General features: G+C 72.4%; 49 protein-coding genes and 1 pseudogene (2 of these 50 running past the window's edge). 21 read left to right on the top strand and 29 right to left on the bottom strand.

Annotated features, from left to right (window positions below):
* Nucleotides 1–882, top strand: the final stretch of a protein-coding gene (locus ACH4ZX_RS09420) for a bifunctional [glutamine synthetase] adenylyltransferase/[glutamine synthetase]-adenylyl-L-tyrosine phosphorylase (protein ID WP_398269978.1). Its footprint begins 2,139 nt before the window's first position; only the last 882 of its 3,021 coding nucleotides appear in the window; its start codon lies off the left edge, out of view; the stop codon is at nucleotides 880–882.
* Between the two features lie 298 nt (nucleotides 883–1,180).
* Here ACH4ZX_RS09420 and ACH4ZX_RS09425 read toward each other — a convergent pair.
* Together ACH4ZX_RS09425 and ACH4ZX_RS09430 are read right to left on the bottom strand one after the other, a co-directional pair.
* Nucleotides 1,181–2,009 (bottom strand): annotated as a pseudogene (locus ACH4ZX_RS09425) (phosphatase PAP2 family protein); the annotation flags it as partial.
* Nucleotides 2,010–2,146: 137 nt separating this feature from the next.
* Nucleotides 2,147–3,181: a LacI family DNA-binding transcriptional regulator gene (locus tag ACH4ZX_RS09430; protein ID WP_398269981.1), complete on the bottom strand. Its 1,035-nt coding sequence runs from the start codon at nucleotides 3,179–3,181 to the stop codon at nucleotides 2,147–2,149.
* Between the two features lie 439 nt (nucleotides 3,182–3,620).
* Here ACH4ZX_RS09430 and ACH4ZX_RS09435 point away from each other — a divergent pair, with 439 nt between their 5' ends.
* The 4 genes from ACH4ZX_RS09435 (at nucleotide 3,621) to ACH4ZX_RS09450 (ending at nucleotide 8,734) form a co-directional block, all read left to right on the top strand.
* Nucleotides 3,621–4,895, top strand: coding sequence for an extracellular solute-binding protein (locus ACH4ZX_RS09435; RefSeq protein WP_398269984.1), 1,275 nt, complete (start codon nucleotides 3,621–3,623; stop codon nucleotides 4,893–4,895).
* A 98-nt stretch (nucleotides 4,896–4,993) separates the two neighbouring features.
* Nucleotides 4,994–5,998, top strand: coding sequence for a carbohydrate ABC transporter permease (locus ACH4ZX_RS09440; RefSeq protein ID WP_398269988.1), 1,005 nt, complete (start codon nucleotides 4,994–4,996; stop codon nucleotides 5,996–5,998).
* Between the two features lie 13 nt (nucleotides 5,999–6,011).
* Nucleotides 6,012–6,923, top strand: coding sequence for a sugar ABC transporter permease (locus ACH4ZX_RS09445; protein ID WP_398269991.1), 912 nt, complete (start codon nucleotides 6,012–6,014; stop codon nucleotides 6,921–6,923).
* Nucleotides 6,924–7,036: 113 nt separating this feature from the next.
* On the top strand, nucleotides 7,037–8,734 hold the full coding sequence (locus ACH4ZX_RS09450; protein WP_398269994.1) for a glycoside hydrolase family 13 protein: 1,698 nt from the start codon (nucleotides 7,037–7,039) through the stop codon (nucleotides 8,732–8,734).
* A 76-nt stretch (nucleotides 8,735–8,810) separates the two neighbouring features.
* On the opposite strand, the gene ACH4ZX_RS09455 is transcribed toward ACH4ZX_RS09450, so the two are convergent.
* On the bottom strand, nucleotides 8,811–10,892 hold the full coding sequence (locus ACH4ZX_RS09455) for a carbohydrate-binding module family 20 domain-containing protein (protein ID WP_398269997.1): 2,082 nt from the start codon (nucleotides 10,890–10,892) through the stop codon (nucleotides 8,811–8,813).
* 255 nt (nucleotides 10,893–11,147) lie between these two features.
* Between ACH4ZX_RS09455 and ACH4ZX_RS09460 the strand changes: the two genes are divergently transcribed.
* The 4 genes from ACH4ZX_RS09460 to ACH4ZX_RS09475 all read left to right on the top strand — a co-directional run bounded on the left by ACH4ZX_RS09460 (nucleotide 11,148) and on the right by ACH4ZX_RS09475 (nucleotide 20,140).
* Nucleotides 11,148–12,524, top strand: coding sequence for an alpha-amylase family protein (locus tag ACH4ZX_RS09460; protein ID WP_398270000.1), 1,377 nt, complete (start codon nucleotides 11,148–11,150; stop codon nucleotides 12,522–12,524).
* Between the two features lie 145 nt (nucleotides 12,525–12,669).
* On the top strand, nucleotides 12,670–18,060 hold the full coding sequence (gene pulA, locus ACH4ZX_RS09465) for a pullulanase-type alpha-1,6-glucosidase (protein ID WP_398270003.1): 5,391 nt from the start codon (nucleotides 12,670–12,672) through the stop codon (nucleotides 18,058–18,060).
* Nucleotides 18,061–18,128: 68 nt separating this feature from the next.
* Nucleotides 18,129–19,748, top strand: coding sequence for a SpoIIE family protein phosphatase (locus ACH4ZX_RS09470; RefSeq protein ID WP_398270007.1), 1,620 nt, complete (start codon nucleotides 18,129–18,131; stop codon nucleotides 19,746–19,748).
* A gap of 29 nt (nucleotides 19,749–19,777) precedes the next feature.
* On the top strand, nucleotides 19,778–20,140 hold the full coding sequence (locus tag ACH4ZX_RS09475) for a 5-carboxymethyl-2-hydroxymuconate Delta-isomerase (protein WP_398270010.1): 363 nt from the start codon (nucleotides 19,778–19,780) through the stop codon (nucleotides 20,138–20,140).
* 30 nt (nucleotides 20,141–20,170) lie between these two features.
* Here the strand turns inward: ACH4ZX_RS09475 and ACH4ZX_RS09480 are convergent, their stop codons facing one another.
* The 3 genes from ACH4ZX_RS09480 to ACH4ZX_RS09490 all read right to left on the bottom strand — a co-directional run bounded on the left by ACH4ZX_RS09480 (nucleotide 20,171) and on the right by ACH4ZX_RS09490 (nucleotide 23,495).
* Nucleotides 20,171–20,860 (bottom strand): TetR/AcrR family transcriptional regulator, encoded by a 690-nt coding sequence (locus tag ACH4ZX_RS09480; RefSeq protein WP_398270013.1) that lies wholly within the window; start codon nucleotides 20,858–20,860, stop codon nucleotides 20,171–20,173.
* A 120-nt stretch (nucleotides 20,861–20,980) separates the two neighbouring features.
* Nucleotides 20,981–22,936, bottom strand: a complete 1,956-nt coding sequence (locus tag ACH4ZX_RS09485) for a hypothetical protein (RefSeq protein WP_398270016.1) — start codon at nucleotides 22,934–22,936, stop codon at nucleotides 20,981–20,983.
* A 49-nt stretch (nucleotides 22,937–22,985) separates the two neighbouring features.
* Nucleotides 22,986–23,495: a tetratricopeptide repeat protein gene (locus ACH4ZX_RS09490; protein ID WP_398270019.1), complete on the bottom strand. Its 510-nt coding sequence runs from the start codon at nucleotides 23,493–23,495 to the stop codon at nucleotides 22,986–22,988.
* A 119-nt stretch (nucleotides 23,496–23,614) separates the two neighbouring features.
* Between ACH4ZX_RS09490 and ACH4ZX_RS09495 the strand changes: the two genes are divergently transcribed.
* Entirely contained in the window at nucleotides 23,615–24,028 is a 414-nt protein-coding gene (locus ACH4ZX_RS09495; RefSeq protein WP_398270021.1) for a hypothetical protein, read from the top strand.
* 100 nt (nucleotides 24,029–24,128) lie between these two features.
* Here the strand turns inward: ACH4ZX_RS09495 and ACH4ZX_RS09500 are convergent, their stop codons facing one another.
* The 5 genes from ACH4ZX_RS09500 to ACH4ZX_RS09520 form a co-directional block, all read right to left on the bottom strand.
* A complete protein-coding gene (locus ACH4ZX_RS09500; protein WP_398270024.1) occupies nucleotides 24,129–25,685 on the bottom strand; it encodes a DUF1996 domain-containing protein in 1,557 nt (518 codons plus the stop codon).
* A gap of 270 nt (nucleotides 25,686–25,955) precedes the next feature.
* On the bottom strand, nucleotides 25,956–26,987 hold the full coding sequence (locus ACH4ZX_RS09505; RefSeq protein WP_398270027.1) for an NAD-dependent epimerase/dehydratase family protein: 1,032 nt from the start codon (nucleotides 26,985–26,987) through the stop codon (nucleotides 25,956–25,958).
* Nucleotides 26,988–27,046: 59 nt separating this feature from the next.
* Nucleotides 27,047–27,655, bottom strand: a complete 609-nt coding sequence (locus tag ACH4ZX_RS09510) for a winged helix-turn-helix domain-containing protein (RefSeq protein ID WP_398270030.1) — start codon at nucleotides 27,653–27,655, stop codon at nucleotides 27,047–27,049.
* Between the two features lie 408 nt (nucleotides 27,656–28,063).
* Entirely contained in the window at nucleotides 28,064–29,101 is a 1,038-nt protein-coding gene (gene glnII, locus ACH4ZX_RS09515) for a glutamine synthetase (protein ID WP_398270033.1), read from the bottom strand.
* A 351-nt stretch (nucleotides 29,102–29,452) separates the two neighbouring features.
* Nucleotides 29,453–29,920, bottom strand: a complete 468-nt coding sequence (locus ACH4ZX_RS09520; RefSeq protein WP_398270036.1) for a MarR family winged helix-turn-helix transcriptional regulator — start codon at nucleotides 29,918–29,920, stop codon at nucleotides 29,453–29,455.
* 80 nt (nucleotides 29,921–30,000) lie between these two features.
* On the opposite strand from ACH4ZX_RS09520, the gene ACH4ZX_RS09525 reads away from it, so the two are divergent.
* Complete coding sequence (locus ACH4ZX_RS09525) at nucleotides 30,001–30,930, top strand: alpha/beta fold hydrolase (RefSeq protein ID WP_398270039.1); 930 nt, start codon at nucleotides 30,001–30,003, stop codon at nucleotides 30,928–30,930.
* Nucleotides 30,931–30,933: 3 nt separating this feature from the next.
* Here the strand turns inward: ACH4ZX_RS09525 and ACH4ZX_RS09530 are convergent, their stop codons facing one another.
* The 3 genes from ACH4ZX_RS09530 to ACH4ZX_RS09540 form a co-directional block, all read right to left on the bottom strand.
* Entirely contained in the window at nucleotides 30,934–31,590 is a 657-nt protein-coding gene (locus ACH4ZX_RS09530; RefSeq protein WP_398270042.1) for a hypothetical protein, read from the bottom strand.
* A gap of 118 nt (nucleotides 31,591–31,708) precedes the next feature.
* On the bottom strand, nucleotides 31,709–32,500 hold the full coding sequence (locus tag ACH4ZX_RS09535; protein ID WP_398270044.1) for a hypothetical protein: 792 nt from the start codon (nucleotides 32,498–32,500) through the stop codon (nucleotides 31,709–31,711).
* 58 nt (nucleotides 32,501–32,558) lie between these two features.
* A complete protein-coding gene (locus ACH4ZX_RS09540) occupies nucleotides 32,559–32,918 on the bottom strand; it encodes an arsenate reductase family protein (protein WP_398270047.1) in 360 nt (119 codons plus the stop codon).
* A gap of 174 nt (nucleotides 32,919–33,092) precedes the next feature.
* On the opposite strand from ACH4ZX_RS09540, the gene ACH4ZX_RS09545 reads away from it, so the two are divergent.
* Complete coding sequence (locus ACH4ZX_RS09545) at nucleotides 33,093–33,407, top strand: hypothetical protein (protein ID WP_398270051.1); 315 nt, start codon at nucleotides 33,093–33,095, stop codon at nucleotides 33,405–33,407.
* Nucleotides 33,408–33,855: 448 nt separating this feature from the next.
* On the opposite strand, the gene ACH4ZX_RS09550 is transcribed toward ACH4ZX_RS09545, so the two are convergent.
* On the bottom strand, nucleotides 33,856–35,040 hold the full coding sequence (locus ACH4ZX_RS09550; protein ID WP_398270054.1) for a winged helix DNA-binding domain-containing protein: 1,185 nt from the start codon (nucleotides 35,038–35,040) through the stop codon (nucleotides 33,856–33,858).
* Between the two features lie 233 nt (nucleotides 35,041–35,273).
* Between ACH4ZX_RS09550 and ACH4ZX_RS09555 the strand changes: the two genes are divergently transcribed.
* A complete protein-coding gene (locus ACH4ZX_RS09555) occupies nucleotides 35,274–36,665 on the top strand; it encodes a DUF2252 domain-containing protein (protein ID WP_398270057.1) in 1,392 nt (463 codons plus the stop codon).
* 43 nt (nucleotides 36,666–36,708) lie between these two features.
* On the opposite strand, the gene ACH4ZX_RS09560 is transcribed toward ACH4ZX_RS09555, so the two are convergent.
* The 3 genes from ACH4ZX_RS09560 to ACH4ZX_RS09570 form a co-directional block, all read right to left on the bottom strand.
* The gene (locus tag ACH4ZX_RS09560; RefSeq protein WP_398270060.1) at nucleotides 36,709–37,329 is read right to left on the bottom strand and encodes a hypothetical protein; all 621 of its coding nucleotides are present in this window, start codon (nucleotides 37,327–37,329) and stop codon (nucleotides 36,709–36,711) included.
* Between the two features lie 2 nt (nucleotides 37,330–37,331).
* Nucleotides 37,332–38,246, bottom strand: coding sequence for a zinc metalloprotease HtpX (gene htpX / locus ACH4ZX_RS09565; protein WP_398270063.1), 915 nt, complete (start codon nucleotides 38,244–38,246; stop codon nucleotides 37,332–37,334).
* 149 nt (nucleotides 38,247–38,395) lie between these two features.
* Nucleotides 38,396–38,713: a hypothetical protein gene (locus tag ACH4ZX_RS09570; protein ID WP_398270066.1), complete on the bottom strand. Its 318-nt coding sequence runs from the start codon at nucleotides 38,711–38,713 to the stop codon at nucleotides 38,396–38,398.
* A 178-nt stretch (nucleotides 38,714–38,891) separates the two neighbouring features.
* Between ACH4ZX_RS09570 and ACH4ZX_RS09575 the strand changes: the two genes are divergently transcribed.
* The 3 genes from ACH4ZX_RS09575 to ACH4ZX_RS09585 are packed head-to-tail and all read left to right on the top strand — an operon-like array spanning nucleotide 38,892 to nucleotide 40,160.
* On the top strand, nucleotides 38,892–39,404 hold the full coding sequence (locus ACH4ZX_RS09575; RefSeq protein WP_398270069.1) for a hypothetical protein: 513 nt from the start codon (nucleotides 38,892–38,894) through the stop codon (nucleotides 39,402–39,404).
* A gap of 22 nt (nucleotides 39,405–39,426) precedes the next feature.
* Entirely contained in the window at nucleotides 39,427–39,558 is a 132-nt protein-coding gene (locus ACH4ZX_RS09580) for a hypothetical protein (protein WP_398270072.1), read from the top strand.
* The gene (locus ACH4ZX_RS09585) at nucleotides 39,555–40,160 is read left to right on the top strand and encodes a hypothetical protein (RefSeq protein WP_398270075.1); all 606 of its coding nucleotides are present in this window, start codon (nucleotides 39,555–39,557) and stop codon (nucleotides 40,158–40,160) included. The genes ACH4ZX_RS09580 and ACH4ZX_RS09585 overlap by 4 nt, the downstream gene beginning before the upstream one ends.
* Nucleotides 40,161–40,188: 28 nt before the next feature.
* Here the strand turns inward: ACH4ZX_RS09585 and ACH4ZX_RS09590 are convergent, their stop codons facing one another.
* Together ACH4ZX_RS09590 and glnA are read right to left on the bottom strand one after the other, a co-directional pair.
* Nucleotides 40,189–41,238: a LacI family DNA-binding transcriptional regulator gene (locus tag ACH4ZX_RS09590; protein ID WP_398270078.1), complete on the bottom strand. Its 1,050-nt coding sequence runs from the start codon at nucleotides 41,236–41,238 to the stop codon at nucleotides 40,189–40,191.
* 209 nt (nucleotides 41,239–41,447) lie between these two features.
* The gene (glnA, locus tag ACH4ZX_RS09595; RefSeq protein WP_398270081.1) at nucleotides 41,448–42,857 is read right to left on the bottom strand and encodes a type I glutamate--ammonia ligase; all 1,410 of its coding nucleotides are present in this window, start codon (nucleotides 42,855–42,857) and stop codon (nucleotides 41,448–41,450) included.
* Between the two features lie 198 nt (nucleotides 42,858–43,055).
* Between glnA and ACH4ZX_RS09600 the strand changes: the two genes are divergently transcribed.
* Complete coding sequence (locus tag ACH4ZX_RS09600) at nucleotides 43,056–43,523, top strand: RDD family protein (protein WP_398270084.1); 468 nt, start codon at nucleotides 43,056–43,058, stop codon at nucleotides 43,521–43,523.
* Between the two features lie 268 nt (nucleotides 43,524–43,791).
* Here the strand turns inward: ACH4ZX_RS09600 and ACH4ZX_RS09605 are convergent, their stop codons facing one another.
* The 4 genes from ACH4ZX_RS09605 to lipB all read right to left on the bottom strand — a co-directional run bounded on the left by ACH4ZX_RS09605 (nucleotide 43,792) and on the right by lipB (nucleotide 47,083).
* Entirely contained in the window at nucleotides 43,792–44,493 is a 702-nt protein-coding gene (locus ACH4ZX_RS09605; protein ID WP_398270087.1) for a DUF4191 domain-containing protein, read from the bottom strand.
* Between the two features lie 165 nt (nucleotides 44,494–44,658).
* A complete protein-coding gene (locus ACH4ZX_RS09610; protein WP_398270090.1) occupies nucleotides 44,659–44,898 on the bottom strand; it encodes a hypothetical protein in 240 nt (79 codons plus the stop codon).
* A gap of 292 nt (nucleotides 44,899–45,190) precedes the next feature.
* A complete protein-coding gene (lipA, locus tag ACH4ZX_RS09615) occupies nucleotides 45,191–46,180 on the bottom strand; it encodes a lipoyl synthase (RefSeq protein ID WP_398270093.1) in 990 nt (329 codons plus the stop codon).
* Between the two features lie 105 nt (nucleotides 46,181–46,285).
* Complete coding sequence (lipB, locus tag ACH4ZX_RS09620) at nucleotides 46,286–47,083, bottom strand: lipoyl(octanoyl) transferase LipB (protein ID WP_398270096.1); 798 nt, start codon at nucleotides 47,081–47,083, stop codon at nucleotides 46,286–46,288.
* A gap of 252 nt (nucleotides 47,084–47,335) precedes the next feature.
* Here lipB and ACH4ZX_RS09625 point away from each other — a divergent pair, with 252 nt between their 5' ends.
* Nucleotides 47,336–48,805: a regulator gene (locus tag ACH4ZX_RS09625; protein WP_398270099.1), complete on the top strand. Its 1,470-nt coding sequence runs from the start codon at nucleotides 47,336–47,338 to the stop codon at nucleotides 48,803–48,805.
* Between the two features lie 103 nt (nucleotides 48,806–48,908).
* Here the strand turns inward: ACH4ZX_RS09625 and ACH4ZX_RS09630 are convergent, their stop codons facing one another.
* The gene (locus ACH4ZX_RS09630; RefSeq protein ID WP_398270102.1) at nucleotides 48,909–50,255 is read right to left on the bottom strand and encodes an NAD(P)/FAD-dependent oxidoreductase; all 1,347 of its coding nucleotides are present in this window, start codon (nucleotides 50,253–50,255) and stop codon (nucleotides 48,909–48,911) included.
* Nucleotides 50,256–50,885: 630 nt separating this feature from the next.
* On the bottom strand, nucleotides 50,886–51,791 hold the full coding sequence (locus ACH4ZX_RS09635) for a TIGR01777 family oxidoreductase (RefSeq protein ID WP_398270105.1): 906 nt from the start codon (nucleotides 51,789–51,791) through the stop codon (nucleotides 50,886–50,888).
* A 68-nt stretch (nucleotides 51,792–51,859) separates the two neighbouring features.
* On the opposite strand from ACH4ZX_RS09635, the gene ACH4ZX_RS09640 reads away from it, so the two are divergent.
* A complete protein-coding gene (locus ACH4ZX_RS09640) occupies nucleotides 51,860–52,348 on the top strand; it encodes a GNAT family N-acetyltransferase (protein ID WP_398270108.1) in 489 nt (162 codons plus the stop codon).
* Between the two features lie 50 nt (nucleotides 52,349–52,398).
* On the opposite strand, the gene ACH4ZX_RS09645 is transcribed toward ACH4ZX_RS09640, so the two are convergent.
* A complete protein-coding gene (locus ACH4ZX_RS09645) occupies nucleotides 52,399–53,583 on the bottom strand; it encodes a MarP family serine protease (protein ID WP_398270111.1) in 1,185 nt (394 codons plus the stop codon).
* Between the two features lie 190 nt (nucleotides 53,584–53,773).
* Here ACH4ZX_RS09645 and ACH4ZX_RS09650 point away from each other — a divergent pair, with 190 nt between their 5' ends.
* Entirely contained in the window at nucleotides 53,774–54,667 is an 894-nt protein-coding gene (locus tag ACH4ZX_RS09650) for a peptidoglycan recognition protein (protein WP_398270114.1), read from the top strand.
* A gap of 26 nt (nucleotides 54,668–54,693) precedes the next feature.
* Nucleotides 54,694–54,891, top strand: coding sequence for a hypothetical protein (locus ACH4ZX_RS09655; RefSeq protein ID WP_398270117.1), 198 nt, complete (start codon nucleotides 54,694–54,696; stop codon nucleotides 54,889–54,891).
* 84 nt (nucleotides 54,892–54,975) lie between these two features.
* Here ACH4ZX_RS09655 and ACH4ZX_RS09660 read toward each other — a convergent pair whose 3' ends face one another.
* Both ACH4ZX_RS09660 and ACH4ZX_RS09665 read right to left on the bottom strand, forming a co-directional pair.
* Nucleotides 54,976–55,494 carry a DUF4240 domain-containing protein gene (locus tag ACH4ZX_RS09660; protein ID WP_398270208.1) on the bottom strand — a complete coding sequence of 173 codons (519 nt, stop codon included), beginning with the start codon at nucleotides 55,492–55,494 and terminating at the stop codon, nucleotides 54,976–54,978.
* Nucleotides 55,494–56,069, bottom strand: partial view of a helix-turn-helix transcriptional regulator gene (locus ACH4ZX_RS09665; protein ID WP_398270120.1) — the 3' portion only. The gene runs 456 nt beyond the window's last position; the window shows 576 of its 1,032 coding nt (coding positions 457–1,032); its start codon lies off the right edge, out of view; its stop codon occupies nucleotides 55,494–55,496. The genes ACH4ZX_RS09660 and ACH4ZX_RS09665 overlap by 1 nt, the downstream gene beginning before the upstream one ends.

A 56,069-nucleotide genomic window follows, 5' to 3' on the forward strand; every position in this document is an offset into this window, starting at 1 on the left:
GGCTGGGGGGACACGCTGCCCACCCGGTTCGCCGTCATCGGGATGGGCCGCTTCGGCGGGCACGAGCTGGGCTACGGCTCCGACGCGGACGTGCTGTTCGTGCACGAGCCGCGGGAGGGCGTCGACGAGCGGGAGGCGGCGGACGCGGCGAACAAGGTCGTCGCCGAGATGCGGCGGCTGCTCCAGCTGCCCAGCGCCGACCCGCCCCTGCTGATCGACGCCGACCTGCGCCCCGAGGGCAAGTCCGGCCCGCTGGTGCGCACCCTGAAGTCCTACGAGGCCTACTACCGCCGCTGGTCGCTGGTGTGGGAGGCGCAGGCGCTGCTGCGGGCGGAACCGGTCGCCGGCGACGAGGACCTGGGACGCGCCTTCGTCGGACTCGTCGACCCGCTGCGCTACCCGGCGCGGGGGCTCGGCGACGACGCGGTGCGGGAGATCCGCCGGCTGAAGGCGCGGATGGAGTCGGAACGGCTGCCGCGCGGCGCCGACCCGAAGCTGCACACCAAACTGGGGCCGGGCGGCCTGTCGGACGTGGAGTGGACCGTCCAGCTGCTGCAGATGCGGCACGGGGCGACCGAGCCGGGCCTGCGCACCACCCGCACCCGCGAGGCGCTCGCGGCCGCGGCCGCCGCCGGCCTGATCGCGCAGGAGGACGCCGCCACCCTCGACGAGGCCTGGGTGCTGGCGACCCGGGTGCGCAACGCGGTGATGCTCGTGCGGGGCCGGGCCGGCGACACGTTCCCGTCGAACGCGCGGGAGCTGGCCGCGGTGGGGCGTTACCTGGGGTACGGCCCCGGGCACGTCGGCGACATGCTCGACGCGTACCGGCGCACGGCCCGCCGCGCCCGGGGCGTGGCGGAGACGCTGTTCTACGGAGCCTGAGGAGCCGCGGACCCGCCCTCCGCGAACTTGCCCTCCGCGAACTTGCCCTCCGAGAACCCGCCCTCCACGAACCCGTCCGAAGCTCCCGCCAAAGCCCCCTGCGAAACCACCGCCGCCTCCGCCGGCACCGCCCCCGCCTCCGCCGACACAGCCCCCGCCTCCGCCGCCCCCGCCTCCGCCGACACAGCCCCCGCCTCCGCCGGCACCACCCCCGCCGACACAGCCCCCGCCTCCGCCGGCACCACCCCCGCCGACACAGCCCCCGCCTCCGCCGGCACCGCCCCCGCCTCCGCCGGCACCGCCCCCGCCGGCACCCGTGAGAGCGCGTACGGCACGCTGCCGTACCACACCCACGCCACCGAGAAGCCGAACGTGAGGCACAACAGGCCGCCCACCGCGTCGAGCCAGAAGTGGTTGGCCGTGGCGACGATGACCACCAGCGTCGCCGCCGGGTAGAGCAGACCCAGCACCCGCACCCACGGCACCCGGGCCAGCGCGAAGATCGTCAGCCCGCACCACAGGGACCAGCCGATGTGCATCGACGGCATCGCGGCGTACTGGTTCGACATGTGCTTCAGGTCGCCGGAGGCCATCGAGCCCCACGTCTCGTGGACCATGACCGTGTCGACGAAGCCGTCGCCGCGCATCAGACGCGGAGGCGCCAGCGGATACAGGTAGTAACCGACCAGCGCCACGCCCGTCGTCGCGAACAGCGCCAGCCGGGTCGCCGCGTACCGGCCCGGGTGACTGCGGTACAGCCACACCAGCACGCCCAGCGTGACCACGAAGTGCAGTGTCGCGTAGTAGTAGTTCATGCCGACGATCAGCCAGGTCACCGAGTTGAGGCCGTGGTTGACGGAGTCCTCGACGGCGATGCCCAGGTGACGCTCCGTCTGCCAGATCCAGTCGGCGTTGCGCAGCGCCTCGGTCCGCTGCTCCGGGACGGCGTTGCGGATCAGCGAGTACGTCCAGTAACTCACCGCGATCAGCAGGATCTCGATCCAGATGCGGGGCCGGCCCGGAGAACGCAGCCGGCGCAGCCGGCCCGGCTGGTCGACGCCCGTGACGGCCTGCGGAACGGCCACTTGCCCGCGGTCTTCCGGCCTGGTCACGGTCGAGTCACCCATAGGCACAAAGTCTGCCAGAAACGCCTTCTGACCCGATCATCCCCCGGTCGGGTCCGCACCGCACGTTCTCCGCCCTGAGGACGATTCCGCCCTGAGACATGCCAAGGACCCAAGACATGCCAAGGACCCGGGACATCCTAAGAACGGTTCCGCTCCCCGGGCGCCGAAGCGGTCGAACCGCGCACCACCAGCTCCGGCATGAACACGAACTCGCTGTGCGGCGCCGGCGTCCCGCCGATCTCCTCCAGCAGCGTGCGCACCGCCGCCTGACCCATCGCCGGGACCGGCTTGCGGATCGTGGTCAGCGGCGGGTCGGTGAAGGCGATCAGCGGGGAGTCGTCGAAGCCGACGACGGAGAAGTCCTTCGGGACCTCCAGACCGTGCTGCCGGGCGGCCCGTATCGCGCCGAGCGCCATCATGTCGCTCGCGCACACCACCGCCGTGCAGTTCCGGTCGATCAGCGCGGTCGCGGCGGCCTGGCCGCCCTCCAGGGTGTAGAGCGAGTGTTGCACCAGCTCCGACTGGATCGTCTCCGCGCTCAGCCCCAGCTGGTCCTGCATGGCGCGCACGAACCCCTCGATCTTGCGCTGCACGGGCACGAAACGCTTGGGACCCAGGGCCAGGCCGATCCGGGTGTGCCCCAGCGACACCAGGTGGGTGACCGCCAGCGTCATCGCCGCCCGGTCGTCGGGGGAGATGAACGGCGCCTGCACCTTCGGCGAGAAGCCGTCCACCAGCACGTACGGCACTCCCTGGGCGCGCAGCCGGTCGTAGCGCTCCATGTCGGCGGTGGTGTCCGCGTGCAGTCCGGAGACGTAGATGATCCCGGCGACCCCGCGGTCGACGAGCATCTCCGTCAGCTCGTCCTCCGTCGAGCCGCCCGGGGTCTGGGTGGCCAGCACCGGGGTGTAGCCCTGCCGCGTCAGCGCCTGGCCGATGACCTGGGCGAGCGCCGGGAAGATGGGGTTCTCCAGCTCCGGGGTGATCAGGCCCACCAGGCCCTCGCTGCGCTGCCGCAGGCGCACCGGGCGTTCGTAGCCCAGGACGTCGAGCGCGGCCAGCACGGACTGGCGCGTGGTGGCGGCGACGCCCGGCTTCCCGTTGAGGACGCGGCTGACGGTCGCTTCGCTCACCCCCGCCTGAGCAGCGATATCGGCAAGCCGTGTGGTCACAGGACTCGACTGTAGCGGGCGCATGTCGCTTTGCGTACCAATCGGACGCCGTGCGCGGCCGGTTGCACGGCCCGCTGCGGGCTGCTGCGTCATCGAGGTCCCTCGTGATTCTTCGTCGGCGTCGTCGTTGGCGTCCGTCCGCAAGGGATGATTCCCCCGTCGGAAACATATGGCAAGAGCTTGCAGAGTCTTGCACGAGTGCCCCGCACCGCGCTCAGCGGCCCCGATACGGGGTTTCCGGGGTGTCGACGGCAGGTCACGGGCACGTAACTCTCGAATCGTCTTGCAGTTTTTTGCAGCAAGGTCTTTCGCTGCGCTTACATCGCTGTTACGTTCCCTGTCGCCCGGCCGCGGCAACGGCGCAGTCGGCAACACAGCAGGGAGCGGCAGACGGGGCCGCCCCCCGCACCACACGGGCTTTCACCCTCAAGGAGAACTCATGCGGCGTGGCATAGCGGCCACCGCGCTGGTGGCGTCCCTCGCCCTCGCGGCGACGGCCTGCGGCGGAAGCGACAGCGGCGACAACAAGGCCGACGGTCCGGTCACCATCACCTGGTGGGACACCTCCAACGCCACGAACGAGGCGCCGACGTACAAGGCCCTGGTCAAGCAGTTCGAGGCCGCCAACAAGGGCATCAAGGTCAAGTACGTCAACGTCCCCTTCGACCAGGCGCAGAACAAGTTCGACACGGCCGCCGGCTCCAAGGGCGCCCCGGACGTGCTGCGCAGCGAGGTCGGCTGGACCCCCGCCTTCGCCAAGAAGGGCTACTTCCTGCCGCTGGACGGCACCGAGGCCCTCGCGGACCAGAGCAAGTTCCAGCCCAACCTGATCGAGCAGGCCAAGTACGACGGCAAGACCTACGGCGTGCCGCTGGTCACCGACACCCTCGCGCTGGTCTACAACAAGGCCCTGTTCGAGAAGGCCGGCATCACCGAGGCCCCCAAGACCTGGGACGAGCTGAAGGCCGACGCCGCCAAGATCAAGACCAAGGCCAAGGTCGACGGCTACTGGGGCTCCACCCAGGCCTACTACGCGCAGACCTTCCTCTACGGCGAGGGCACCGACACCGTCGACGCCTCCGCCAAGAAGGTCACCGTGAACTCGGACGCCGCGAAGAAGGCGTACGGCACCTGGCTGAGCATGTTCTCCGGCAAGGGCCTGCACAAGGCCGACACCACCGCCGACGCCTACGCCCACATCCAGGACGCGTTCGTCAACGGCAAGGTCGCCGCGATCATCCAGGGCCCCTGGGAGATCACGAACTTCTACAAGGGCTCGGCCTTCTCGGACAAGTCCAACCTCGGCATCGCCACCGTCCCGGCCGGCTCCAGCGGCAAGGCGGGCGCCCCGACCGGCGGCCACAACCTGTCGGTGTACGCCGGTTCCGACTCGGCGCACCAGAAGGCGGCGCTGAAGTTCGTGAACTTCATGACCTCCGCGAAGACGCAGACGCAGATCGCGCTGAAGAACTCCACCCTGCCGACCCGTGACGACGCCTACACGGCCGAGGTCAAGGCCGACCCGGGCATCGCCGGCTACCAGACCGTGCTGCCCGCCGCCCAGCCGCGGCCGGCCCTGCCGGAGTACAGCTCCCTGTGGGGCCCGCTGGACACCGAGCTGCCGAAGATCGCCGGCGGCAAGGAGTCCCTCGACAAGGGTCTGAGCAACGCCGAGCTGGCCATCGCCAAGCTGGTGCCCGACTTCAGCAAGTAAGCACGATCGGCCGCCGGGTCCCCCTGAGCACGCGGGGGGATCCGGCGGCACCGGCCTGTGCCCGGCCCGTCCCGTTGAACTTCCAGAAGGTGTCGAACATGACAGTCGCCATCGACCGCGCGACCGGCAGGCGCCGCGGTGACCGCGCGCCCGAGCCCGGGCTGGGCCGGCGCCTCAAGAACAGCTACCGAAGGCACTGGTACGCCTACGCGATGATCGCCCCGGTGGCGGTCGTCCTCGGCGTCCTCGTGCTGTACCCCCTGGCGTACGGCCTCTACCTCACCCTCACCGACGCCAACAGCCTCAACACCGCGCGCACGATCGGCGTCAACCACATCGACGCCACCTACAAGTTCATCGGGCTCGACAACTACAAGGACATCCTGTTCGGCGCGACGTCGTACGACCGCTTCTGGTCGCACTTCATCTGGACGATCGTGTGGACCGCGCTGTGCGTCGCCCTGCACTACTCGATCGGCCTGGGCCTGGCCCTGCTGCTCAACCAGCGGATGCGCGGCCGCACCGTATACCGGCTGATCCTGATCCTGCCCTGGGCGGTGCCGACCTTCGTCACCGTCTTCGGCTGGCGCTTCATGCTCGCCGACGGCGGCATCATCAACCTCTTCCTCGACGCCCTGCACCTGCCGGCGCCGGACTGGCTGGAGGACACCTTCTGGCAGCGGTTCGCCGCCATCATGGTCAACACCTGGTGCGGTGTGCCGTTCATGATGGTCTCGCTGCTCGGCGGCCTGCAGTCCATCGACTCCTCGCTGTACGAGGCCGCCGAGATGGACGGCGCCAGCGCCTGGCAGCGCTTCCGCTACGTCACCCTTCCGGGCCTGCGGTCCGTCAGCTCCACCGTCGTCCTGCTCGGCATCATCTGGACCTTCAACCAGTTCGCCGTGATCTTCCTGCTGTTCGGCACCACCGCCCCGGACGCCCAGATCCTCGTGACGTGGGCCTACTACCTGGGCTTCGGACAGCAGCCGCGTGACTTCGCGCAGTCGGCCGCATACGGCATCCTGCTGCTGGCCATTCTGATCGTCTTCACCTCCTTCTACCGCCGCTGGCTGAACCGCAACGAGCAGCAGCTCGCGATCTGAGGCAGGAGCTTTCATGAGTACGACCACCGTCGAGACCTCCGCCGACGTGACCAAGAAGGACATCGCGGCCGAACCGCCGCGCGGGGCCCGCCGACGCGGCGAGCGCAGCCTCGGCGCCGCCCTCGCCTCGCACGGCATCCTGATCACGGCGAGCCTGATCGCCCTCTTCCCGATCGCCTGGCTGGTCTACCTGTCCCTCGGCCCGGACAAGGACGACTACCTCCACCCCGGAGGCATCTGGGCGAAGATGACGTTCGACAACTACTCGTTCGTCGTCCAGCACACCGAGTTCTTCGACTGGCTGAAGAGCTCCCTGATCGTCTCGCTCGGCACCACGGTCGTCGGCGTCATGATCGCCGCGACCACCGGCTACGCCGTCTCCCGGATGCGCTTCCCCGGCTACCGCAAGTTCATGTGGGTGCTCCTGGTCACCCAGATGTTCCCGGTGGCCGTGCTGATGGTGCCGATGTACCAGATCCTGTCGGACCTGCAGCTCATCGACAGCTACCTCGGCCTGATCCTCGTGTACTGCTCGACCGCGGTGCCGTACTGCGCGTGGCTGCTGAAGGGCTACTTCGACACGATCCCCTTCGAGATCGACGAGGCCGGCCGCGTCGACGGGCTGACCCCGTTCGGCACGTTCGCCCGGCTGATCCTGCCGCTCGCCAAGCCGGGCCTGGCCGTCGCCGCGTTCTACAGCTTCCTCACGGCCTTCGGCGAGGTGGCGTTCGCGTCGACGTTCATGCTGTCGGACACGAAGTACACCTTCGCCGTCGGTCTGCAGACCTTCGTCAGCGAGCACGACGCGCAGCGCAACCTGATGGCCGCGACCGCGGTGCTGATCGCGATACCGGTCTCCGCGTTCTTCTACCTCGTGCAGAAGAACCTGGTCACCGGACTCACCGCGGGCGGCACGAAGGGCTGACGCCTCAAGGACCCGAGGCGGCCGCGGCTTCTGTCCGGCCCCGCTGTCACCGCGGCCGCCTCGTCACGAACGCCGCCGTACCCACCACCCGATCCTCGTCACGCAAGGACGCCATGAGCCAGCAGCACTCCGCCGACCCGGCCCCGACGCCTTCCTCCCGAGCAGCCGTCGCCACCGTCGCCAAGCGCAGCGACTGGTGGCGGGACGCGGTGATCTACCAGGTCTATCCGCGCAGTTTCGCCGACAGCAACGGAGACGGCATGGGCGACCTGGAAGGCGTCCGCACCCGTCTGCCGTACCTGCGCGACCTCGGGGTGGACGCCGTGTGGCTCAGCCCCTTCTACGCCTCACCGCAGGCCGACGCCGGCTACGACGTCGCCGACTACCGAGCCGTCGACCCCATGTTCGGCAACCTCCTGGACGCCGACGCGCTGATCCGCGACGCGCACGCGCTCGGCCTGCGGATCATCGTCGACCTGGTGCCCAACCACTCCTCCGACCAGCACGAGTGGTTCAAGCGGGCGCTGCGCGAGGGCCCCGGCTCCCCGCTGCGCGACCGCTACCACTTCCGCCCCGGCAAGGGCGCGGACGGCGAACTGCCGCCCAACGACTGGGAGTCCATCTTCGGCGGCCCGGCCTGGACCCGGGTCACCGAACCGGACGGCACCCCCGGCGAGTGGTACCTACACCTCTTCGCCCCAGAACAGCCCGACTTCAACTGGGAGCACCCGGCCGTCGGCGACGAGTTCCGCTCCATCCTGCGCTTCTGGCTCGACATGGGCGTCGACGGCTTCCGCATCGACGTCGCCCACGGCCTGGTCAAGGCCGACGGCCTGCCCGACCTCGGCTCCCACGACCAGGTGAAGCTGCTGGGCAACGATGTCATGCCGTTCTTCGACCAGGACGGCGTGCACGACATCTACCGCCAGTGGCGCCTGATCCTCGACGAGTACGCGGGGGACCGCATCTTCGTCGCCGAGGCGTGGACGCCGACCGTCGAGCGGACCGCCAACTACGTCCGCCCGGACGAGCTGCACCAGGCCTTCAACTTCCAGTACCTGGCCACCGCCTGGGACGCCGCGGAGCTGCGCGAGGTCATCGACCGCACGCTGGAGTCGATGCGCCCGGTCGGCGCCCCCGCCACCTGGGTGCTGTCCAACCACGACGTCACCCGGCACGCCACCCGCTTCGCCAACCCGCCCGGCCTCGGCACCCAGATCCGCCTCGCCGGCGACCGCGAACTGGGCCTGCGCCGCGCCCGCGCGGCGACCCTGCTGATGCTGGCGCTGCCCGGCTCCGCCTACGTCTACCAGGGTGAGGAACTCGGCCTCCCGGACGTCGTCGACCTGCCCGACGAGGTGCGCCAGGACCCGGCGTACTTCCGCGGCGCCGGCCAGGACGGCTTCCGCGACGGCTGCCGGGTGCCGATCCCGTGGACGCGCACGGGATCGTCGTACGGCTTCGGCGGCGCGGGCAGCTGGCTGCCGCAGCCGGCGGGCTGGGGCGAACTGAGCGTCGAGGCCCAGACCGGCGTCCCCGGCTCGACGCTGGAGATGTACCGCTCCGCCCTCGCCGTGCGCCGCTCCCACCCCGACCTGGGCGCGGGCGACGCGGTGGAGTGGCTGCGCGCACCGGAGGGCGTACTGGCCTTCCGCCGCGGCGACTTCGTGTGCGTCGCCAACACCGCCGGCGAGCCGGTGACCACCCCGTCCTACGGCCGGGTCCTGCTGGCCAGCGGCGAGATCGCCGAGACGGCGGACGGCGAGGCGAAGCTGCCCGCCGACACCACGGTCTGGTGGACGACGGCCTGACGCCCGGCGCCTGACGCGCGCGGCGGCCCGGTCACCGTTTCCACGGTGACCGGGCCGCGTCGTGCGGGGCGGGGGCCTACTTCCAGCTGTCGCTGCTGGTGTAGCCGGACGAACTGCCCGTCGTGTACGAGCGGTTCGTGCCGGACTCCCAGGTCACGTTCCCGGAGGCGTCCTTCTTGATGTACTTGTACTCGAAGGCCGTGCTCTTCGGCACGATCACCAGCTTGCTCCACGTCGGGTACGAGGCGGAGGACAGCGGAATCGCGTCGGCGGTGTTCCAGGAACCGAGGGACGGGATCGAGCCGACGACGAAGACGTTGGTGCCCCAGTCGGTCGTCGCGTACTCGTTGAAGGTCACGTCGGTCGCGTCGGCGTTCGCCACGTTCCAGGAGTTGTTCAGGGAGACCGCCGAAGTCCCCGTGGACACCGCCCTGTCGGCATTGGACTCCCAGGTCACGTTCCCGGAGGCGTCCTTCTTGATGTACTTGTACGTGAACGACGTGTTGATCGGCACGCTCACCTCGCCCGACCAGATCGGGTAGCCGGTGGACGACAGCGCGACGGCCTTGGAGGTGTCCCAGCCGCCGAGAGCCGCGATGGAGCCGACGACGTAGACATTGGTGCCGTAGCTGGTCGACGCGTACTCGTTGAACGTCGCGCTCACCGTCGAGGTCGAGCCGCCGCCGGAGCCGGAGCCCGTGTCGTCGCAGCCGACCGTGCAGGTGTACGAGGAGTCGTAGAAGGCGACCGCGCTCTTGGCCGGGACGGTGATCGAGGCGCTGCCGCCGGAGACGGTGACGGTGCTCGCCCCGCCGTCGACCACGTTCTTGTACGTGCCGTCGGCCATGCCGGTGGTGAAGGTGTACGTGGCGGACGACGAGCCGTTGTTGAGCGCGAAGAAGCCCGCGCCGCTGCGGCCGAAGCCGATCACACTGGACGACTTGGTCTGCCAGTTCGAGACCGCGGCCGACCCGGCGGCGTTGTGCCAGGCCACCATGCCGACGACCGCCGTGTCGCGGTCCAGGCAGTACCAGCTGCCCGAGCAGTCGGTGTCGGTCACGAAGCCCGCGGAGTTCGGCGGCGCCTGGTCGCTCTGGCTCCACTCCCAGCCGGCGTACACCGTCGGCGTCGACCACTTGTAGGCGAGCTGGAAGAGGTTCGCCAGCTTGTAGGTGTCACCGTCCTTGTACGACAGGTGCAGGCCGTTGCGTTCGGTGTCGTGGTTGGTGACGAAGGAGACCGAGTTCGCGGCCGGGAGGATGCCGGACGACGACAGCGACTGGAGGTCGGAGACGTTGCCCTGGAAGGCCGACTTGAGCTTGCTCGCGTAGGTGAAGTCCAGTACGTCGCCGGTGCCGTAGTAGTCGGAGGGCTGCGGGGTCGAGCCCGGGTAGATCTCCTGGAAGACGTACGGCGCCGCACCCGAGGTGGTGCTGGTCAGCTTCGCCTCGATGGCCGCCAGGTCGGCGGCCGGGATGTGCTTGGCGGCGTCCACGCGGAAGCCGTCGACGCCGAGGGCGAGCTGCTTGTTGAGGAAGGCGGCGATGCCCGAGCGGACGTTGTCCTCCTCGGTCTCCAGGTCGGGCAGGCCGAGCAGCTCGCAGTTCTGCACCTCGGACAGGTTCGACCAGTCGTCGATGATCAGGTCGGAGTCGTTGCAGTCGTCCGACTGGTGGTAGTCGCCCGGGTTCCAGTCGGGGGTGTCGTACTTGTTGGTGAGGGTGGTGCCGTTGTAGCCGGTGCCGGTCTGGGCGGCGGTGTGGTTGATCACCGCGTCCGTGTAGACCTTGACGCCCGCGGTGTGGCAGGCGGTCACCATGGAGGCGAACTCCGCCGCCGAGCCGAAGCGGCTGTTGAGGTTGTAGGAGTACGGCTGGTAGGCGTCCCACCAGTAGTAGTTGGGCTGTTTGAGGGACTCGGCGGGCGGCGCCACCTGCACGGCGCCGTACCCGGCCGGACCGAGGACGTTCGTGCACTCGGCGGCGACCGAGTCCCAGTTCCACTCCCACAGGTTGGCGATCACGTCGCCCTTGGCGGTGGTGTCGGCCCGGGCCTCGGTGGCGGGCAGGGCGGTCGCGCCGGTCAGCGCGAGCGCGCCGACGGCGATGGCGGTCGCGGCGCGGCGCAGGACACCCGGGGGGCGGTGTCTGTCGGTCATGTGCGACTCCGAAAGGGGTGTGTCGAGGTTCCGGGGAACTCCGGAGCGTCTCCGGAGAGGCTCCGGAGGACTCCGAAGAACGGGGACGGGGTCCAACGACTCGTGAGGGTGCGGTAGTTGAGCAAGTCACGTCAAGGTCGAAGCTGAAAACTCTTGCTGTGAATTGCAGGACCCTTGCTGCAACCCTTTCGGCAGCGGTACGGTCACCGCCGCCCGGCAACGACGCCCGGCCGTCACCGCAAGGAGCCTCCCACCGTGATATGGAGATGGTCCGTCACCGCGACCGCGCTCGCCGCCACGGCGACAGCCGTCCTGGCCCCCGGAACCGCCCACGCCTCCCCACCCGGCACCAAGGACGTCACCGCGGTCCTCTTCGAGTGGAACTACGCCTCGGTCGCCAAGGAGTGCACCAGCACCCTCGGCCCGGCCGGCTACGGATACGTCCAGGTCTCACCGCCCGCCGAGCACATCCAGGGCTCGCAGTGGTGGACGTCGTACCAGCCCGTCAGCTACAAGATCGCCGGCCGTCTCGGCGACCGCACGGCGTTCCAGAACATGGTGAACACCTGTCACTCGGCCGGCGTCAAGGTCGTCGTCGACACGGTGATCAACCACATGTCGGCGGGCAGCGGCACCGGGACCGGCGGCTCGTCGTACACGAAGTACAACTACCCCGGTCTGTATTCGAGTTACGACTTCGACGACTGCACCGCGCAGGTCTCGAACTACCAGGACCGCTGGAACGTCCAGCACTGCGAACTGGTCGGCCTCGCCGACCTCGACACGGGTGAGGAGTACGTCCGCAAGACCATCGCGGGGTACATGAACGACCTGCTCACCCTCGGCGTCGACGGCTTCCGCATCGACGCGGCCAAGCACATCGACGCCGCCGACCTCGCCAACATCAAGTCCCGGCTGACCAACCCGAACGCCTACTGGAAGCAGGAGGTCATCTACGGCAGCGGGGAGGCCGTCCAGCCCACCGAGTACACCGGCAACGGCGACGTGCAGGAGTTCCGCTACGCCTACGACCTCAAGCGCGTCTTCAACAACGAGAACCTCGCCTACCTGAAGAACTACGGCGAGGGCTGGGGGTACATGAGCAGCTCGGTCGCCGGCGTCTTCGTCGACAACCACGACACCGAGCGCAACGGCTCCACCCTGAACTACAAGGACGGCGCCAACTACACCCTGGCCAACGTGTTCATGCTCGCCTGGCCCTACGGCGCCCCGGACGTCAACTCCGGCTACGAGTGGTCCGACACGGACGCCGGCCCGCCCAACGGCGGCCAGGTGAACGCCTGCTGGCAGGACGGCTGGAAGTGCCAGCACGCCTGGCCGGAGATCAAGTCCATGGTCGCCTTCCGCAACGCGGTGCGGGGCCAGTCGGTGACCGACTGGTGGGACAACGGCGGCGACGCGATCGCCTTCGGGCGGGGCGCCAAGGGGTACGTCGCCATCAACCACGAGTCGGGCGCGCTGAGCCGGACCTACCAGACCTCGCTGCCCGCGGGCACGTACTGCAACGTGCAGAACAACACGACCGTGACGGTGAACGGCAGTGGTCAGTTCACCGCCACCCTGGGCGCGAACACCGCCCTGGCGATCTACGCGGGCAAGTCGAGCTGCTGATCCACCCGCGTGCGTGGTTGAAAGTTCTTACCAGTTCTTTCAGGACTCTTGCTGTAAGCGTTTCGTCGGCGATACGGTCGCGCGGAATCGGACCCACCAGAGCCGTAAGCGCCAACAGAGCCGTAAGCGCAAGGAGTCCACGTCTGTGATACCGAGATGGCCGACGCCGTCGAGGCGCCGTACCGCGCATGCCGGACGAGTCGCTGCGGTCACCGTGACCGCACTGGCCGCAGCACTCGTCCAGCCCCTCGCCGCCAGGGCCGACACCCCGCCCCCGCCGCCGTCCGACGCGAGGCTCGCCGCCGAGCCCGCCCGGCACGACGACACCCGGGAGCAGTTCTACTTCGTCATGCCGGACCGTTTCGCCAACGGCGACACCGCCAACGACAAGGGCGGCCTGACCGGCAGCCGCCTGTCCACCGGCTACGACCCCACCGACAAGGGCTTCTACCAGGGCGGCGACCTCAAGGGCCTGACGAAGAAGCTCGACTACATCAAGGGTCTGGGCACCACCGCCATCTGGATGGCCCCGATCTTCAAGAACCGGCCCGTGCAGGGGACCGGTGACAACGCGTCGGCCGGCTACCACGGTTACTGGATCACCGACTTCACCCAGGTCGACCCGCACTTCGGCAGCAACGCCGACCTCGAGACCCTGATCGACAAGGCCCACGCCAAGGGCATGAAGGTCTTCTTCGACGTCATCACCAACCACACCGCCGACGTCGTCGACTACGAGGAGAAGTCCTACAACTACCTGTCCAAGGGCGCCTTCCCGTACCTGACGAAGGACGGCGAGCCCTTCGACGACGCCGACTACGCGGACGGCACCCACGGCTTCCCGGCGGTCGACGCCGACTCCTTCCCGCGCACCCCGAAGGCCACCGGCGCGGACAAGGTCCCGTCCTGGCTCAACGACCCGACGATGTACCACAACCGGGGCGACTCCACGTACGCGGGCGAGTCGACGACCTACGGCGACTTCTCCGGGCTCGACGACCTGTGGACCGAGCGTCCCGAGGTGGTCAAGGGGATGGAGAAGATCTACCAGCGCTGGGTGCGCGACTTCGACATCGACGGCTTCCGCATCGACACCGTCAAGCACGTCGACATGGACTTCTGGACCCAGTGGGCCACCGCCCTCGACGCCTACGCCAAGAAGCGGGGCCGGGACGACTTCTTCATGTTCGGCGAGGTCTACTCGGCGGACACGTCCATCACCTCGCCCTACGTCACCCAGGGCCGCCTCGACGCCACCCTCGACTTCCCCTTCCAGGAGGCGGCCCGCCAGTACGCCTCCCAGGGCGGCAGCGCGCGCAAGCTGGCCTCCGTCTTCGGCGACGACTACAAGTACACGACCGACAAGGCCAACGCCTACGAGCAGGTCACCTTCCTCGGCAACCACGACATGGGCCGCGTCGGCTACTTCCTGAACCAGGACAACCCGAAGGCCACCGATGCCGAGCTGCTGAAGAAGGACGAGCTGGCCAACGAGCTGATGTTCCTCAGCCGCGGCAACCCGGTCGTCTACTACGGCGACGAGCAGGGCTTCACCGGCTCCGGCGGCGACAAGGACGCCCGCCAGACCATGTTCGCCTCGAAGGTCGCCGACTACCTCGACGACGACGAGATCGGCACCGACCGCACCCACGCCAGCGACGCCTACGACCGAACCGCCCCGCTTTACCGGCAGATCGCGGCGCTGTCCAAGCTCCGCAAGGCCAACCCGGCGCTCGCCGACGGCGTGCAGACCGAGCGCTACGCGGCCGACGGCGCCGGCGTCTACGCCTTCTCCCGCACCGACGCCAGGACCGGCACCGAGTACGTCGTCGCCTTCAACAACGCCGCCGAGGCGAAGACGGCGACCTTCCCGACCGGTTCCGCCGCGATGCGGTTCACCGGCCTCTACGGCACCGACGACACGGTCACCTCGGACGCCGACAAGAAGATCACCGTGACGGTCCCGGCAGGCTCGGCGATCGTGCTGAAGGCCGCGGGCCGGCTCGCCGCGCCGGCCGCCGAGCCGACCGTCAGCCTGACCGCCCCGGCGGCCGGCGCCACCGGCACCGTCGAGATCGGCGCCGACACCGACGGCGGCCGGCTCAACCGGGTCGTCTTCGCCGCCCAGACCGGCAACGGCCCCTGGAAGGTGCTCGGCTCCGCCGACCACGCCCCCTACAAGGTCACGCAGGTCATCGGCAAGGACGTACCGGCCGGCACCGCCCTGCGCTACAAGGCCGTCGTGATCGACTCGGCCGGGCACACCGCGAGCGCCACGGCGAGCAGCACCACCGGCACCCCGCCCGCCGAGGAGGTCCCCACCGCCTCCTCCCGCGACTACGCGGTCGTCCACTACAAGCGCGCCGACGGCGACTACGGCGACTGGGGCCTGTACGCCTGGGGCGACCTCGCCGACGGCGAGGCCACGAACTGGCCGGACAGCCACCCGTTCACCGGCCGCGACGCCTACGGCGCCTTCGCCTACGTCAAGCTGAAGCCGGGCGCCTCCAGCGTCGGGTTCCTCGTCATCGACAAGGACGGCAACAAGGACGTCTCCGCCGACCGGTCCATCGACGTCACCAGGACGGGTGAGGTCTGGATCGAGCAGGGCAAGGCCGACGTACAGACCGAGCGGCCCGACTACCCCGCCCAGGACACCACCAAGGCGGTGCTGCACTACCACCGCGCCGACGGGGACTACGACGGCTGGGGCCTGCACGTGTGGACGGGCGCCGCGAACCCCACCGAGTGGTCGAACCCGCTGAAGCCGGTGAAGACTGATGCCTATGGTGCGGTCTTCGAGGTGCCGCTCAGCGACGGCGCCACCAGCCTCAGCTACATCCTCCACAAGGGCGACGAGAAGGACCTGCCCGCCGACCAGTCCCTGGACCTCAAGACCAACGGCCACGAGGTGTGGCTGTTGAACGGCCAGGAGAAGTGCCTGCTGCCGCAGCCCGCGGGCAGCGCGGCCGCGCTCGACCTGACCACCTCCAAGGCGGTCTGGATCGACCGGAACACCGTCGCCTGGAACGGGTCCGACGCCGCCGCCTCCACCCAGCTGGTCTACTCCCACGACGGCTCGATCACCGTCAAGGACGGTGCCCTCACCAGCGACGACGAGCGCTGGCTGCGGCTGACCAGGACCAGCCTCACCGACGCGCAGAAGGCGAAGTTCCCGCACCTGAAGAACTACACCGCGTTCTCCGTCGACCCGCGCGACCGCGACCGGGTCCGCGAGGCCCTGCGCGGCCAGGTCGTCGCCTCCCAGCGCGCGGCCAACGGCGCGGTGCTCGCGGCGACCGGCGTGCAGATCGCGGGCGTGCTCGACGACCTGTACGACGCGACGGCGGCGAAGCTCGGCCCGGTCTTCCACCACGGCAGGCCCACCCTGTCCGTGTGGGCGCCGACCGCCCGGTCCGTGAAGCTGGACCTGGCCGGCACCGCGGTCCCCATGAAGCGCGACGCCGCCACCGGCGTCTGGTCCGTCACCGGCCCGGCGTCCTGGAAGGGCAAGCCCTACCGGTACGTGGTCGAGGTGTGGGCGCCCAGCGTCCGCAAGGTCGTCACCAACAAGGTCACCGACCCCTACTCGCTGGCGCTCACCGCGAACTCCGAGCGCAGCCTGGTCGTCGACCTCGACGACCGGTCCCTCGCCCCGAGCGGCTGGTCGACGTACACCAAGCCCGCCGCCGTACCGCTCAGGGACGCGCAGATCCAGGAGCTGCACATCCGCGACTTCTCCGTCGCGGACCGCACCTCCGCCCACCCCGGCACCTACCTGGCCTTCACCGACAAGGACAGCGACGGCTCCAAGCACCTGCGGAAGCTGGCGAAGTCCGGCACCTCCTACGTCCACCTGCTGCCGGCGTTCGACATCGCGACGATCCCCGAGCGGAAGGCCGACCAGGCGACCACCGACTGCGACCTGGCCTCCTACCCGGCCGACTCCGACAAGCAGCAGGAGTGCGTGTCGAAGATCGCCGGCAAGGACGCCTACAACTGGGGCTACGACCCGTACCACTACACGGTCCCCGAGGGCTCCTACGCCACCGACCCGGACGGCACGGCCCGCACGGTCCAGTTCCGCAGGATGGTCAAGGCGCTCAACGAGGACGGCCTCCGGGTCGTGATGGACGTCGTCTACAACCACACCGCCGCCAGCGGCCAGGCGGACACCTCCGTCCTGGACAAGGTGGTGCCCGGCTACTACCAGCGGCTCCTCGCCGACGGCTCGGTGGCGAACAGCACCTGCTGCGCCAACACCGCCCCCGAGAACGCCATGATGGGCAAGCTGGTCGTCGACTCGGTCGTCACCTGGGCCAAGGAGTACAAGGTCGACGGCTTCCGCTTCGACCTCATGGGCCACCACCCGAAGGCCAACATCCTGGCGGTGCGCAAGGCCCTGGACGCGCTGACGCCCGCGAAGGACGGCGTCGACGGCAAGAAGATCATCCTGTACGGCGAGGGCTGGAACTTCGGCGAGGTCGCCGACGACGCCCGCTTCGTGCAGGCCACCCAGAAGAACATGGCCGGCACCGGCATCGCCACCTTCTCCGACCGGGCCCGTGACGCGGTGCGCGGCGGCAGCCCCTTCGACGCCGACCCCGGCGTCCAGGGCTTCGCCTCCGGCCTCTACACCGACCCCAACTCCTCCACCGCCAACGGCACCGAGGCCGAGCAGAAGGCCCGCCTGCTGCACTACCAGGACCTGATCAAGGTCGGTCTGTCCGGCAACCTCGCGAAGTACCGCTTCACCGACACCGACGGCAAGGAGGTCACCGGCGCGCAGGTCGACTACGGCGGCTCGCCCGCCGGCTACGCGGACGCGCCCGGCGACGCCCTCGCCTACGCCGACGCGCACGACAACGAGTCCCTGTTCGACGCGCTGACCTACAAGCTGCCCGCGTCGACGAGCCCCGCCGACCGGACCCGGATGCAGGTCCTGGCGATGGCGACGGCCACCCTCTCCCAGGGCCCGTCCCTGTCCCAGGCCGGCACCGACCTGCTGCGCTCGAAGTCGCTGGACCGCAACTCCTACGACAGCGGCGACTGGTTCAACGCCGTCCACTGGAACTGCGCCGACGGCAACGGCTTCGGCCGCGGGCTGCCCCCGGCGGCCGACAACGCCTCCAAGTGGCCGTACGCGAAGCCCCTGCTGAGCACGGTGAAGGTGGGCTGCCCGCAGATCGACGGGGCCTCGGCCGCCTACCGGGACCTGCTGCGGATCCGCACGACGGAGAGCGCCTTCTCGCTCGCCACCGCGGACCAGGTGCAGTCGAAGCTGTCCTTCCCGCTGTCCGGGAAGGACGAGACGCCGGGCGTGATCACCATGGAACTGGGTGACCTCGTCGTCGTGTTCAACGCGACGCCGAAGCAGAGCACGCAGCGGGTCGACGCCCTCGCCGGCACGGCCTACCGGCTGCACCCGGTGCAGCGCGCCGGGTCGGACACGGTCGTCAAGTCCGCCTCCTACGAGCGGGAGTCGGGGACGTTCACCGTTCCGGCCAGGACGGTGGCGGTGTTCTCCCGCAGCTAGCGCTCGGGCACTACCTTGGTGGGGCAGGCCGCAGCGGTCTGCCCCACCTGTGCTGTCCAGGGGCTGATATGGACGTCGACGGCAAGCCGAGCGACATGACCGTGCTGGTCGTGGAGGACGCGGCCGCCGGCCGGTTCGCCCTGGGCCGCGTGCTGCGGCGCGCCGGCCACCGGGTCGTCCCGGTCGCCACCGCCGGCGAGGCGCTCGACGAACTCGACGTACGGCTGCGCAAGGGCATCCTGCCCGACGTGGCCCTGGTCGACGTGGGCCTGCCGGACATGAGCGGTTTCGAGCTGTGCCGCCGGCTCAAGGCGCGGCCGCGCATGGCCGGCCTGCCCGTCGTGCACTTCTCGGCCTCCGCCCTGGCCCCGGGCGACCGCCACCGCGTGCTCGACGCGGGCGGCGAGGCGTATCTGACGGTGCCGGCCGAGCCGGAGGAGATCGAGGCGGTGGTCCGCTCCGCGGTGCGCGCCGCGCGGCTGCGCGCCGACGACCAGGCGGTCCTGCGGCGGCTGACGCTGCTGTCGGAGGCGATCGTCACCGTGCAGACCGCGCGTTCCCTGCCGGAACTCGCCGACGCCGCGGCCGAGGGCACCGCCCGGCTGACCGGCACCCCCGCCGCCGTCTTCGTCCTCGGCACCGACGACGAGCTGTACCGCGGCCTGTCCCGCGACCGCACCTCGCTCGCGCTGCCGGACGAGGACGCCCACCGGGCCGTGGCCGCGCTGCTCAGGCGGCTCACCCACGGGCAGGCCGGGGTGCAGCTCACCACCGTCCCGGCCCCGCTGTGGCCCGCCGGGTTCTTCCGGCCCGGCGTGCAGCACGACGCCCGCCTCGCGCTGGTCCTCACCGAGGAGGGCAGGGCGCCGGTGTGCCTGGCCACGCCCACCCGGGGCATGCGCCGGCTCGGTCCGGAGGACGAGGCGCTGGTGGCCCGGCTGGCGCAGGCCACCGCCCTGGCCGCGGAGCCGCTGCTGATGTACCAGGTCGAACGGCACGTCGCCCTCACCCTCCAGCACAGTTTCCTGCCCCAGCCGCACCGGCTGCCGCCGCTGCCCGGCGTCGACGTCGCCGTGCGGTACGTGCCCGCGTCCCGGCAGACGGAGATCGGCGGCGACTTCTACGCCGTCCTGCGCACCGCGGAGGGCGTGCTCGCCGCGGTCGGCGACGTCGTCGGGCACTCGCTGGAGGCGGCCACCGTGATGGTGGAGATCCGGCACGCGCTGCGCGCCTACTGCGTCGAGGAGAGCGACCCGGCCGTGCTCGCCGGGCGGCTGGACCGGATGCTCCGGCACTACCACCCCGAGGTCACGGCCACCGTCTGCCTGGCGTTGATCGACCCGGACACCGGGCGCACCCGCGTCGCCAACGCGGGCCACATCCCGCCGCTGGTCGTCCGGGACTCCGGCGGCGCCGACTACGTCGAGGCCGCGGGCCCGCTGCTGGGCCTGGGCGTGCCCCATCCGCCGCCCACCGAGGTGCGGCTGGAACGCACCGACCGGCTCCTGATGGTCACCGACGGCCTGATCGAGACCCGCGGCACCGACCTGTCGGTCTCCATGCAGCAGCTGCGGGCGGCCGCCGCCGGGTCCCTGCCCGGCCTGGACGCCCTGTGCGACACGCTCCTGACCTGTTTCGGTCACGACCGGGAGGACGACATCGCGATGCTGGCGCTGCGGCTAGGGTGAATCCGCCGACGCCCCAGACAGGAGCCCCCATGCCGCAGATCACCGTCGACCACTCGGACTTCCTCGGGTCCGCCTTCGACCGGGAGGGCTTCGCCCGGGACCTGCACGCGGCGGTCGTCGAGACGGCGGCCGCGAAGCCGGAGGCCTGCAAGACGCAGTTCCGCCCGTCCGCGCTCACCGCGTTCGGCTACGACGATCCCGGCGAGCGCGGTCACGCCGTCGTGCACGTCACCATCGGACTGCTCGCCGGCCGCACCGACGAGACGAAGGCGAGGCTGACCGAGGCGGTGCTGGAGCTGCTGAGGAAGCACGTGGCCGACGGCGGCCCGGTGCTGCACGCCTCCGCCGAGATCCGCGACCTCGACCCGTCCTACCGGAAGTTCGAGCGCTGACGCGTCAGGGCCGGGCCGCGACAGGAGCGGTCAGGACGCCAGCGCGATCAGCCGCGCGGCCAGGTCGCTGAACGGGCCGTCGCCCGGCTCGTCCTTCAGGATGCGGCTCAGCAGCGCGCGCGTCTCCTCGTCGTGGACGGCGCTCACCGCGGCCAGCGCGGCGAAGTCGTGGACCAGCTGCACCTCCAGTTCGGCACGCGGGATGCGCCGGCCGTCCAGCCAGATCAGCGCCGTCGACTCGGCGAGCGAGATCCAGGAGCGGACGACCAGATCCAGCCGCGGGGGCGCCTCCTCGACGCCGAGATGCGACAGGATCTGGTCGTACCCGGCCTGCCGTACGGAGTCGATGAGCGCGTTCGTCGCCGACGAGCCGACGGCCGGACCGCCGCGCATCAGCGCCGAGAAGCCGGGGCCGTGCTCCTCCACGAAGTCGAAGAAGCGGCGCATCACCCGCAGCAGCCGTGCCCCCAGCGCGCCTTGGCGCGGCTCCACGAACCGGCCCGCGAGATCGTCCGCGGCACGCCTCAACGCGGCCTCGTACAGGCTGAGTTTGCCGGGGAAGTAGTGGTACACCAGCGGGCGCGAGATGCCGGCGGCGGACGCTATCTCGTCGATGGAGACGTCGTCGGGCGAGCGTTGGCTGAACAGTTCGAGGGCGACGCCGATCAACTGCTGCCGCCGTTCCTCGACTCCCATTCTGCGGCGTACCCCGGTAGTCATGCGCACACCTTACCGATCGAATCCGGCCCCGAACGGGCCGCAGCGACCAAAGACGTTCACATGTTCCGCACCGGGCGATCACGGCGGGTCCACGACATGTCGACGGCGGGGCCACGATGTTCAGCCGAGTCCGCTGACCCTGCGCCCGTTCTCCAGGGTTCCCCGCAGTTCCGCCCGGGCTCCCTGAGCGGCCGGCGCAGTCAACAGGTTGCCCGGCGCGGTCGCCCGAACCCCGCCCGTCGCGCCGATCGAGAACGTGCCCGGGCTCCCCGCGGCCAGCAGGTACCAGTTTCCGGCCCGCGACTTCCACAGCACCCCGGCCAGCACGTGCGGATCCCGCGGCCCGCACGCCGGGACGTCGTCGGCCTTCGCCGCCACCGCCCCGGACCGCCCGCCCGGGGTGTGGAACTGGGCCAGCACCCGCGTGCCGCCGCCCCGCCAGGTCTCCGCCCGCGTGCACACCCAGTCCGCCGCCCCGCTCGCGTCGGGCAGCGGCTGCCGGGCGTACGCCCAGGCGTTGACGGCGCGCACGCCCGCGGAGCGCATCGCGGCCAGCGAGCAGGCGTACGGCGACCACGCGCGCAGGGCCCGCGTCCCGTCCGTCTCCTCGCCCGAGCCGGGGCGGCCCGCAGTCAGCCGGGCCGGGACCAGTTCGCCGAGGTCGGTCAGCAGCCGCGGGCCGGCGTCGTCGGTCACCTCCAGCACGCGCCAGGACGAGCAGCGGCCGCTCTGCAGGGCGGGACCGGCCAGCGGCCCGGTGACACCGCCGGTCAGGCCCAGGTCGAGCGCGTCGGCGTCCGGCTCCAGCAGGTCCCGCTCGGCCGCCTTCTTCACCCAGGGCGCCGTCAGATAGCGGACGTTGCCGTCGGAGCGGCCCAGGACCAGGGCGCTCGCCTCCGCCCGTCCGGCGCCGTCGACCCGCGCGAAGTCGAGCGCGGCACCCCGGTCGCCGTCCTTCGGCTCGGCGTAGCGGACGATGCGCAGACCGTCGTAGAGGATCACCACGTGCGCGCTGTCCACGGTCCCGGCGTACAGCAGTTGGGGCGGTCCGGCGGGACCGCCGGACGGGGTGCCGGGGGTCGCGGAGACCTGGACGGTCTCGCCGGGCCGCGCCCACACGGCGAGGGCGCGGCGCAGCAGGGCCTTGTCGCCGGTGAGGTCGCCGCGCGCGGGCCAGACGGAGAAGTCGGTGCGGCTCGCGGACTCCCAGGCGGTGGGGGAGACCCTGGTGAGCCGGGCCGGGTCGAGGGCGGTCTCGGCGGCCGGGTTGCCCGCGTACGCGGGTGCCGCCGGGCCGTCGGGGCTCCAGCCGCCGTCGGGCAGCCCGAACAGCGCCCCGCACACGGCGAGCGCGGCGGCCGCGGCGAGCGCGGCCCGCGTGTGCTGCCTGCGCCGCACCAGGTCGGTGGGCCGGACCTGCAGCGAACACGGGTCGAACTCGGGGGAGTCGAGCAGCGCGTACCGGGCCGGCACACCGTCGGCCTCCCGCAGCGCCGTGTCCGTGTCGTCGACGCCGGCGGCGGCCAGGACCCGGCGGACCCGGTCGTCGGCGAGCCGTTCCAGGCCGCGCAGCACATAGGCGGCGCGGGCCGGCCCGGACAGGGCGGAGAGCCGCTGGTCCAGGGCGAGTTCGTCGGCGCCGCCGGAGTGCGGGAACAGCCGCAGGCCCCGTACCAGGGGCAGCAGCGGCGGCAGTTGGGACCGCTTCGGCCACGCCGCCCGCTTCAGCGGCAGGCCCGCCTCCAGCGCCGTGCGCAGCACCCGGCTGCGGACATAGGCGTAGCCGGAGTCGCTCTCGCGGCCGTCGCCCGCTCGCGACCGCGACCGGGCGTGGGCGCCCCCGTTCTGGGCCGGGACCGCGGCCGCCCGCGCCCGGCGCCGCGGCAGGGCGCGCTGGGCGAGGGCGTGCGCCGTGACCACGCGCCGGTTGCGGCCCAGGCTCGGCGGCAGCACCAGGTAGGCGAGCCGGACCAGCCGCGGGTAGTGCTCGACGAGCGCGGCTTCGGCCCGGTCGACGTCGACGGACGGGCCGGAGAGGGACGGTGCGGTGGGCGGGGCGGCATCCTGTGACTGCACGTTCAGCAGAACGAGCGAATCGTCCGATGGTCACCGCCACCCGGGTGACTCAGGCCCCGGGCTCCACCAGCAGCCGCGCGTAGTTCGCCATGGACCGCTGGTAGCGCGGCAGATGCCGGGCGAGGGCGCCGAGGACGAGGGACAGGCCTTCGCGGTCCCGGCCGAGGCCGGCCAGGCACAGCGCGAGCGTCGCCCGCACGGCGTCGTCCAACTCGTCCGATTCGGCGTCCAGTTCGGGCGTCAGCAGCTCGACGCCCGCCTCCGGGTGTCCGATGTTGCGCAGCGAACTGGCGAGCTGGATCCTGGTCCGCCTGCCCTTGTAGCGGCTGACGTCGTCCAGCCCGCGGGCGAGCGCCTCCCGGTACAGCGGCACGGCCCGGTCCGAGTGACCGGTGGAGTCCCAGGCGCAGGCCCGCTCGAACGGCCCGAGCGGGCTGTCGGCGGGCAGTTCGGCGACCAGCTCGTCGATCACCGCCCGGAAGGCGGCCCCGTCTTCTTCGGCGTAGCTCTCGAAGGTCGCCCAGGCGGCGGCCACACGCTCTTCCCAGTCTTGGTCCACGGGCCACACCTTCGCACGACCGTACGCGTACTCGCACGGGATTTGAGCGCCCCGCGCCCCGCAGCCGTATCGAAGGGGACGGGCCCCTCGCCGGGGCCGTGACGGGACCGGAGGAACAGATGAGGTTGACCCGACCGATGCTCGCGGTGGCCGGCGCCGCGGCCGTGATGGCGCTGGCGGGCTGCTCGGGCGACGGCGCCGCGGCCGCCAAGGTGCCGGCCACCGCCGGCGGCAGCCTGGAGAGCCTGGCCGCCCAGGTGAAGTGCAAGCCGGACATCCAGACGGACGCCGACGAGATCCGCCAGGCCATCTGCAAGGTCCCCGCCGGCAGGTTCGTCCTCGCCACCTTCGCCACCGACCGCGGGCAGCGCGAATGGCTCAACGACGCCAAGGACTACGGCGGTCACTACCTCGTCGGCCGCAAGTGGGTCGCCGTCGGCGACGACGGGGTGGTCGAGAAGCTGCGCGGCACGCTGGGCGGCGACGTGGAGGTGGGCGCCGACCACTCCGGGCACGGCGGCCACGACGGCTGAGCGGCACCCCGGTACGACGGAGCGGGCGGTGGGAGATTCCCACCGCCCGCTCGTCGGTACCCCGGTCAGTGCCCGGGCCGGTGCCTGGGTCGGTACCTCGTCACTGGCAGCGCTGTCCGCTGTTGACGCAGTTGGCGATCTTGTTCGCCAGGCCGCCGGTCGTGATGCTGATGAAGTCGTCGTGGTCGGTGGCCGCCTTGTGCAGCTGGTCCGGGAAGCCGTCCACCGCGTACGCGTTCTTCACCACGCCGTTCTGGATGGTCGGCGGCGTGATGTTGTACGTCAGGCGCATCGTCAGCTGCGGGATCGCCTTGAAGCCGTTGCCGCAGTTGCCGTTGGCGTCGGCGAAGGCGACGTGCGTGCGGTGGTTGGCGCTGTCCGCGTTCTGCCCGTCCCAGCAGCTCTGGAAGGCGAACGTCCGCACCACCTTGCTGCCCTGCGGGCAGATCGGGTACTGCGTCGTCAGCTGGACCTTGTTCTCGAAGCCGGTGCAGCTCCAGTGGGCGTTGGCGTTCGCCAGGCCGTTGGTGGTGGTCTTGGCGTCACCGGTGATGATGCGCAGGAACTGCGGCATCGCGACGACCTTGCTGGTCGGGCTGCCCACGTACTTGATCTGGGCCGACACCGGGGTCAGGATCTTGCCGACGTTGCCTTCCTTGCCGCCGCCGTCCTTGTTCTGGTCGAAGTCCTGCGTACCGTTCTGCACGCGGACCACCGGCCAGTAGTACGACGACAGGTCGTTCTTGTTCTGGCAGCTGGTGCCGCCCTGCAGGAACGTCTGGTTGTTGGAGAACGCGTTGACCTTCTGGTTGCCGACGTAGTCGTGCAGGTGGTGCGCGCCGTTGGCCACGCCCGGCGCCACGATGACGTTGTCGGTGTTGAAGTTCCTGTTCGCGTTCACGCCGCACCGGGTGGTGAAGGTGCCGGTCGAGGCGTTGGCGGTCTTGCGCGGTTTCGCGGCGACGTTCGGCTGGACCTTCGTGATGTCCACGAAGTCGGCGGCGGTCGGGCCGTTGCCGGCCTGCCCGTTGCTGCCCTGCTGCTGACCGCCGTTCTGCTGCTGCCCGCCCTGCTGCTGGCCGCCGTTCTGCTGCTGGCCGCCTTGCTGCTGGCCGCCGTTCTGCTGCTGGCCGCCTTGCTGCTGGCCGCCGTTCTGCTGGCCGCCCGCCGTGGTCTGGTTGGCCTGGTCGGCGGTCAGGGTGGTGCACGCGGCGAGCTGCGCCAGCGAGCTGTTGAAGGAGCCGCCGACCCGCTGGATGTCGATCCGGATGCGGTCGATGGTCGCGGCGCGCTTCTCCTTCAGCGGACCGACGATCGCGTTCTGCACGAAGTTCGTGTCGTTGGTCTGCGCCTGGCGCGTGGAGGCGAGGCGCGCGTAGGCCTCGGTGATCTGCTTGTCGAGGTTCGCCAGCTCCGTGGCCACACCTTGCTGGGCCCGGGCCGGCACGTTCGTCAGCTTCTGGCCCACGTCCGGGCACGAGATGGTCGCCACCTGCCCGGTGGCGGCCTTCGTGGTGTTCTGCGCCGAGTTCGACTCATGAGCCGAGGCGTAGAAGTTCGCCCAGATCAGCCCGCCCCCACCGAGCGCTAGGGCCGCCGATGCGGCAATGGCCTTGGTGGCCAGCGGCGTACGGCGTTTTCGTGTGTTGCGTCCCATGGAACTCCTCTGACTTCCTTGCGGGGCAGCTCGAGGCGCCCGACAGGAGTGAAGCGGCTCCCTCACATACGCAAGGAGTCCCAGGGGTGTTCACCCGACCCGCAAAATATTGCGTGCTCCGTCCGGAACAGTGGTTTCAACTGCCCCAATCGCACCGGCAGTTGTCAACAGTTCACCGGGCGTGTTCAGCGGTCGCGGTCGAGATGGGCCACTGCGGCCGGCACGCGCCGATTGTCGTCGTCCGAGACCTCGAGCCCCGGGGGCACTGGCCTAAGCCCCCTCCCCCGGGGTGGTGCCAGGCATACCCACTGCCCCGGCCAGCACCCGTGCCTCCAGCTCCGGGGCGAGTCCCACGGCGGTCCGGTCCGGCCGTACCGGCGCCGTGCCGCCGATGTCCTGGAGCCAGGCCCAGGTGTCGGCGACGGTCTCCCGGACGGGACGGCAGGACAGGCCCGCGGCCACCGCCCGGGACACGTCCGCGGCGTGCAGCGCGTCGTGCAGGTCGCTGCCCGGCGGCACCCACACCGGCAGCTGGGTCCACGGCTCGACGCCCGCGGCGAGGATCACCTCCGGATCCGTCCAGCGCAGCTCGGCCGCCGCACCGGTGACCTCCACGCACGCCTGGAGGAGCTCGCCCATCGTGGCGTGCCCCTGCGGGCTCATCAGGTTGTACGGGCCGCTCAGCCCGCGTTCGAGGCCGCCGACGATCCAGTCGGCCAGGTCGCGCACGTCGACGTACTGCAGGGGCAGCTCCCGCGGTCCCGGGGCGAGGACGGGGCCGCCGCGGGCGATCCGGTTCAGCCACCACGGCAGCCGGCCGATGTTCTCGTTCGGGCCGAGCAGCAGCCCGGCCCGGACCAGGAGGGCGCGGTCGGCACCGAAGCCCTCCACCGCGGCCAGTTCGCCGCCGCGCTTGTCGCGGGCGTAGTCGGTGGTGTCCGCGTCGGCGCGGGCGCCCTCGACCAGCGGCGCGTCCTCGGCGTATCCGGCGGGCGGGGCCCAGGTGTACACCGAGCAGCTGGAGACGTACGCGTACCGGCCGGCGCGGCCCCGCAGCAGCCGCGCCGTGTCGCGCACCCACCGGGGCGCCGCCGACCAGGTGTCGACGACGGCGTCCCAGGTGCCCTCCGCCAGGGCGGCGAGCCCGCCGGGCGCGGTGCGGTCGCCCAGCAACGACTTTGCCCCGTCCGGCGGTTCGTGCCGTCCCCGGTGGAAGACCGTCACCTCCCAGCCGCGCCCGAGCGCCGCCCGGACGACGGCCCGTCCGGCGAACTCCGTCCCACCCAGCACCAGAAGTCTCATACCGGCGACTGTGCCCGGTGCGGCGGCGGGACGGAAGGCGGATCTGCCGTCAGCAGAGATCAGCGGCCCGTCGGCGGCGTGTACTTGTAGCCGACCCGGCGGACCGTCCGGATCGCCTGCCGGTGCTCGGCGCCCAGCTTGCGGCGCAGCCGGGCGATGTGCACGTCGACCGTGCGGCCGTCGCCGACGTGCCCGTACCCCCACACCGTGGTGACCAGCTGGTCGCGGGTGTGCACCCGGTTCGGGTGCGCCACGAGGTGCGCGAGCAGCTCGAACTCCAGGTAGGTGAGGTCGAGTTCACGGCCGTCGACGGCCGCGGTGCGCTCCACCGGGTCGATCCTGACGAGCGGCTCGGCGGCTTCGGCGGCGGCTTCGGCGGCGGCTTCGGCGGGGGCGTCGGCCGGGGCGAGGTCCGGGTGGGGGTGGTCGGCCGGGATCAGGACGAGGTAGCCCACCATCGGCGGCCGGCCCGGCAGCGTGGGCAGGGTGTGCGGGGGCGCGGGCAGCCAGGTGGCGCCCGGCGGCAGGAACTCCGTGACGTCGATCACCTCGTCCCGGTCCACGGCGCGCAGCCGCTGCCGGGGGGCCGGGGACGAGGGGGAGGGGGGAGCGGAGGGCGCGGAGGGGGAGTGGAGCGGGGCGGTGGACAGGGAACGCAGGGTCGCCATGAGAGGTCAGCTCTTTTCGCGCGAGAGGTTCGTCGAGGGACGTACGCCGTTGCGCGCTGGCCTGGGGCCGGGTGGTGATACGGCTTCAGAGGGCCGGCGCGTTCGTCGCGCGGCAACACACCCGGTCGAAGTCGTGGTGCTGACGGGAGGGCCAGAAGGGCTCGAGGTCATGGCGACCCGTCGCGGTGCACTTCTGGAAGCTGGCCATGGGCCCATTGAAGCAGACACCGATTCCCGGCAGGACCCTCTTCTCACTGCTCGGACGCTTTCCCGGCCGGAAGCCGGCGCCGCACGAGCCGGCGTCGCACGAGCCGGCGTCGTCGCGGGCGTCGGCCGCCGGGAGGCGACGCGAGGGGGCGCCCGCCGTGACGTGACGGCGGGCGCCCCCTCGGAGCCGGGCGGCGGGGATCAGACCTGGCCGGCCTTCTCCAGCGCGGTGCAGCAGGTGTCCACGAGCAGGCGCGTCACGACGTACGGGTCGACGTTGGCGTTCGGGCGGCGGTCCTCGATGTAGCCCTTGCCGTCCTTCTCGACCTGCCACGGGATGCGGACCGAGGCGCCGCGGTTGGACACGCCGTAGGAGTACTTGTCCCACGGGGCGGTCTCGTGCAGGCCGGTCAGGCGGTCGTCGATGCCGGCGCCGTAGTTCTTGACGTGGTCGAGCGGCTTGGAGCCCTCGCCGAGCGACTCGCAGGCGGTGATGATCGCGTCGTAGCCCTCGCGCATCGCCTTGGTGGAGAAGTTGGTGTGCGCGCCGGCGCCGTTCCAGTCGCCCTTGACCGGCTTGGGGTCGAGGGTGGCGGAGACGGCGAAGTCCTCGGCGGTGCGGTAGAGCAGCCAGCGGGCCACCCACAGCTGGTCCGAGACCTCCAGCGGGGCCAGCGGGCCCACCTGGAACTCCCACTGGCCCGGCATGACCTCGGCGTTGATGCCGGAGATGCCGAGGCCCGCCTTCAGGCAGTTGTCCAGGTGCGCCTCGACGACGTCACGGCCGAAGATCTCGTCCGCGCCGACACCGCAGTAGTAGCCGCCCTGCGGGGCCGGGAAGCCGCCCTTGGGGAAGCCGAGCGGGTAGCCGTCCTGGAAGAACGTGTACTCCTGCTCGATGCCGAAGATCGGCTCCTGGGCGGCGAACTTCTCCGCCACCTCCACCAGCGCGGCCCGGGTGTTGCTGGGGTGCGGGGTGAGGTCGATGTTCAGGACCTCGCACAGCACCAGGACGTCGTCGCCGCCGCGGATCGGGTCCGGGCAGGAGAAGACCGGCTTGAGCACGCAGTCCGAGGCGTGGCCCTCGGCCTGGTTGGTGGAGGACCCGTCGAAGCCCCAGATCGGCAGCTCGGCGGCCGTGGCACCCTTGTCCGAGTTCGTGAGGATCTTGGTCTTCGAACGCAGCTTGGCCGTCGGCTCGGTGCCGTCGATCCAGATGTACTCAGCCTTGAAGCTCACGGGCCACATCCTTCGGGGTGGGTCTGGGCGCACTTGCGGGTGCCGCGGCGCTGCGGCACCGGAGCGCCGCGGTGTGATGCCGGGAGCCTGTCAACGGGCGATTTCCCGTCCGTTGCCCGACGGTGAACCCCGTGTTACCTGGTCGTGGTGTGTCCGGATTCACGGTGTGAGGACGCGGACGGGGCGAGGGCACGTCGTTCGCATTCGTGAGCGGCGGGGGCCGGGCGGCTCGTATGCGATGGGAATGGGCGTGCCCATGAGTGGGCATGAGCGGCCCCGGGCGGGGACGAGGGCCCTGGGCGGGGACGAGGGCCCTGGGCGGGGACGAGGCTTCGGGTGGGCGCGCGCCGGTCAGGTGTCGTCCTCGGCCGCCGCGGCCAGCACCCCTTCCAGGAACCCCCGGATCGCGGCCCGCTCCCGTTCGTCGTAGCCGCGCACCAGCTCCAGCACGCGCCCGATGAGCGGCCCGAAGTGGTCCCAGCCGAGCGCCACCGCCCGCTCGTCCACCTCGACGAGCACCTTGCGCCGGTCCGTCGCGGCGCGCACCCGCCGCACATGCCCGGCCCGCTCCAGGCGGTCCACCAGTGCCGTCGTCCCGGCCGAGTTCAGCCCGAGCGCGGCGCCGAGCCGGCCGGCCGTCATCTCCTCGCCCGCGCGCGAGGCGTCCATGAGGGCGATCAGCGCGCGCAGGTCCGTCGGATGCATGCCGTTGCGGTTCGCGAACCGGGCGCTGTGCCGGTCGAGCGCGACGGTCACGGCGCGCAGCAGGTGGACGGTCTCCATCCCGGGGGTCTCGCTCCCGGATTCCTCGGGCCGCATGGCCTCTCCTCCGCTATCCTCGTTCAGCGAGTATCTCGCTCGGCGAGATGATTCTCGGCTGCATGATAGGGGAGGGTCCCATGAGCGGTCGCGGCGCCGACGACGGCACGTACGACGGCACCTACGACATGGACGGATTCCTGGCGGCGTACGACAAGGTACTGGCCAAATGGCCCGCGGACCGCGAGACGGCGACCGTCCCCACGCCCTTCGGCGGGGCCCGCGTCACGTCGTGCGGCCCGCCCGACGGCCCCCCGCTCGTCCTGCTGCCCGGCGGCGGGGGAGCGACCTCCGCGTCCTGGTACGCCCAGGCCGCAGACCTCTCCCGCACCCACCGCGTCCACGCCGTCGACCTGGTCAGCGCCCCCGGCCGCGGCACCCCGCCCGGCGACCGCCACCCCCGCACGGTCGCCGACCTGACGGCCTGGCTGGACGCGGTCCTCGACGGCCTGGGCGTCCGGGAGACCGACCTCGCCGGCCACTCCTACGGCGCCTGGATCGCCCTGCACCACGCCCTGGCCGCGCCCGCGCGGGTGCGCCGGCTGGCCCTGCTGGACCCCACGCAGTGCTTCGCCGGGTACCGGACGGCGTACCTGCTGCGCGCCCTGCCGATGCTGCTGCGGCCCACGCCGCGGCGCGTCCGGGCCTTCCTGGAGTGGGAGACCGGGACGCGGGCCGTTCCCGGCGGGCGGGCGAAACCGGGGGCGGGGCAGGTCCTCGACCCCGACTGGCTCCGCCTCCAGGAGGCGGCCGCCGGCTTCCCCTCCGTGTCGAAGCCGGTGACCGGCCCGCGCCCGGACCCGGCTGCCCTGCGCGGGCTCGATGTGCCGGTCCTGCTGGTCCTGGCCGGGAACAGCAAGGTCCACGACATCCGGCGGGTGGCCGCGTCGGCGGGGGCGCTGCTGCCGCGCGTCGAGACCGTCGTCCTGCCGGAGACGTCCCACCACGCGCTGCCGCAGTCGGCCCCCGCCGAGCTGGGTCACCGCCTCACCGGGTTCCTGCGGCCCTGAGCCTCATCCCACCTTCTCGATCAGCGCCCGGCGGATCAGGAACTTGCCGGGCTCCCGCACCTGCTCGAAGGCCGCGTCGTTCAGCAGCACGCAGCTGCCGGACACCGAAGTGACCTTCACCGTCGTGGACTTGTTGTTGTCCAGGTTGGTGACCCTCAGCGTCGTGCCGGCCGGGAACCGGTCACTGGACGCGGCCGGCGCGCCGCCCTCGCCGGAGAGGGTGACGGTGGAGCCGTTGCAGACCTGCTGCCCGTTCTGTGCCTGCTGTCCGTTCCGGGTCGGCTGAGCTGGCTGTGTCCGCTGAGTCGGCTGAGCCGGCTGCTTCGGCTGGGAGCCCTGAGCCGACTCCCCCACCGCGCAACCGGACGCCTTCTGCTGGACCTTGATCTGCTCGATGACCGCCTCGCGGTTGGCGATCCGGGCCGCCGACTGGGCGTCCGGAGCGGCCCGTTGGCCGTCGATGAACCTCTGGTTGTTGCCGAGGGCGGTGGCGAGCCCCTGGCAGACGGCCGAGTCCGCGGCGGACAGCGTCCGCGGGGACTGCGGCTGAGCGGCGTTCGAGGTGCTCGCCATGACGAAGGCACCGCCTCCCGCCACCGCCGCCGCGCTCACCAGCAGCGCGGCCTTCTTCCTCGTACCGAGCGTTCTCCTGCGCGACATGCGCGCCTCCTGAGAGGTAGGGGAGCGTACGGCGCTATGTACGGGATACCGAACGAAACTGCTCAGCGACCGCGCGGATCGCCGAAGTAATCTCTTTCATACGGGACTTGCGGCCGGCTCACAGCCCGGCGTCCCGGCCCTGCTCGTACGCCGCCACCTTGTCGTCGACGTACTTCAGCAGCCCCTCGGTCTCCGCGGTGAGCTGCGCCTCCCGCGTCTCGGAGCCGTCGCCCCACTGCCCGTTGGCGAACACCACGGACCGCACGGTCGCCAGCCGCCGGAAGACACCCGCCGAACCGGGCGGCACGGTCGGCAGCCCCGACCCGGGCGGCGGATCGAGCGAGACCACCTGGTACGTCACCGGATCCGTGGCCGCCGTCCCGAACACCAGCCACGCGTCCTCGGGCCGCCGGAAACTCACCACGGTGACCGTCACCTGGGAACGCCGCGCGGCGTCCGTGAACAGCGCCGCGCTCAGCCGGAGGCAGCCCTGCCCGCGCGTCGCCAGGGATGCCAGCTCCTGCGACATGCCGTCCGCGCAGTCGGTCGTGGTGCCCAGTTCCACCCGCTCGTACCGGGAGCCGTCGGCCAGGCGCACGGCCCGCTCCGGGAACGCCTGCTCGGGCCGGACCACCGGGAGCGCGAGCAGCGAGGGCAGGGCGGACGGGGCGCCGGAGGGGAGGGCGGCGGCGCCCGGCGGGGCGGACGCCGTCGTGCCGCTCGCGTCCGCCGAAGGGGCCGCCGCCGGGACCTCGTGCGCATCGGCGGAGTACAGCACGAGCCCGGCCGCGACGGCGGCGGCGAGCACGACGCCCACCGCGCCGCCCACCACGAGCCGGGTGCGCCGCCGCCTCCTGCGCAGGCGCTCTTGTTCGACCACCCACTGGGTGTACGGATCATCGAAGATCATGGCCGCGGAGGGTAACAGGCGACGCGCCGTCAACTCCCGCTGCCAGTCAAACCGTTGACTAACGGGACAGAGCGTCCCGTACGGCCTCCTCCGTGCGGGCGACGACCGCCGTGCCGTCGTCCGCGGTGATGATCGGGCGCTGGATCAGCCGGGGGTGCTCGGCGAGCGCCGCGATCCACCGGTCGCGGGAGGCGTCGTCCCGGGCCCAGTCCTTCAGCCCGACCTCCTTGGCCTCGGCCTCCTCGGTGCGCGTGATGTCCCACGGTTCGAGGTCGAGGCGGGCGAGCACGTCCCTGATCTCGTCCTCGCCGGGAACGTCCTCCAGATAGCGGCGGACGGTGTAGTCGGCGCCCTCCGCGTCGAGCAGCCCGATCGCGCTGCGGCACTTCGAACAGGCCGGATTGATCCAGATCTCCATGCCGCCCACGGTACGCGAAGACCCGCCTCCGCACTGTCTCCCAGGCCCCCTGAAAGCCACTGTGGCCAGGGGCTTTTGTCAGTGCCGGGCGGTAAACTGGTACCAGTGTTCGAGGGTTGGGCCGGGGGCGCCGAGGTCCCCGGTCGTCACCCCGACCGCGACAGGAGGATGCCTGTGCCCGCTGCCGCACTGAAGTCGAAGCCGCTGCCCACCCAGTCGACCGCCAAGCGCCCCGTCCTGCTCGACCTGCCCTACGAGCCCGTGGAGAAGCGCCCGTTGCCGCCGGGCCGTCCGCGGGAGTGGTACGTCTCGCACAACCGCCGCCTGAAGGCGATGCGGCTCGCCATCGCCCTGCTCGACTCCGGCGTCCACGTGCCGAACCAGGCCCGCAACGAGACGATCCGCAGCACGGCCGAGACGATCGGCGTCCACCCGCCGTCGGACACGACATGCCACATGGTGCGCGCGCTGATGCGCTACACCCGGTGACCCGGTGACCCGGTGACCCGGTGACCCGGTGACCCGGTGACCCGGTGACCCGGTGACGCCGGGCGCCCCCTCCGGGCGGGCGCCCGGCGTTCGCGTGCCGCCTTTGGGCTGGGCGTCCGGTATGCGTGCGCCCTCTTCCGCGCGCTCGATGTCCGTGTGCCCGCTTCCGGCGGGCGGGGCGCCCGGTGTTCGCGTGCCACCCTCGGGCTGGGCGCCCGGTGTTCGTCTGCCGCCTGGGGCGGGGCGCCCGGCGTTCGTACGTCCTCTTCGGGCGGGCGCTCGATGTTCATGCGCCTGCTTCCGGCGGGGTGGCGCCCCGTGTTCCTGCACCCCCTCGGGCTGGGCGCCCGACACCTGGCGACCCCTGCCGGCGGGCGCCCGGCGTCCGTGGTCCCGGCCCCGGGCGGCGGCGTCCGGCGATTGGCGTCCGAGGCCGGGACCGCCCCGGCTACCCCGCCAACTCCCGCTCCAGCGGCGTCCGGAAGCGCGGTGTCACCCGGGTCGTGCCGACCCACCCGCGCAGCCGCTCCGCCTCCGCCTCGATCGCCGCCTCCGCCTCCCGGCCCACGTCCGCGGTCGGCGACAGCCGCCACACGATCTCCCCGCCGGCCCGCTGCGCCCAGCCGCCCACCACCTGTCCGTTCCACCACACCGTCGGCCCCACGTTCCCGCTGCGGTCGAACAGCAGCGGCCGCAGCTCCGGCGCGAGGTACCAGTCCCGCTGCTGCCAGCCCATCGCCGTCGGGTCCAGCGCCGGCAGCAGTGCCGCCCACGGCTGCGCGGGCCCCTCGACCGGGTCGACGTCGCCGTCGACGACGTACCCAGTGCCCTGGTCCAGGGACACCGGCCGCGCCCCGATCGCCGTCAGCGCGCGCCGCACGTCGGTCACCCGCCACCCGGTCCACCACACCAGGTCTGCCTCCGTGGCCGGCCCGCACGCACGCAGCCGGCGCTCCAGCACGGCCGCCTGCGCCCCGGCCGCGTCCAGCTCGGGGTGTCCGGGGGCGACGGCCCAGCGGAACTGGCTCGACGTCCAGGAGCCCAGCGGCCGGCCCCGGACCACCTTGCCCTCCACACCCAGCACCCTCAGCAGCCGCGTCGAGACGGTGTGGACGCCCTCGTAGCTCTTGCCGGCCGCGTACGCGAACCGCTCCTTCAGGCGCGGCTCGTCACCGGCGAGCTCGGCCGCCGTCGCCTGCCCGCGCCGGGCCAGCGCGGCCAGCGCCGACTCCTCGACCTCCTTCAGCCAGGCCGCGTCCGGCGCCCCGGCCTTCGCCATGTCCTTCAGCAGCGCGGCCCGCTCCCGGGCGGCGACGGCCAGCGAGGTCGAGGCGTGCACGGCCGCGGTGAGGTGCGTGGGGAAGACGAACACCGTGTGCCGCATGCCGTGCATGCGCACCAGGGTCCGGTCCCCGTACAGCGCCCGCTCGGTCTCCGGCACGGTCCTCGACGGGTCCGCGAGCCGCGCGCCCACGGCCAGGTACACCGTCGCGGGGTCCGAGCCGTGCAGGGCGACCAGCGCGTCGGCGACCTCCTCCGGCGTCCCGGCCCGGGCCGTCCCCGCCAGCCGCTGCCGCGTCGCGAGCCGTGCCCGCCGCTCCGGCGCCCCGATGTACCGCAGTCCGTCACCCATGCCGGCCTCCACCCGCCGGACCCCGAGCCGGGGTCACCGTCCCACCGTCAGTGCGGCCATCCTTCAGCACGGCACTGACAACCGGGCCCGCCTGGCCCACCCCGGCCGTCACCCGAACGCCGTACCCGGCATGCGCCCGGCCGCCCGCCCGCCTTCACTGCCAAACAGGAGGCGACGGACGGCGACTCGACCGGAGGCGTGATGGGCAGCCATGGGGCGCGGCGGTGCCCGCGATGACCGCCCCGGCAGACCGGGCAGACCGGGCAGACCGTGCCGACCGGGCCGCGAGCGGCAAGGCCGCCCGCGGCCGCGTCCCCCGGTCCGCGCACGCCGCGTGGGTCCCGCCCGTCGACCGGGGCGACCCCGTCGCCCTGCTGGAGCGGCAGGGCCGCGACCGGCTGCCGGAGCTGCTGCCGGTCCGCCACGCGCGCATGGCGGCCTCGCCGCTGGCCTTCCTGCGCGGGGCCGCCGCCGTGATGGCCGCCGACCTCGCCGCCCGACCGCACACCGGACTGACCGTCCAGCTGTGCGGCGACGCCCACCTGCTGAACTTCGGCCTGCACACCTCGCCCGAAGGCACCCCGCTGTTCGACCTGAACGACTTCGACGAGACCTTCCCCGGCCCCTTCGAGTGGGACGTCAAACGGCTCGCGGCCTCCGTCGCCGTGGCCGGGCGCGAGAACGGGCACAAGGACGCCGCGGTCCACCGCGCGGCGGCCGAGGCGGCGGCCGCCTACCGCACGCACATACGGCGGCTGGCACGCCGGGGCGAGCTGGAGGTCTGGTACGAGCGCGTCGACGCCCGCAGCCTGCTGCCCCTGGTCCGCTCCGTCGCCCGGCACGGGCCCGACGGGTCCGGCAGCCTGAACCGGGCCCGCCGCCGCACCGGCCTGCGGGCGCTGCGCCGGCTCACCGAGGTCGTCGACGGCGGCCTCCGCATCGTCCACGACCCGCCACTCCTCGAACCCGCCGGGATGCCGGACACGGCGTCCATCCGCAAGATCTTCAGCGACTACCGGTCGACCCTGTCCGGGGAGCACCGCCTGCTCCTGGACCGCTACCGCGTCGTGGACGCGGCCCGCAAGACCGTCGGCGTCGGCAGCGTCGGCACCCGCTGCTTCCTCGTCCTGCTCGCCGGACGCGACGGCCGCACCGGCCGGAAGAACGCCGACGACCTGCTGTTCCTGCAGCTCAAGGAGGCCCGCAAGGCCGTGCTGGAGGACCACCTGAACAGCGGGCCCTATGACCACCACGGTCAGCGGGTGGTGGCCGGGCAGCGGCTGCTGCAGGCCGGCAGCGACGTCTTCCTCGGCTGGACGAGCGGACCGCAGGGCCGCCCCTTCTACTGGCGGCAGCTGCGCGACGCGACCGTCCTGCCGGACGTCGCCGGGATGCGGCCGGACGACCTGCGGGCCTACGCCCGGCTGTGCGGCGCCGTGCTGGCCCGGGCGCACGCCCGCTCCGGCGACCGGGTCGCCATCGCCGCCTACCTCGGCGGCGCCGACACCTTCGACCGGGCCGTCGCCGACTTCGCGCTGAGCTACGCCGACCAGACGGCCGCCGACCACGCGGCCCTCGGCGCCGCGATCGCCGCGGGCGTGGTCCGAGCGGCCCCCGAGCCGTGACCCGGCACTGTCCGCCGCCGGAAGTCCCCGCAACCGTCCGCCGTCACAGTCCGGGGGCGCCCCACACCGGGAACCAGCGGTCGAGGTCCTGCTCCATCCGCAGGTCGTCGGCGAGCGCCGCCCGCATCTGCAGCTCCAGCGCGTTGTCACGCCGCTGACCCCGGCCGGGCAGCGGCGCGAAGGGGTAGAACGTGCCGCGCTTGTAGAGGTAGACCAGCGCCAGCCGCCGGTCTGCCTCGCCGCGGAAGGAGACGAGGGAACACAGCAGTTGCGGGCCGAAGCCGTTGGACTCCAGAGAGGTGTTCACCGCGTGCAGGTCCGTGACCAGCTCCGACAGCTGCTCGGGGGAGCGGCGGGAGACCAGCCACGAGTAGCCGTACTCGTCGCGCACCAGCTCCACCGGGGAGCCCGCGGCGCTCCCGGCCCCGCTCGCGCCGGGGGACCCCTGGCGGCCGGCGTCCGCGTCGAGCAGCTCCTCGATCTCGCGGTGCGTCTGCTCGAACGCCGCGCCCTCGACCGTGGCGAAGCACACCGCGCCGGTGCCGGTCGGCGTGAAACCGGCCGCGACCTCCAGGGTCACGGCCGCCGACGGCAGACCGAACAGCCGGTCCAGGTCCGGCGGTACCGGTTTCGTACGGCCGAGGATGACGTCCAGCAGCCCCATGCTCACGCCTTTCCGGGGGTGGCGGCCTCACCCAGTTCGGCGGAGATCCGCCCGAGCTGGTCGAGCCGCTGCTGCAGGGTCGGGTGGGTGGAGAAGTACCGCTCGATGCCGGGCTCCCGGCCGGTGGCGGGGGTGATGTAGAAGGCGTTGAAGGCCTGGGCGGTGCGCAGGTCCCTGGTCGGGATCCGCGCGATGTCCCCGGTGACCTTGGTCAGCGCCGACGCCAGCGCCGAGGGCCGCCCGGTCAGCAGGGCCGCCGCCCGGTCCGCCGCCAGCTCCCGGTACCGGGACAGGGCCCGTATGAGCAGGAAGCTGATCGCGTACACGACCGCGGACACGCCCATCACGGCCGCGAGCACGGCGACGGTGTTCTGGTCCTTGCGCCCGCGGAACATCGACGAGTAGAAGGCGAACCGGACCATCAGCCCGGCGATCACGCCGAGGAACGACGCGATCGTGATCACGGCGACGTCCTTGTGCGCGACGTGCGACAGCTCGTGCGCGAGCACGCCCTCCAGCTCGGCGGGCTCCAGCCGGCGCAGCAGCCCGGTCGTCACGCAGACGACGGCGTTGTCGGGATTGCGGCCGGTCGCGAACGCGTTCGGCATGTCCATATCGGAGACGGCGACCACCGGCTTCGGCATGTCCGCCATGGCGCACAGCCGGTCGACCACGCCGTGCAGTTCCGGGTACTCCTCCCGCTCCACGACCCGCCCGTGCATGGCGAACAGCGCGATCCGGTCGGAGAACCAGTACTGGGCGGCGAGCAGCGCGGCCGCGATAGCGACGACCAGCACCCAGGACTTCAGCAGCGCGATCAGCGCGGCGACGAAGACCACGTACAACAGCCCGAGCAGGAACATCGTGACCGTCATCCGCACGGTCAGCCGCCGGTCGCTCCGGAAGCGGCTCTGCATCTTGGAACACCCCGCAGTCAACCCGCAGTCAGGCACTCGTCCCACTGCAAGTGTGCACCTGGCCGCCGCAATGAAACGGTCCCGATCGGCCCCGGGAGCCGCAAAAGGTCCCTGTGCGAAGGCTGTGTGGAAGTCCCTGCGGGAACGAGTCAGTACGGGGCCCGGAACCGCGCCCAGCCCAGCAGCAGGACGATCCCGGCGACGCAGCCCAGCACGATCGCCGTCGACACCCACGACGACCGGCGCGGTCCCGCCGCGTCCGGGCCGGCCCGGAAGGGCTGCGGTCCGGGCGGGTCGTGCTTCCACCGGGCAGCCAGCATCCGCGCCCGCGCCGACGGCTCCTTGTGCTCGGCCTCGTCCGCCCAGCGGAGGTCGAACTCCCGCTGGAACTCCCGCTGGAAGTCCCGCTGGAAGTCCCGCTGGAAGTCCCGCTGGAAGTCCCGCTGGAAGTCGTCCTGTCCCGACATCCCCGTATCTCCCCGTCACCTGCTGTCGAACAGCTGTGCACGCAAGGATACGGCGGCGGCGCCACGTCGGCGCGTCCTGGGCACGCCGCCTTGCGCGAACAACAGGCCAAACGTTTGGGTTCTCTGTTGACCCAAACGTTTGGGTTCGGCATCCTGCTTGGATCCTGAAGGGGGAGAGATGGCCGAACACGCCACGCACGCAACGGTTTTGCGTCCCGTACCGCTGCGGGAGCTGCCCGCCTACCGGCGCCTCGCCGTCGCCGCTCCGGGGAGTGCCCTGGTCCTCCTGGGCGCGGCGCTCAGGGTGGTCCTCAGGGCCGACCACGACGGCATCGGTGCTCTGGGCGGCGTGCTCATCGTCGTCCTGCTGGTGCTGGCGGCCGTCGGCTGGCTGGGGCTCTACGTCCGGCAGCGGTCGCGCAACCAGCGGCTCACGTACGCGGACGGCAGACTCACCGTCACCGACCGCCGCGGACGGTCCACATCGGTGCGGCCCGTGGAAGCCGTGGCCCACGGGGTGCGCGGGTTCATCGGGCAGAGCGTGCTGCTGGTGGTCTCCGGGGCCGAGGGGGGAGGCTCCGGTGCTGCTGCGCCTGGAGCACTGGGACTGGCGGTATCTGCAGGACAGGGTGCTGCTGCCCGCGGGGGTCGTCATCGACGTCCGGTCCGGCCGGCAGAGCACGGCACGTGACCTGCGGGCCGCCCACCCCGGCGTGCGGCTGCCGTTCTCCCTCGCGCACCCCCACCTGCTGACGCTCCTGCTCACCGTCGGGATCCTCGCGCTGATCACGACGGTCGTCGTGGCCGTGTCCCTGCCCTACCTGCTGTCCGGGTCCGGGTCGTGAAACCCGTCGGACGGGAGCGCGGACGGGCGGCGGTGGTCCTGTCGGGGGTGATCGCGGGTGTGGTCGCCGCGGTCGGACTCTGGGGCGCGGGGCGCGGGCTCGCCGGACTGGCGTACGACCAGCGCGATGACCGGCTCGTGGTGTGGTGGCTCCCGGTGGCCGCCGCGGCGGGCTTCGCCGTCTTCGACATCGGCCGACGGATGTGGGCGGCGGCGCTGTTCACCACGCTGGTCTGCCTGATGCCGATGCTGCGCCTGCACGTGCTGCACCAGGAAGCACTCCACGACCGGGGCCGGGTGGAACGGGCGGTGGTGACGGCGGAGTACGAGAGGGGCGCCCTGGACGCTGCCTCCTACTCGTACGACCTGAAGCTGCCCGGCGGGGCTCCGGCCGGCCGGCTGGACACCGGCGCGCGGCGACTGGCGGTGGGCCGTGCGGTGACCGTCACCGTCGATCCGCGCGGCGAGGTCGCCCCCGCGCTGGGCCGCCGCACCGGCACTCCCGCGGTGGGCCGCGCCCTGGAGACCGGCGTCGAGGCGGCGATGGCCCTGATGGCCGCGGGACTCGGCGCGGCGTGGGGAATGCGCCGAACCGGGGGGTGACCGGAGGGCGGATGGCGCCCACCGCGCCTCAGCCGAGGGCCGGTCCGACCGGAGAGCCGGTGGAGGCGCGGGTCACCAGTTCGGGGCGCAGCCGCTCGGACGTGGCACCGTCCCCGGCGATCAGACGCAGCAGTCGGCGTACGGCGATCCGGCCGAGGTCGGCCATGGGCGAGCGGACGCTGGTGAGGGGGACGGGCAGTTCGGCGGCGAGCGGGGTGTCGTTGTAGCCGGCCAGGGCCAGGTCCTCACCCAGGCGCAGGCCCAGGTCCCGGGCGGCGCCGATGGCGCCGATCGCGGCGAGGTCGTTGACGGCGAAGACCGCGGTCGGCCGGTCGGGGTGGCTGAGCAGCTCCGTGGCGGCGCGATGTCCGCCGGTGGTGTCGAAGCGGCAGTGGCGGACGCGGTGGGCGGGCAGGGGCAGTCCGGCCTCGCGGTAGCGGTCGGTGAAGCCGGCGGTGCGGTCGGCTCCGGTGCTGGCGAACGGCTCACCGGCGATGACGGCGACGCGCCGGTGTCCCAGGGCCAGGAAGTGCTCGGCCACCATCCGCCCGCCCAGATGGTCGTCGCAGGTCACGGCGGGGAGGTCGGTGCCGGTCCGGCGGTTGACGAGGACGAAGGGCACCCGCTCGAGCGGCGGACCGGCCAGCGTGGATCCGTCCAGATGCGCGTCACCGATGATCAGCCCGTCCACCCGGCGGCCCAGCATCATCGCGATCCGGTCGCGCTGCACGGCGGGATCGTCGTGGGTGTTGGTGACGAACGTGGAGAACCCGTGCTCGGTCGCCTCCTCCTCCACACCCTCGTAGATGGTCGCCACCACGATCTCCGCCAGCCGCGGGAACAGCACGCCGATCAGATTGCCGCGCTGGGTGCGCAGGCTGGTGGCGTGCGGGTTGGGTCGGTAGCCCAGTTCGTCGGCGAGCTCCTTGATCCGCCGGGCCGTCTCGCCGGACGCCGCGCGCCCCTGCTCCTGGGCCGGACCGTTCAGTACCCGGGAAACCGTCGAGACGTGCAGCCCCAGCCGCTGTGCGATCTCCTGCAACGTCACCGGACGCCCGTCGCCCGCCACACCCGACACCTGACACCGCCGTTCGCTCCGCGCACCTCGCCGTCGCCCCATTCTCACCGGCGGCCGAGAGACGAAGGACACGAAGGCCCCGCCACTCACCGTGAGTTCTGGTGAGCGGCGGGGCCTCGGCCACGGCTGTTCGCGGCTGTTTCCGCGGGTCAGGAGGGCGATCCGGCGCTCGTCGGAGCAAGTCCGATCCGCGCCGGATCACCCGCCTGTCACACGTCGAAGTACAGCTCGAACTCGTGCGGGTGCGGACGCAGCTGCAGCGGAGCGATCTCGTTCGCGCGCTTGAAGTCGATCCACGTCTCGATCAGGTCGGAGGTGAACACGTCACCGGCGAGCAGGAACTCGTGGTCGCGCTCCAGCGAGTCGAGGACGGCCGGGAGCGAGGTCGGGACCTGGGCGACGTTCGCGTGCTCCTCGGGAGCCAGCTCGTACAGGTCCTTGTCGATCGGCTCGGCCGGCTCGATCTTGTTCTTGATGCCGTCCAGGCCCGCGAGCAGCAGCGCCGCGAAGGCCAGGTACGGGTTGCCGGAGGCGTCGGGCGCGCGGAACTCGACGCGCTTGGCCTTCGGGTTCGAGCCCGTGATCGGGATGCGCATGGCCGCGGAGCGGTTGCGCTGCGAGTACACCAGGTTCACCGGCGCCTCGAAGCCCGGCACCAGGCGGTGGTACGAGTTCACGGTCGGGTTGGTGAAGGCCAGCAGCGACGGGGCGTGCTTGAGGATGCCGCCGATGTAGTAGCGGGCGGTGTCCGACAGGCCGGCGTAGCCCTGCTCGTCGTAGAACAGCGGGTCGCCGTTGCTCCACAGCGACTGGTGCACGTGCATGCCCGAGCCGTTGTCGCCGAAGATCGGCTTCGGCATGAAGGTCGCGGTCTTGCCGTTGCGCCAGGCGACGTTCTTCACGATGTACTTGAAGAGCTGGAGGTCGTCGGCGGCGGCGAGCAGCGTGTTGAACTTGTAGTTGATCTCGGCCTGGCCGGCGGTGCCGACCTCGTGGTGCTGGCGCTCGACCTGCAGGCCGGCCTTGGCCAGCTCCAGGGAGATCTCGGCGCGCAGGTCGGCGAAGTGGTCGACCGGCGGGACCGGGAAGTAGCCGCCCTTGTAGCGGACCTTGTAACCACGGTTGTCCTCGAGGGCGCCGGTGTTCCAGGCGCCCGCCTCGGAGTCGATGTGGTAGAAGGACTCGTTCTCCGACGTCTTGAAGCGCACGTTGTCGAAGACGTAGAACTCGGCCTCCGGACCGAAGTACGCGGTGTCCGCGATACCGGTGGAGGCCAGGTAGGCCTCGGCCTTCTTCGCCACGTTGCGCGGGTCACGGGAGTACTGCTCGCCCGTGATCGGGTCGTGGATGAAGAAGTTGATGTTGAGCGTCTTGTCCCGGCGGAACGGGTCGATGCGCGCGGTCGACAGGTCGGGGCGCAGCGCCATGTCGGACTCGTGGATGGCCTGGAAGCCGCGGATCGACGAACCGTCGAACGCCTGCTCGTCGTCGGGGTCGAACGCTTCGGCAGGCAGCGAGAAGTGCTGCATGACGCCCGGCAGGTCGCAGAAGCGGACGTCGATGAACTTGACGTCCTCGTCCGCGATGAACTTCTTGGCCTCGTCGGCGTTCTGGAACATCCAGCTCCTCCTACTCCCGACCGTCCTGCCGGGGTGGTAGTTCTTTCGTGCGGCCAGTGCGGTGGCACACGGTGCCCTCGACACTAGATACGGGTGATTTCTCAGGCGTGACCCATTTGTTTCGCACAAGTTAACCGGACTCGGGCTGCTCCACCCCCACCTGTCCGGATCGCGAAACGTGGGCAGTACGGTGGACGCGTGGACAAGAGGGAAGCGATCGGATCCTGGCTCTCGGGCCCCCGCGCGGCCGCCGAGGACGCCGGAGTCGACTTCGGATACCGCGGCGAGCAACTCGGCCTGCCGGAGGAGGGGCCGGGCTCGATCGCCCGCCCGGGACGGCGCCTCGGCGCCCTGGCCGTCGACTGGGGCCTGTGCCTGCTGATCGCATACGGCCTCGTCACCCATGGCTACGACCGGTCGACCGGCAACTGGGCGCTGCTCGTCTTCTTCGTGCTGGGCGCCCTGACGGTCGGCACGGTCGGCTTCACTCCCGGAAAGCGCCTCTTCGGTCTCCGGGTCGTCGCCCTGGACACCGGCCGTGTACAACCGCTGCGCGCGCTGCTGCGCACGGCGCTGCTGTGCCTGGCGGTCCCCGCCCTGATCTGGGACCGCGACGGCCGCGGCCTGCACGACCGCCTGGCCCGCACGGTCGAGGTCCGCATCTAGCGGACACCCGGCGGACGTCCGTCGCATACGGCGATGGGGCCGCCCGGAGTGATCCGGGCGGCCCCATCGCCGCACGGGCGTCGGTCGGGCAGCGGCCTGAAGGGGCGCGGGGAACTGCGCGAACGGCCACGACGGCGCCGCAGCGGTCCGACGGCACGACGCGGCACGTCCGACGGCAGGACGCGGCACGTCCGACGGCAGGACGCGGCACGTCCGGCGGCACCACGCGGCAGGTCCGACGCGTCCGACGGGGTATCCGGCGGAGCGCTCAGCGGGCCTTCGGGCCGCCCTTCGGGAGCTTCATGCCCCGCGGCATCGGCCCCTTCGGCAGCGGCATGTTGCTCATCAGGTCGCCGAGCGCGCGCAGCCGGTCGTTGGTCGCGGTGACCTGGGGGCCGGTGAGCACCCGCGGGAACTTCAGCATCGTGGTCCGCAGCTTCTTCAGCTCGACCTGGCCCTCGCCCGTGCCGACGATCACGTCGTGCACCGGCACGTCCGCGACGATGCGGTTCATCTTCTTCTTCTCGGCGGCCAGCAGGCTCTTGACCCGGTTCGGGTTGCCCTCGGCGACCAGGACGATGCCGGCCTTGCCGACGGCCCGGTGCACCACGTCCTGGCTGCGGTTCATCGCCACCGCGGGGGTCGTCGTCCAGCCCCGGCCGATGTTGTCGAGCACGGCCGCGGCGGCGCCCGGCTGGCCCTCCATCTGCCCGAAGGCCGCTCGCTCGGCCCGGCGCCCGAACACGATCGCCGTCGCGAGGAAAGCGAGCAGGAAGCCCAGGATTCCGAGATAGATGGGGTGACCGATCAAGAAACCGATCGCGAGGAAGACACCGAGGGTGGTGATGCCGACAGCCGCGAGTACAAGACCGATCTTCTTGTCGGCCCTGCGGGTCATCTTGTAGGTCAGGGCGATCTGCTTCAGTCGCCCGGTGTTCGCAGCGTCCGCTGCGGTTTCCTTCCTCGCCATGCCACGAAGTCTACGTGGCCCCGGGAGCGTCGACGACGGCGGTGCCGGTGGGGAAGGGGCGCGGGAGGATCGGGGAGGCCCCTCAGACGCTCCGGCCGCTCGGTCGCTCGGTCGCTCGACCGCTCGACCCGGCCGCTCAGCTGCCCGGCCGCTCGGCGCGGTCGCTCAGCCGCGCGGGCTCTCGGTCGCGGCGGGCGCGCGGAGGCGCATCGCGGTGGCGGTCTGTTCGAGGACCCGCTGGGCCTCGACCCGGTCCTTGGCCCGGCGGCGGTCCTCCAGGACGGAGGTCCAGGCGTTGCGGCGGGCGGTGCGCTGGCCGCTGCTCATCAGCAGCGACTCGACGGCGCGCAGGGCGTCGGTGAAGGACGGAATGGCGGTTGCCCGGACGGGCGGCGCTGCCTGCATGGTGGAGGTCCCCCCTCGGTACGGTTCCGGGTGCGGATGTACGTGGCGTGATTCCAGGGTCACTGTTCGGTGTTACCAGGGCGTGACCGACCGGTCAAACGCCCATGAAGCGCCGATGCGCGCTGATGAGCGGGCGGTGAACGCCGACGCGGCCCCGGCCGAAGCCCTCATCTGCGAGGACGGCCGGGACCGCGTCGATCCGGTCGCTACCGGTCGGTAGGATCTTGTGCGCGAATTCACACGCTTGGCGCACACCGTGCGGGGCGCGCCGGCTGACGGACTGTCAGGCAGGTCACACGGCCTGCGGGGCGACGTGCGCGTCCCCCGGCTGCGGAGCGGCCGACTGACGCAGCTCCACGGCCATCCGGTACAGCCGCCCGGCGCGGTAGGAGGAGCGCACCAGCGGGCCGGACATGACCCCGGAGAAGCCGATCTGCTCGGCCTCCTCCTTCAGCTCGACGAACTCCTGCGGCTTGACCCAGCGCTCCACCGGGTGGTGGCGCACGGACGGGCGCAGGTACTGCGTGATGGTGACCAGCTCGCAGCCGGCGTCGTGCAGCTGCCGCAGCGCGTCGCTGACCTCCTCGCGGGTCTCGCCCATGCCGAGGATGAGGTTGGACTTGGTGACCAGGCCGTAGTCGCGGGCGGCCGTGATGACCTTCAGCGAGCGCTCGTAGCGGAAGCCGGGGCGGATCCGCTTGAAGATCCGCGGGACCGTCTCGACGTTGTGCGCGAAGACCTCCGGCCGGGAGGAGAAGACCTCCTGGAGCTGCTCGGGGACCGCGTTGAAGTCGGGGGCCAGCAGCTCGACCTTGGTGCGCCCGCCCTCGCGGCCGGCGGTCTGCTCGTGGATCTGCCGCACGGTCTCGGCGTACAGCCAGGCGCCGCCGTCCTCGAGGTCGTCGCGGGCGACGCCGGTGATGGTGGCGTAGTTCAGGTCCATCGTGACCACGGACTCGCCGACGCGGCGCGGCTCGTCGCGGTCGAGCGCCTCGGGCTTGCCGGTGTCGATCTGGCAGAAGTCGCAGCGCCGGGTGCACTGGTCGCCGCCGATGAGGAAGGTCGCCTCGCGGTCCTCCCAGCACTCGTAGATGTTCGGGCAGCCCGCTTCCTGGCAGACCGTGTGCAGGCCCTCGCTCTTCACGAGGTTCTGCATCTTGGTGTACTCGGGGCCCATTTTCGCCCGGGTCTTGATCCACTCGGGCTTGCGCTCGATGGGGGTCTGGCTGTTGCGGACCTCCAGGCGCAGCATCTTGCGTCCGTCGGGGGTGACTGCGGACACAGCGGCTCCCTGTAGCTTTCGATTCCTCGGCGTACACCAGGGTACGCCCGTGATGTGTACGGCCTTCCGGCCGGGCCGACCCCCGGCGGTGGGGGCCCGTTCCCCTTACGCGGAAGCCCGCTCGATCTCCCGCGGCTTCGGCTCCGCGGTCTCCAGGACGTCCCTCAGATGCCGTTCCACCACCGGCAGCACCTCGTCGATCGTGACGTCCCGGCCCAGTTCGCCGGCCAGCGAGGCGACCCCCGCGTCCCGGATCCCGCACGGGATGATCTTGTCGAACCAGCGGTTGTCCGGGTTCACGTTCAGGGCGAAGCCGTGCATGGTGACGCCCTTGGCGACCCGGATGCCGATCGCGGCGATCTTGCGGTCCTCGCGGCGCTGGCCGGCGTTGGAGGGCGCGTACTCGGGGCCGTTGAGCCGCGGGTCGAACTCCTCGTCGTGCAGCCGGGGGTCGAAGTCCAGCGACAGCCCGCCCAGCGCGGGGCGCCGCTCCACCGGGTCGCCGAGCACCCACACGCCGCTGCGGCCCTCGACCCGGGTGGTCTCCAGGCCGAACTCCGCGCAGGTGCGGATCAGGGCCTCCTCGAGCCGGCGTACGTGCGCCACCACGTCCACCGGACGCGGCAGCTTCAGGATCGGGTAGCCCACCAGCTGGCCCGGGCCGTGCCAGGTGATCTTGCCGCCGCGGTCGACGTCGACGACCGGGGTGCCGTCCAGCGGGCGCTCGTCGTCCGCGGTGCGCCGGCCGGCGGTGTAGACCGGCGGGTGCTCCAGCAGCAGCACGGTGTCGGGGATCTCGTCCGCGAAGCGCGCCGCGTGCACCCGGCGCTGTTCGTCCCACGCCTGCCGGTACTCGACCGCCTGCGCGCCGAACCCCATCTGGACGAACCGCAACTCGCTCACGGCAAGCGCCTCCCTCGAATCCGTAAGGCATGACATGCGCCCACGCCACTGTACGTCCGCCCGGACCGCGTCAGCTCCATGGTCAATCCTCACACGATCGGATGAATGAAGGTCGAAATGTGCGACCGGGCGCTCACGCTCCGCTACATTCGCGCCGTTCACCAGGCCATAAGGGCTGCTCACAGGCAATCCGGGCACCACGGACTCCTTCGAGGCCGCTGGGGGTCCGAAAGGCAGGAGACCGCACCGCAGATGACGGAACGACCCGCGCAGCGCACTCCCAACCGACAGCTCGCCGCGCTCATCGCAGAAGCGGGCTTCTCCAACGCGGGTCTCGCCCGCCGGGTGGACCAGCTCGGCCTGGAACACGGCCTGGATCTCAGATACGACAAGACCTCCGTCACCCGGTGGCTGCGCGGCCAGCAGCCCCGCGGCACCACCCCCGCCCTGATCGCCGAGGTCTTCACCCGACGCCTCGGCCGCCGCCTCACCGCCCAGGACCTCGGCCTGGAAGCCTGCGCGCCGGTCTACGCGGGGCTGGAGTTCGCCGGCACCCCGGAGGAGGCCGTCGACATCGTCAGCGGGCTGTGGCGCAAGGACTCCGGCAGCCACGCCGAGCTGCGCAAGATCGCGTTCACCCCGGCGGGGCTCGTGGTGCCCAGCCGGGACTGGCTGATCGGCCGCGCCGACGACCGCGTCGCCCGCGGCGAGCAGCCGTCCCCGGCCGTCGAGGCCGCCCGGGCGGGCCGGACCCCCGCCGTCCCCGCCCGGGGCCGCCCCGTGGTGCCCCGCCAGCGCGGCGCCGAACGCTCACCCGGCCAGAAGGTCACCGCCGGCGACGTCGCCGCGCTGCGCTCGGTCGCCGACCTGTTCCGCGCCCTCGACCACATGTACGGCGGCGGCCACGCCCGGCAGGCCCTGGTGCGCTACCTGGAGCACGAGTGCGAGCCGATGCTGCGCGGCACCTACGGCGAGCAGACCGGCCGCCGCCTGTTCGCCGCCACCGCCGACCTGACCCGGCTCGCGGGCTGGACGTCGTACGACATCGCCGCGCACGGACTCGCCCAGCGCTACTTCGTGCAGGCGCTGCGGCTCGCCCAGGCCGCCGGCGACCGGGCCTACGGCAGCTATGTCCTGGTCACCATGAGCCGGCAGGCCGTCTACCTGGGCCACGGCCGCGAGGCCGTGCAGCTCGCACGCGTGGCCCAGCAGGGCGTCGGCACCGGCGCCCCGCCGCTCGTGCAGGCGCTGCTGCACGCGGCCGAGGCGCGCGGGCACGGCGTGCTCGGCGAGGTGCGCAACTGCACCGCCTCGCTGGTGCGCGCCGAACGCGCCCTGGAGACGGCCCGCCCCGGCGACGAGGTCCCGTCCTGGGCGCGCTCCTTCGACGAGGCGCAGCTCGCCGACGAGTTCGGGCACTGCCACCGGGACCTGCAGCAGTTCCGCGCGGCCGCCCAGCACGCCGAGCGCTCCCTGCAACTGCGCGCGCCCTCCTACGCGCGCAGCCGCCTGTTCAGCCGTGTCGTGCTCGCCTCCGCCCGGCTCGGCCTCGGCGAACTCGACGAGGCCTGCCGGCTCGGCGTGGAGGCCGCCGCGCAGTCCGCGGAGATGCGGTCGGTCCGGGCGGTCGAGTACGTCAAGGACTTCGAGCGCCGGCTCGAGCCGTACAAGGACGCGGCGCCGGTGCGGGGCTACCGGGACAAGATCGCGGCACTGCAGTAGACCGGCCCGTCGCGGACCGGCCCGTCGCGGACCGGTCACGTCCCGGACCGGTCACGTCCCGGACCGGTCACGTCCCGGACCGGTCACGTCCCGGACCGGCGCCTCAGGCCGCCTCGCGCAGCGCGGTGCCCGGCGGTTCGGCCCGGTGCATCGAGCCCGCGCCCAGGTCGGCCAGGATCGCCGCGGAGGCCCGGTGGCCGGAGTGCAGGGCACCCTGGACCGTGCTGGTGTCGCGGTGGTCGCCGCACACGTACAGGCCCGCCAGCAGGCGTACCGGCCGCCGCAGGTCGTGCGGTGGCCGCATGGCCGGCACGGCCTCGGCGGTGTGGTGCACGGCGAGGGTCTCCCAGCGCGCCGTCGAGGTGCCGTACAGCCGGGCCAGGTGCATGCGCACGGCCGTGTCGAGCTCCGGCGAGGGCGGGCCGAGGACCGTCGAGGAGACCAGGGTGCGGCCCGCGGGCGCGCGGGAGGGATCGACCCGGCTGACGACCGCGGTGTGCGCGACCGGGCCGCCCCGGTCCGCGTCGAGCAGCAGGAAGGCTCCCGTGCCGGGCGGCTCGTCGGTCGCGTGGTGCACCACCGTCACCGGGTGGAAGTCCGGCACGCGCAGACCGGGCAGCAGCTCCGCGGCGGCCCGCGCGCCGGTCGCCAGCAGCACCGCCCGGCAGCGGATCTCGCCGTGCTCGGCGGTGGTCACACCGTTCGTGGAGACGGAGGTGACCCGGACGCCGGTGTGCACGGTGCCCGGCGGCAGCCCCCGGGCGAGCAGTTCCGGCAGCGCCTCGGCGCCGCCCTCCGGCAGGCACAGCCGCCCGCTCGCGTACGCGCGCAACGCGAGGTCGGCGACCCTGCTGGACGTGGTCAGCTCCGGGTCGCACAGCAGCGCGGCGAGCAGCGGGCGCAGGAACCCGTCGACCGTGCGGGCGGGCAGGCCGCGGGCCGCCAGGGCCTGCCCGGCGGGCAGCTCCGGCCGGGCCAGCAGCCGTTCGGCGCGGGTGGCGGCCAGGCGTGCCAGGGCGGTGCCCAGGCGGGCCTGGTCGACAGCGGTGCCCAGCGGGGCGCCGGACCGGGGAGCGCTCCGGGAGGGGGTGCTCGCCAGCGCGCGCACCGCGTGGAGTGCGCCCCGTGCGCCCCCCGTGGTCGCGGGAAGTCCGGCGCGGTGCCTGCGCCCGTCGCTGTGCAGCAGGACACCCGGGGCGAAGGGCCGCAGGACCAGCCCGTCGAGACCGGGTGTCAGACGTAGTTCGGGATACGCCGTGCACAGCAGCTGTCCGACGCGGTCGAGCCGGAACCCGTCGACCTTCTCCGTGGCCATGCGGCCGCCGGCGCACGGGCCGGCCTCCAGGACCGTGGTCGTCACTCCTGCGCTGGTCAGCCGGTGCGCCGCGGAGAGCCCGGCTAGCCCGGCTCCCACGATGACGACGTCCGCCCGGTACATGGGCTCAAGCACGTGCCCCTCCTCGAGGTTGCGCGGCCGGTGGAGACGTGATGCCCCCGACAGGCTCCGGGAATACCCGAGTTCGGGTCGAGGTTAGGGCCGTGACCGACCGTCGGCAGTCGCGCACGGACAGGGCACGGTCGCACACCGGTCGCATGCGGTCATGCCCCGGCACCCGCCGCGCTCCGCCGTCGCCGGGCTCGACGGACGCCGTGTTCCGCTGTCGCCGTGTCCGGCACCCGCCGCGCTCCGCTGTCGCCGGGCTCGACGGACGCCGTGTTCCGCTGTCGCCGGGCTCGGTGGTGGCCGGGCTTCGCTGTCGCCGTGTCCGGCACCCGCCGCGCTCTGCTGTCGCCGGGCTCGGTGGTGGCCGGGCTCTGCTGTCGCCGTGTCCGGCACCCGCCGGGCTCTGCTGTCGCCGGGCTCGGTGGTGGCCGGGCTCTGCTGTCGCCGTGTCCGGCACCCGCCGGGCTCTGCTGTCGCCGGGCTCGGCACCCGCCGGGCTCTGCTGTCGCCGGGCTCGGTGGTGGCCGGGCTTCGCCGCCGCCGGGCTCGACGGACGCCGTGTTCCGCTGTCGCCGTGTCCGGCACCCGCCGCGCCCGGCACCCGCCGCGCCCGGCGACCGCCGCGCCCCGTGGGCGCTACGGCTGCGTTTCCGCTGCCCTGATCGAGTCCTCGATGTCCGGGAACGCGAACGCGAACCCCGACGCCAGCAGCCGGGCCGGCAGCACCCGTGCGCTGCCCAGCACGTCCCCGGCCATCTCGCCGAGCACCGTCCGCAGCACCGCCGCCGGCACCGGCAGCAGCGTCGGCCGGTGCAGCACGCGCCCCATCGCCGCGGTGATCTCCCGGTTGGTCCGCGGATGGGGGGCGGTCAGGTTGACCGGCCCGGACAGGCCGTCGGTGTCGATCAGATGCCGCAGGGCGGCCACCTCGTCATGCAGCGAGATGTACGACCAGTACTGCCGCCCGTCGCCCATCCGCCCGCCGAGCCCCGCCTTGAACAGCGGGAACAGCCGGGCCCAGGCCCCGCCGGAACGGGCCACCACCAGCCCCGTCCGCGCGAACACCGTGCGCACGCCCGCCTCCTGGGCGGGCGCCGCCGCGCCCTCCCACTCCACGCACAGCGCGGGCAGGAAGCCCTCCCCGGGCGGCGCGCTCTCGTCGACCGCGCGGTCGCCGGTGTCGCCGTAGAAGCCGATCGCGCTGCCGTTCACGAACACCCGCGGCCTGCGCTCCAGCGCGGCGACCGCCTCCGCCAGCGTCGAGGTGCCGCGCACCCGGCTGTCGCGGACCGTCCGCTTGTACTCCTCCGTCCACCGCCGGTCGCCCACCCCGGCGCCCGCGAGGTTGACCACCGCGTCGCACCCGGCGAGCCCGGCCGCGTCCACGTACCCCTCCTCGGGGTTCCAGCGCACCTCGTCCCGCTCCCGCGCCGCCCGGCGGACCAGCCGCACCACCTCGTGCCCGTCGGCCCGCAGGGACCGCACCAGCGCCGAGCCGATCAGACCCGAGGCGCCGGCCACCGCGATTCGTGAACTCTCCATGATCCCCATCCTGTACGGGCGTGTCAGGTCCCGGTCCGGTTCCGGGGCCCCCTCATAGAGTGACCGTCATGTCCGCCACACACATACGCCACGCCACGTACGCCGACGAGGACGCCCTGTGCCTGCTCGACCGGGCGACCTGGTCCCCCCTGCACGCGGTCACCCCGCCCCCGCGGGAGCCGTACGAGCCCTTCTTCCGGGAGACCGCGGGCCCCGGCGACCACCTGGTCGCCGAGACCGACGGCCGTGTCGTGGGCTACATCCGCCTCGGCTTCCCCACCGAACTGGCGTCCAACGCGCACGTCCGGCAGATCCGCGGGCTGGCGGTGGCCGAGGAGGCCCGCGGCAGGGGCGTCGGCCGGGCGCTGCTGCGCGCCGCCGTCGAGGAGGCCCGCGACCGCGGCGCCCGCCGCATCACCCTGCGGGTACTGGGCCACAACACCGCCGCCCGCAAGCTGTACGAGTCCGAGGGCTTCGTCGTCGAGGGCGTACAGCCGGAGGAGTTCTGCCTGGACGGCGCGTACGTCGACGACGTCCTCATGGGCCGCTTCCTGTGACCCCGGGTTCCTGCCCCGGGGCTCCCGCGGCCGTCAGTTCCTGAGCGCCCTCAGGAACTGACCAGGCCGCCCGTGTCCACCGGCGCCGTCGCCGTGGCGGCGCGCCCGGCGTCGGAGGCCACCTCGGCGGCCGTCAGGACGTAGCCCGTCCCGTCGTCGGAGGTGGAGCGGGCGAAGACGACACCGTAGACCCGGCCGTCGGTGGTCAGCAGCGGGCCGCCGGAGTTGCCGGGGCGGACGGTGGAGCGGATCGCGTAGATCTCCCGCGTCACCGTCGACTCGTTGTAGATGTCCCGGCCGGTCGCCCGCACCCGGTTCGCCACCGTCGCCGCCTGCAGGTTCAGGTCGCCGTCCTGCGGATAGCCGGCCACCACCGCCGAGTCCCCGCGCGCCGCGCCGTCGTCGAAGCGGAGCACGGGGGCGGTCAGCCCCGGCACGTACAGCACGGCCACGTCCCGCTCGGGGTCGAACAGCACCACGCGCGCCTCGTACAACGGCCCGACCCCGCCCACCCGCACGCTCGGGGCGTCGATGCCGGCCACCACGTGGGCGTTGGTCATCACGTGCTCCCGGGCGTACACGAACCCGCTGCCCTCCCGGCCCTGGTCGCCGGAGACGCCCTCGATCTTCACGGTGCTCAGCTTCGCCGCGTTCGTCGCGCTCGCCGTGACGCTGTCGCCGGAGGGCTCGGCCACCCGCGCCGTCGACTCGTTCTCGAAGGGGTTGAAGACCTGCGGGAAGCCCGCCCGGTCCAGCGCCGACGTCGCCCGCGAGAACCACGCCGGCGTGGTCTGCGGCATCGCCTCCTGCACCGTGCCGAGCAGCGCCGAGTCCCGGATCGCCGTCGTGACCACCGGCGACGAGGACGCGCCCAGCACGCTCGCCGCCACCCACGCCACGATCAGCACCGCCACCGTGTTGGCCGCGGCCCCGCCGACCCCGTCCGCCACCCGCAGCGGCCCCCGGTCCAGCTCGCGGCGCAGCAGCAGCGCCAGCCGGCCCGCCAGCTCGTGCCCCAGCACGGCCGGCACCAGCACGGTCAGCACCGCGGTCACGGTCGCGCGGGTGGTCCCCGGCGTCACCAGGCCCATCACCGACGGCAGCACCCACACACCGACGACCGCGCCGCCGACGAACCCGGCCAGCGAGACGCAGCCGGCCACCAGCCCGCGCCGGTAACCGGACACCGCGTAGGCCGCGACCACCAGCAACAGGAGGATGTCGAGCAGGTCCACCAGGCCGCCTTTCTCTCGGACCCCTCAGTACGGACGGGACGGGCCCGCTGATCAGTCACGCGCGCGTGCGGCGCCCGGAACCGGGCCACGCGTGCGTGTATCCCGAAAAACGTCGCGGACCGGGACGATGGTTCCACCGGGTGGCACACCACACATCGCGGACGCGGGGGATCGGCCCGACAGTGGGACCATGCGTGTCTTCCGACCGGCCTTACGAAGAGCGCGCAGGGCGCGCAGGCGAGCCGTGGCGCGCATACGCCGGCTGCCCCACGCCACGCGGGTGACGCTCGTCTGCCTGCCCGCGCTGGCCGCCGTCCTCGTGCTGGCGCTGTTCGTGAGCGACGCCGGCCGGCCGGCCGCCGTCCACCGCCCCCGGCCCGCCCCCGCGACCCGCCCCGCCCAGCCCCCGGCCGCCCGGCCGCCCATCGTGCCCCGCTCGGCCTGGCTCGGCCCCGCGCGGCTGCACCCCCAGCCGCCCCCGCGCTACGCCGACGAGGTCATCGCCGTCGTCGTCCACCACACCGACTCGCCCAACGGGTACGCGTGCGCCGACGCGCCCCGCGTCATCCGCCGCATCTACGACGAGCAGACCGGCGTCCGGGGATGGGACGACATCGGCTACAACTTCCTCGTCGACCGCTGCGGCACCATCTACGAGGGCCGCGCCGGAGGCGTCGACCGTCCCGTCGTCGGCGCCCACACCCAGGGCTTCAACCACCGCACGGCCGGCGTCGCCGCCATCGGCACCTTCACGGCCGGCATGACCGTCCCGAAGGCCATGACCGACGCGATCGCCGCCGTCGCCGCCTGGAAGCTGGGCCTGGCCGGCGTCGACCCGCGCACCATCGTCCACCTGATCTCCAGCAGCGGCCTCAGCCGCTATCCCGCCGGCGCCTCCGCCGCGCTGCCCGCGATCGCCGGCCACGACGACGGCTACCGGACGAGCTGCCCGGGCGCCGCGCTGTCCGCCCGCCTGCCGGAGATCAGGGAGCTGGCGGCGCGGTTGCAGGGCCGCTCGTCACACCCACAGCGACGCCACAGCCGACGCGCAGGGCACGCAGATCCCGCCCGTCTACGGTCGTGACCACAAGCCGACCGGAGGTGGGGAACATGAGCGACATCAGCAGCAGGGGACGTTTCTGGACGGTGGTCTGCGCGGTCGCGACCGTCGTCCTCGGCCCGGCCGCCGCCACGGCGTCCGCGCTCGACCAGGCCAACAAGGCGCCGCTGCACCACGCGGTGGCGGCCGAACGGACGCAGGCGTACCTTCCCTCGGAACCGACCGGCCGCCGGCGCACCGCCGCCTGAGCGGTCGGTCGGCGCGCTCAGCGCGTCCGTGCGTCCCTGCGTCCCTGCGTCCCTTGCGTCCCTTGCGTCCCCGCGTCCGTGCGGTCAGTCCCTGAAGCGCTCCCACAGCCGGGGGTACCGCTCCGCCAGCGCCCGCTCGTCCTCGAAGTCGACGGGGGCGCCCGTCGGTTCGAGCGGCGCGGGAGGGATGCCCAGGTCGGGCGCGACGGTGCCGGTGAGCTGCTCGTACGCCTCGTCCGCGGCGTAGCCGAGCTCCTCGCCGTCGCCGTCGACCTCCTCGTCGAAGTCCTCCAGCAGGTCCGCCAGCGCGTCCGGGTCGTGCACCGCGCCCTCGTACACCTCGCGGCCCTGACCGATCAGCCAGCAGCGGAAGAAGTCGAAGGCGTCGTCGCTCGCGCCGTCCAGCAGCACCCAGGCGGCGCCCCACAGGTCCCAGGTGTAGGCGCGGTTGTAGCGGGCCTCGAAGTGACGGGCGAAGTCCAGCACCAGCTCCGGGTCGAGCCCCAGCAGACGCTCCACGAGCAGCTCGGCCTGCTCCTCGGGGTCGCCCTCGGCGGCCTCCCGGGTGGCGTCCACCAGCTCCCAGAACTCCGTCTCGTCCATCACGCGTCCAGCATCGGCCCTGGGCGGGCGGGGCGCACGCGGAGTGCGGCGGACCGCCGCGCCCCGTACAGAAGGGCGAGCCGGGCCGCGTCGTCGGCGAGACGCGCCCGCAGAGCCGCCGGCGCCAGCACCTCCGCCTCCGGCCCCAGCGCCGTGAGCTGGGTGTGGGCGACCTCCTCGGACTCCACCGGCAGGGTCACCGTCACCCAGCCGTCGCCGTCGGGCGCGCCCGCCGCGGCCAGCGCCTCCCGGGCAGCCTGCGGATCGACGGCGTACGGCAGCCTGCGCACCCCCTCGCCGGACAGCCGCACCACCACCTCGGCCCGCAGGATCGACCGGGCGAACTGCTCGGCCCGCTCCTCCCAGAAGGCGGGCAGGTCGAAGCCCTCGTCCCGCTCGAAGCGCTCGCCGTCCGCCTCGACCGCCGTGAACCGGTCGAGGCGGTACACGCGGCAGGAGCCGCCGGCCGCCACCCGCGCGCACAGGTACCAGACCCCCGCCTTCAGCACCAGGCCGTACGGCTCCAGCTCCCGCTCGACCTCCGCCTCCCGGCCGCGGTAGCGCGCGGTGATCCG

The organism is Streptomyces sp. NPDC020490, assembly GCF_044335305.1.
GTDB lineage: Bacteria > Actinomycetota > Actinomycetes > Streptomycetales > Streptomycetaceae > Streptomyces.

Excerpts from the sequence above, each read along its gene's own strand:
- ACH4ZX_RS09610 (WP_398270090.1), bottom strand. The coding sequence starts at position 44,898 with ATGCAGGCAGCGCCGCCCGTCCGGGCAACCGCCATTCCGTCCTTCACC.
- glnA (WP_398270081.1), bottom strand. The coding sequence starts at position 42,857 with ATGTTCCAGAACGCCGACGAGGCCAAGAAGTTCATCGCGGACGAGGAC.
- ACH4ZX_RS09435 (WP_398269984.1), top strand. The coding sequence starts at position 3,621 with ATGCGGCGTGGCATAGCGGCCACCGCGCTGGTGGCGTCCCTCGCCCTC.
- ACH4ZX_RS09495 (WP_398270021.1), top strand. The coding sequence starts at position 23,615 with ATGAGGTTGACCCGACCGATGCTCGCGGTGGCCGGCGCCGCGGCCGTG.
- ACH4ZX_RS09540 (WP_398270047.1), bottom strand. The coding sequence starts at position 32,918 with ATGGAGATCTGGATCAATCCGGCCTGTTCGAAGTGCCGCAGCGCGATC.
- ACH4ZX_RS09605 (WP_398270087.1), bottom strand. The coding sequence starts at position 44,493 with ATGGCGAGGAAGGAAACCGCAGCGGACGCTGCGAACACCGGGCGACTG.
- ACH4ZX_RS09440 (WP_398269988.1), top strand. The coding sequence starts at position 4,994 with ATGACAGTCGCCATCGACCGCGCGACCGGCAGGCGCCGCGGTGACCGC.
- ACH4ZX_RS09560 (WP_398270060.1), bottom strand. The coding sequence starts at position 37,329 with ATGGGGCTGCTGGACGTCATCCTCGGCCGTACGAAACCGGTACCGCCG.
- ACH4ZX_RS09505 (WP_398270027.1), bottom strand. The coding sequence starts at position 26,987 with ATGAGACTTCTGGTGCTGGGTGGGACGGAGTTCGCCGGACGGGCCGTC.
- ACH4ZX_RS09655 (WP_398270117.1), top strand. The coding sequence starts at position 54,694 with ATGAGCGACATCAGCAGCAGGGGACGTTTCTGGACGGTGGTCTGCGCG.
- htpX (WP_398270063.1), bottom strand. The coding sequence starts at position 38,246 with ATGCAGAGCCGCTTCCGGAGCGACCGGCGGCTGACCGTGCGGATGACG.
- ACH4ZX_RS09535 (WP_398270044.1), bottom strand. The coding sequence starts at position 32,500 with ATGATCTTCGATGATCCGTACACCCAGTGGGTGGTCGAACAAGAGCGC.
- ACH4ZX_RS09480 (WP_398270013.1), bottom strand. The coding sequence starts at position 20,860 with ATGACTACCGGGGTACGCCGCAGAATGGGAGTCGAGGAACGGCGGCAG.
- ACH4ZX_RS09470 (WP_398270007.1), top strand. The coding sequence starts at position 18,129 with ATGGACGTCGACGGCAAGCCGAGCGACATGACCGTGCTGGTCGTGGAG.
- ACH4ZX_RS09555 (WP_398270057.1), top strand. The coding sequence starts at position 35,274 with ATGACCGCCCCGGCAGACCGGGCAGACCGGGCAGACCGTGCCGACCGG.
- ACH4ZX_RS09445 (WP_398269991.1), top strand. The coding sequence starts at position 6,012 with ATGAGTACGACCACCGTCGAGACCTCCGCCGACGTGACCAAGAAGGAC.
- ACH4ZX_RS09525 (WP_398270039.1), top strand. The coding sequence starts at position 30,001 with ATGAGCGGTCGCGGCGCCGACGACGGCACGTACGACGGCACCTACGAC.
- ACH4ZX_RS09450 (WP_398269994.1), top strand. The coding sequence starts at position 7,037 with ATGAGCCAGCAGCACTCCGCCGACCCGGCCCCGACGCCTTCCTCCCGA.
- ACH4ZX_RS09575 (WP_398270069.1), top strand. The coding sequence starts at position 38,892 with ATGGCCGAACACGCCACGCACGCAACGGTTTTGCGTCCCGTACCGCTG.
- ACH4ZX_RS09650 (WP_398270114.1), top strand. The coding sequence starts at position 53,774 with ATGCGTGTCTTCCGACCGGCCTTACGAAGAGCGCGCAGGGCGCGCAGG.
- ACH4ZX_RS09640 (WP_398270108.1), top strand. The coding sequence starts at position 51,860 with ATGTCCGCCACACACATACGCCACGCCACGTACGCCGACGAGGACGCC.
- ACH4ZX_RS09570 (WP_398270066.1), bottom strand. The coding sequence starts at position 38,713 with ATGTCGGGACAGGACGACTTCCAGCGGGACTTCCAGCGGGACTTCCAG.
- ACH4ZX_RS09550 (WP_398270054.1), bottom strand. The coding sequence starts at position 35,040 with ATGGGTGACGGACTGCGGTACATCGGGGCGCCGGAGCGGCGGGCACGG.
- ACH4ZX_RS09520 (WP_398270036.1), bottom strand. The coding sequence starts at position 29,920 with ATGCGGCCCGAGGAATCCGGGAGCGAGACCCCCGGGATGGAGACCGTC.
- ACH4ZX_RS09510 (WP_398270030.1), bottom strand. The coding sequence starts at position 27,655 with ATGGCGACCCTGCGTTCCCTGTCCACCGCCCCGCTCCACTCCCCCTCC.
- ACH4ZX_RS09455 (WP_398269997.1), bottom strand. The coding sequence starts at position 10,892 with ATGACCGACAGACACCGCCCCCCGGGTGTCCTGCGCCGCGCCGCGACC.
- ACH4ZX_RS09635 (WP_398270105.1), bottom strand. The coding sequence starts at position 51,791 with ATGGAGAGTTCACGAATCGCGGTGGCCGGCGCCTCGGGTCTGATCGGC.
- ACH4ZX_RS09625 (WP_398270099.1), top strand. The coding sequence starts at position 47,336 with ATGACGGAACGACCCGCGCAGCGCACTCCCAACCGACAGCTCGCCGCG.
- ACH4ZX_RS09500 (WP_398270024.1), bottom strand. The coding sequence starts at position 25,685 with ATGGGACGCAACACACGAAAACGCCGTACGCCGCTGGCCACCAAGGCC.
- ACH4ZX_RS09660 (WP_398270208.1), bottom strand. The coding sequence starts at position 55,494 with ATGGACGAGACGGAGTTCTGGGAGCTGGTGGACGCCACCCGGGAGGCC.
- ACH4ZX_RS09530 (WP_398270042.1), bottom strand. The coding sequence starts at position 31,590 with ATGTCGCGCAGGAGAACGCTCGGTACGAGGAAGAAGGCCGCGCTGCTG.
- ACH4ZX_RS09475 (WP_398270010.1), top strand. The coding sequence starts at position 19,778 with ATGCCGCAGATCACCGTCGACCACTCGGACTTCCTCGGGTCCGCCTTC.